Below are 53,923 nucleotides of genomic sequence, written 5' to 3'. Positions count from 1 at the left end.
CTTGTCGCGCGCTTCGATCACGGTCGTCTGGATGCCGCCGGACTGGAGGCGAATGGCGAGGGCAAGGCCCCCGAAGCCGGAGCCGATTACGCAAGCGCGCTTCATCGTGGGGTTCCTGCAAGGGTAAGAGGCTTGGGCCGCGCGCCGAGGCCGGTGAGCACGCCCAGGGCGCGGGTTATCGGCAGCGGCGGCTTGCCCGCGAGGATGCGGGCCTTGTCGAAGACGGTGGTCTTGCCGGCGTAGAAGCGCTCGATCAGCCCGTGGCGCAGGCTGTAGAAGCGTTCGAGTACGCGGTAGCGCTTGTCAGGCTCGGCGCCTGCAAAGAGCAGCGCGGAGAGCTGGCGCAGGTAGGCGGACTGGGCCCAGTGTTCGCGCGCCCAATATTCGCTGAACTGGGCGAGAGCTTCGCCTGACAGGTCCTGCTGGCGGGCGAGGGCCAAGGCGTACTTCACGGCATCGGGAAGCGAATAGCTGGTGACGGCCTGGAACAGCCCGGCGCGGACTCCGGCGCGGGCGACAGGGCCGCCGCTGGCGCGCCAGAAGGCGTCGAAATTGCCACCGGCGACAACGGGCAGCACGCCCTGTTCTTCTTCCAGCACTTCGGCGACATGCCAGCCCTTGGCGGCAACGTAAGCGTCGATGCGGGCGCGGATGGCGTCGGCATCGAGCGCCGGGCGGTCGGAGTAGTAGGTGTCCTCGACGAAGATTTCGTCTGCGGTGAAGGGGAGCGAATAGACGAAGCGGTAGCCGTCGATCTGTTCGACCGTGGCGTCCTTGACGATCGGCGCTTCGAGGCCGTGGGGGGCCGAGAGGCGAAAGCGACGGCCCACGAACTTCTGCCAGCCGCCGGTGAGGTCTGTTACGTTACGCAGGCCGCGAGCGTCGATCACGCCCTTTGCCTCGAGCCGCGTGCCATCGGACAGGGTTGCGTTGGTGGCGCTGCAGGCGAGGGCGCGGACGCCGGTCATGATCGATGCCTCGCCGAGGCGCTGGCGGACGACCTTGTCGAAGCGGTGGGAGCTGATCGAGTAGTAGCTGGTCTTCAACCGGCGTTCGTAGCGCGGGAAGCGGACGGTGTATTCGGGCCAGGCCGCAACGACCATGCCATCGAGCAGTTCGCGCCCGGCCTTGTTCACGTCCGTACCGAAAAACGACCAGACGTGGTTGCCGCCGATCGTTTCGCCCTGTTCGACAAGGACGAGGTCGAGTTCGGGGCGGGCCTGGCGCAAGGCCAGGGCGACGAGGCCGCCAGCCAGCCCTCCGCCGAGGATCGCGATGTCGCAGTGTCGCACGCTCATGACCATAGCGCTTAGGGGGATGCGGTTGCCGGTGCAACCATGGGCTTGTCGCTGTCAGCTTCACCCGTCAGAAAGGGCATGGAACGGGGGGAGTGGCGGCAAATGGCAAGCAGGGTTTCATTGCGGCCCGGCAGGGCGGGGTGGATTGCGGCCGCAGGCGTCGCGCTGGGGATCGTGATAATCCTGCTTGGCATGGCGAGGCCGCCGATCTGCCCCTGCGGAACGATCCGGCTGTGGCAGGGTGTGGTGGAATCGGCCGAGAACAGCCAGCAGATCTCCGACTGGTACAGTTTCAGCCACGTCATCCATGGCTTCCTGTTCTACGGCGCGGCGCATCTGCTGTGGCGGAAGGCCGGTCTCAAGGCGATTTCGCCGCAGTGGGCGTTGGCGCTGGCGGTGCTGGTGGAGGGATCGTGGGAGATCCTCGAGAATTCCCCGCTAATCATCGATCGCTATCGTGCCGTAACGATTTCGTGGGGCTATTCGGGCGACAGCGTGCTCAACTCCTTCTGCGACATGCGTTCATGGCGCTGGGCTTCGTCTTTGCCAGTCGCGCGCCGGCGACCGTGACGATACTGGTGGGCGGGGCATTCGAGCTGTTCACGCTGGCCATGATCCGCGACAACCTGACGCTCAACGTGCTGATGCTCGTTTGGCCGGTCGAAGTGGTGCGGCAGTGGCAGGCAGGCGGCTGACGGAAAGTCCTCGAGCGTTTCATTTTCTTGACCGAACGCTTCATCCTCATGCGCAGCCGGTTGCATGTTGACGACGATCAATGTCACTTTCTGCAGTGAGCCGAAAACGGCCGCAATGGCGTCAGACCATGGAGAGGCATGATGAGCGAGCACGCAGCATCGGGCGGCGACTTCGACGTATTGATCGTCGGCGCGGGCATTTCCGGCATAGGCTCTGCCTGGCATCTGCAGGAGCAGTGCCCGGGCAGGACTTATGCGATTATCGAAGCCAAGGACACGTTCGGCGGCACGTGGGAGACGCACAAGTATCCCGGCGTGCGATCGGATTCCGACCTGTACACCTTCGGCTATCGCTTCAAGCCCTGGGTCGGCGCGCCAATTGCCAGCGCGCAGGCAATTCTCGACTACATGGGCGAGGTGATCGAGGAAGGCGGGATCGACCGGCACATCCGCTATGGCCACACGATTACCAGTGCAAAGTGGGATAGTGCCAGCAACCGGTGGACGCTGGAAGCACGGACCAAGGACGGAAACACGGCCACGTTCACGGCCAATTTCTTGTGGATGTGCCAGGGCTACTATGACCACCAGGTGCCCTACATCCCGAAGGAGTGGCAGGGCGTTTCCGACTTCAAGGGTCTGTTCGTCCACGCCCAGCTGTGGGACCCGGCGACTGACGTTTCGGGCAAGCGGGTTCTCGTGATCGGATCGGGCGCCACGGCGGCCACAGTGGTCCCGGCGCTGTGCGATCTGGGAGCCAAGGTCACGATGCTCCAGCGCTCGCCAACCTGGTTCTATGCTGCGCCTAACGTGAGCGAACTGGCCGAGCGGTTGCGCACGATCGGGATCGATGAACCGACGATCCATCGCGTTGTGCGGCAGGACTACATCTACAACTTCCATGAAATGGACCGTCGCAGTCGCGAAGAGCCCGAAGCCATGGCCGAGGACCTGCGTGCCCTGATCCGCGGGTACGTGGGCGAGGATTTCCAGTTCGAGCCGCACTTCGCCCCGCGCTATCGCGTTTGGCAGCAGCGGCTGGCCCAGTTGCCTGACGGTGATCTGTTCCAGCAGGTCGTGGCGGGCAATGCGACGGTAGTGACCGACACGATCGACCGGTTCACCGAGACGGGGGTCCTGACCAGCAGTGGCGAATTGCTGGAAGCAGACATCATCATGGCCTGCACCGGCTTCCGGCTGAAAGTGCTGGGCGATATTCCTTTCGAGGTGGATGGCCAGGCCGTGGATTGGGGCAAGACGGTGACCTACCGTGGCATGATGTTCACCGGCGTGCCCAACATGGCTTGGGTCTTCGGCTATTTCCGGGCGAGCTGGACCTTGCGCGTCGACATGATGGCCGACTTTGTCTGCCACCTGCTGAACCATATGACAGAGCGCGATGCGAAGAAGGTGGAAGTCGCCTTTCGCGACGAGGATGCGGGCATGGAGATCTTGCCGTGGATCGAGGAAGACAATTTCAATCCCGGCTATCTGATGCGCGACATGGACAAGCTGCCAAGGCGCGGGTCAAACGATGTCTGGCGGCACAACCAGAACTACTGGCTGGAGCGTGAGGCCTTTCCGTCCATCGACCTGGATGGGCAGGAGTTCATTTACGACGGGGTACGGCGGGATGTGCCCCTTGCGGAGGCGGCCGAGTAGCCGCGCACGGTTGGACAAGACGATCGCGCCTTGATCAGACAGGTGGCGAGGATCGGGCCGGGACCGGCCGACGGTTGCCCTCGGCCCGGGCTCGCCTTGCGCCTGCCGCGAGTTCCTTGTTCAAGGCGCGAACATAGGCGTCGAAGTCCAACTGGATCGTATGGCGCCGTGCGGCATAGTACTGGCCGGTATGGTAGGCTTCGTCGGCGGCGATGATGCGATGCATTTCGGCTGGTGATGGCGGGGCATAGTCACCTGCAAGGTAGGCGGCGACGAGCTTCGACTGCTGTTCGGCGAAATTGACCAGGGTCGGCAGGGGCTGGGCGAGGCCGACATAGAACAGATCTGGTACTTCGGGCTTCATGATGCGCTTGAACAAGGGGGGCGGGCGATTGTCTGCATCGGCGGTGAATGCGGGATCGTCGAAGAACGGGAAGCGAATGTCATAGCCGGTGGCCCAGATGATCACGTCCACCTGCTCGCGGGTTCCGTCGCTGAAGGCGACGCCATCGCCGTCGAGCCGCTCGATGCCAGGCTTCATGATGATGTCGCCCGAGCCGGCGCGGAGCAGGAATTCGCCCGAGACTGTGCCGTGGCTCTCGAACGGACCGATATCGGGTTCGGGCAGGCCGTACTGGCTCATCCGGCCGACTAGCTTTTTTATCATGCGCGTGGCCAGCCAGTTGCGCAGCCGCTTGGGCATCCATGATGGGGCGGGATTCTTGTCGAGCGGCTGGCCGCGGTAGTATTTTGGCAGGACCCAGACCCCGCGCCGGGTGGAAACGAACAGCCGCGAGGCGATCGGGCGCTGCGACAGCTCCGAAGCAATATCCATGGCGCTGTTGCCCATTCCGACAACGAGTACGCGCCTGCCGACGCAATCGACCGGATCGAACGGACTGCGATAGGCATGGCTGTGGATCTGGGGACCGGAGAAGTGGCCCGGATAATCGGGGATGCGCGCAGCCCAGTGATGGCCGTTGGCCACGACAAGTGCATCGAAGCGCTCGATCTCACCCGTGGAAAGGGAGATATTCCAACCGCCTTCGCCTCGCCGCGTCGCACTCTCTACCCGCGTGTTGAACTGGATGTGCGGGCGCAGGCCGAAGTGATCAACGTAATCGTGGAAATACTGCAGAAGCTGGGCATGATGGGGGTAGTCCGGCCATTCTGTGGGGACGGGATAATCTTCGAACGCCAGCCGCCATTTCGACGTGTCGATGTGCAGGCTCTGGTAGCAGGCCGACATGCCGCTGGGATTGTTGAAGTACCAGTTCCCGCCAATGTCGTCGGACGCTTCGTAAACGACGAAGGGGATGCCACGATCCTGCAGGCGTTTGGCGGTAGTGAAACCCGAGCAGCCTGCGCCGATGATGCATACGCGCGGGAGCGGACCAGGCGCTTCGGGCGCGGCGACAGGCGCGATTTGCGGTGATGACACCAATTCGGTCATGGCCATGATCCTGCTCCATCGTCCGGGCTTGCGGGCCCGGAGCAGGAGTATCCTTAATCGCGTGATTAAGTCCAGCCGGCCGGGTGATCGGTCAAGTATTGCGGACGCGAAGTGAACGACCCGCACGCGCCGAGCGCTTTTTCAGCCAGATGACCACTCCGGTGACGGACAGCATGGTGACGAGCAGACCCAGCATGCTGACGAAGATCCGGTAGGGCAGGCCAAAGACCTGCGCCATGTGCAGCGCCGTGAGCCAGTTGCTGAACGTATTGGTGCCGTTGACGCCGCTGGGCCAGTAGACAGCCTTCATCTCGCCGGTGTTGCTGTCGAAAGCGATACCTGTGCCGCCGCCGTGATGGCCGATATCTGCCGCGGTGGTAAAGCCGTAGACGTACATGCCGCTGGTCGGCACGTGCCATAGCCAGCTTTCGCCCTCTTCGAGCGGCACAAGTCCTTGCTTCATGGACTCCTGTTCAGCGAGTTGCCTGGCGCGCTCGGTTGCGGCGCGGAAATCGAGGAGGGGGTTGTTGCGAGGAACAGCCAGGGCGCTTTCCTCCAAGATCAGCCGCGGATCCTGTGCGCCGAGCGCCTGCATCACGGGTACATGGACCTGCGGCAGGTTGAAGGACACGCTCGACCAAGCAAAAACCAGCAGAAGCGGCCATAGCCACAGGCCGCCGGCGCGGTGGAGGTCGAAGTTTAGCTTGTAGGGTGTGGACTTCCAGCGGATGCGCCAGCTCGGGCGCCAGCGATCGAGGAAGGATGTGCGCGCAGGCTTCGGAGCCTTGGGCGGCAGCGTGAGGTAGAAGCCGACGAAACAGTCTACCGTCCAGACAAGCGCGGCAATCCCGAAGATCAGGGTCCCGAATGTATCGAGGGCAAGGCTGTAGTGCAGGCGATAGAGGAAGGGCATCAGGTTCTTCTGCCCTTGGGCAATGTTGCCCCATTCGCGGCGGCCTTGCTCCTCGCCGGTGACGGGATTGAGGAACAGGTCGTCCCATTCGGGCACGCCCGGCCCGTGTTCACGCTCGAGCCCGGTCTTCGGATCGAGCCAGTGGAGGTGGAGGCGCAGCGCCTTGCCCGGTTCCACCGAGAGCGGCAGGAAATCGAGCGCGGCACCGGGGTAGCGCGCCAGCACCTCTTCGCGCACGCGCAGGGGATCGGGCGTGCCGGTCCAGCTTGAATTGTGCAGTTCGGGCGCGGTGGCGGCTTCGAGTTCCTCGATCCATGGCAAGAGAGAACCGGTAAGGCCCGCCACGGCAAGGAACAGTGCAAGGGTGAGGCCTGCCCAGCGATGGACCATGACCCAGAATGCGCGCCCCGGCAGCGCGAGGCGCCGGGGCGATGGGACAGACTGTTGGGCGGTGGTGGCCATCAGAAGGTCATCCTGACAGAACCGGTGACGCTGCGCGGCGGCGAAAGGAAGGATTGATCCCAATAGAGGCTGGCGAGATGCTTGTGATTGGTGACATTGGCGACGTTGAGGTTGAAGCTCACGTTGTCATTGAGCTTGTAGCCGGCCTGGAGCTGCAGGGTGGCGTAATCGTCCTGGCGGATCGTGCCTACGCTGTTCGTGATGAACACCGAATCCTGCCAGCGCATCGCCGCGCCAAGTTGGACCTTCTCGACCGGCTCCCAGCGAAGCAGCAGGTTGGCAGTGGTGCGCGGAACATAGGTGCGGACGGGATCGCCGTTGCGCCCTTCGAGAGACAGGTGGGTGACGCCGCCCTGCACGGTCAGGCCGGGAGCAATGCGGCCGCCGACTTCCGCCTCGACGCCCTGGCTGCGCACGAAGATGCCGTTGTAGAGCGTCTGGCCGAGAGTGACGTCATATCCTGCGGCTTCGGCAAGGTTCGACTGTTCGGAGCGGAACAGGGCGAGCGAGCCGAACAGGGCCTTGTCGGCCGTCTCGCCCTTGAGGCCGGCTTCCCAGCTCTTGCCCTTGGCCGAGCCCACGGGCTTGAGGTTTGTGCCGAGTTCCTTCTGCGGATTGAAGATGTCGCTGTAGCTACCGTAGAGGTTGATGCCCGGCAGGATCCTGAAAGTCGCGCCGACGAACGGGCTGACCGCGCTCTCGCTGCGGGCGGCGCTGACGCCGAAAGTGAAGCCGGTGGTCTGCACGTCGATGTAGTTGGCGCCAAGGATCAGGCTGAGGCGGTCGGTCAGCTCGAGATCGGTGGCGGCACGGACCCGCCATTGCTTGTCCGAGATGCGCGCGCTTTCTACGGCATCGCCAAAGGCCGGGAATGGGACTTCCGTACCGTCCCAGCCTGATTGCAGGGCGGGGAGGGCGCCCCAGGCCGGGTCGGTGCCGGGGACGGGGTAGGTGAGGTAGCCGAACTTCGCTGCGGTGCGCTGGACACCGAGGGTCAGCTTGTGGTCGCGACCGAAGAGCCTGAAGGTGCCATCGAGGCGATTGTCCCAGATCCAGCCGCGTGCGGTGGAAAGGTAGCCGCCGGGGTAGCCGAACAGGCCGAGGCCCGTTTCGGCATCGGGCGTGCCATAGACGTAGAACAGCCGCGAGGGTTCGTCGTTGATGCGGCGCGAGAGATGGGTTTTGACGCTCCAGCCAGGAGCGAAAGCCCATGTGGCTTCTCCGAACGCGGTCTGGTCCTTGCTTTTCCAGTAGGTCCAGTCCTGCGTGGTCGACGTGGAGAAGTCCCAGTCGAGCTGGTTGCCCTCGCTGTCAAGCAACGGCAGCGCGCCCCACAGCACGCCGCGCGAGGTGCCCTGCTGGCGGGCGTAGCCGAAGGACAGCGCCAGGTTATCGGCTATGCGGCCATCGACCACCGCCTGCAATGCCGTGCGGTTCGAGCGGTAGTCCCGCAAGTAGGAGTCCGCATTCTGCGCTGCACCGACAAGGCGGACGCCCCAGTTGCCATCCGACGTCAGCGGCATTTCGATATCGACTTCGCCGCGTACCCGGTTCCACGAGGCGGCAGTCAGTTCGCCGGTGACGCGGCGCTGGCCGGTGTAATGGCGACGGCGGTAATTGATCGTGCCAGAAGGATTGCCGACGCCCGACAGCAGGCCATTGGCGCCTCGCACGACCTCGATTGAATCCCACATCACGGTATCGAGCGACCCGATCGCAGGCCCCCAGATGTTCGGCAACTGGATCCCATCCACCATGGCTTCGGTGATGTCGAAGCCGCGGGCGTTGTAGTAGGTGCGGTCCGTCTCGGCCTCCTCGACGTTCACGCCGGTGACGTAGCGCAGGACGTCGTTGACCTCGTCGAAGGCAAAGTCATCGAGCAGGGTGCGATCGACGACGGTTACCGATTGCGGCGTGTCGATGATGGCCAGAGGGAGGCCGGTTGCGCCGCTGGCAACGCCCTCAGCCCGGTCTCCGATCACGGTGATGCGGTTTTCGGTGTCCTCAGCTTCATCGGCATATGCCGGATGTCCGCCAAGGACGAGGGCGGCAAGGGACGTAGCTGAAAGGAAATGCAAGCGATGCGACACGTTAGGCTCCCGTCTGTGATGGGCGGGCCTTAGTGCGATTCATTCGCAAAAGTCAATGCAAGTAAGAATCATTCGCATTAAAGATGTGTGAACCCTCATGGATTGGCTGGTTGCCAGTGTCGGCAGACCGCATTAGAAGTGCGGCCATACCCCGGGGAGCCAGTGTGGCTGAGAGGGGCTGGTCACGCAGCCCGACCCGTCGAACCTGAACCCGTTAGCACGGGCGGAGGGAAGGGCAGTGCCAGAGGTCAGAGCCATGGCACCCGCGCTCCCGATGCCTGACGAGAGGAGCGCTTGCATGGCCGACATCAACTCCAAGCTGGAAATCGGCGTTACCACCGGGCCGATCCGCGGCAGCCGCAAGATCCACGTGGAAAGCGCGCGCTTTCCGGGGCTGACCGTGGCGATGCGCGAGATTTCGCTGGAGCCTTCGAGCGGCGAGCCGCCGGTGCGCGTCTACGACACGTCCGGCCCTTATACTGACACTAACGTCATGATCGACATTGCGGCGGGCCTGCCCAAGCTGCGGCGCGACTGGATCGTCGACCGCGGCGACGTCGAGGAGTACGATGGCCGGGCAGTGAAGCCTGAGGACAACGGCCTGAAGGGGCCGGACCGGTCGGCGGGCGTGCCGCCTTTCCCGAATGTGGTGAAGCGACCGCTGCGTGCCAAGGCGGGGCAGAACGTCAGCCAGATGCACTATGCGCGCCAGGGCATCATCACCCCGGAAATGGAATATGTGGCGATCCGCGAGAACCTTGGTCGCAAGCAGGCCAAGGAAGCGCTGATCCGTGATGGGCAGGACTGGGGCGCTTCGATCCCTGACTACGTGACACCGGAGTTCGTGCGTGATGAAGTGGCGCGCGGGCGGGCCATCATTCCTTCCAACATCAACCACCCCGAGAGCGAGCCGATGGCGATCGGGCGCAACTTCCTCGTCAAGATCAATGCGAACATCGGCAATTCGGCGGTGGCATCGGACGTTGCGAGCGAAGTCGACAAGATGGTCTGGTCGATCCGCTGGGGCGCCGACACCGTGATGGACCTTTCGACGGGGCGCAACATCCACGACACGCGCGAATGGATCCTGCGCAACTCGCCGGTGCCGATCGGCACGGTGCCGATCTACCAGGCGCTGGAGAAGGTCGGCGGCGTGGCCGAGGACCTGACGTGGGAGATCTTCCGCGATACGCTGATCGAGCAGGCCGAGCAGGGCGTCGACTATTTCACGATCCACGCCGGCGTCCGCCTGCCCTACATCCCGCTGGCCGCCAAGCGCATGACCGGGATCGTCAGCCGTGGTGGTTCGATCATGGCCAAGTGGTGCCTGGCGCATCACAAGGAATCGTTCCTCTACGAGCGTTTCGACGAAATCACCGAGATCATGAAGGCCTATGACGTGGCCTATTCGCTTGGCGATGGCCTGCGCCCCGGATCGATCTACGACGCCAACGACGAGGCGCAGTTCGCCGAGCTTTACACCTTGGGCGAGCTGACCAAGCGCGCCTGGGCGCAGGACGTGCAGGTGATGATCGAGGGCCCTGGCCACGTGCCGATGCACAAGATCAAGGAGAACATGACCAAGCAGCTCGAAGCGTGCGGCGAAGCGCCGTTCTACACGCTCGGGCCGCTCGTCACCGACATCGCGCCGGGTTACGACCACATCACCAGCGGCATCGGCGCGGCGCAGATCGGCTGGTACGGCACGGCGATGCTTTGCTACGTGACGCCAAAGGAACACCTCGGCCTGCCGGATCGCGATGACGTCAAGGTCGGCGTGGTCACCTACAAGCTGGCGGCCCACGCGGCCGACCTTGCCAAGGGCCACCCGGCAGCGCAGGTGCGCGACGATGCACTGAGCAAGGCGCGCTTCGAATTCCGCTGGCGCGACCAGTTCAACCTGTCGCTCGATCCCGATACTGCCGAGCAGTATCACGACCAGACGCTGCCAGCCGAAGGCGCCAAGTCGGCGCACTTCTGCTCGATGTGCGGGCCGAAGTTCTGCTCGATGAAGATCAGCCAAGAAGTTCGCGATTTTGCCGCCAAGCAGAACCAGCCGATCGAGACGTTTGTCGCGGCTGACGAAGCCGAGGCGGAAGCCGGCATGAAGGCGATGAGCGCCAAGTACGACGAAATGGGGCGCGAACTTTATATCGGCGCGGGTGGTCGCGAACACGATTGATCGTCAAATGCCGATCCGGCTTGCTGCGTCACCAATGCGGCAAGCCGGATCGGCGCGAGATGCGTGAACGCTCAGGCGGGCTGGCGCAGCAGACCTTGCAGCAGCAGTCTGACCTGTGCTGGCGTCTGTTTGCTCATGACCTCGACATAGCCAATGCCTGCCCGCCGCAGAGCTTCCTTCTTCACGGCGTCTCTTGCTGCGGTTTCTGCCCCGAGGTGATGACCGCTGCCTTGAAATTCCACTGCATGGACAGGACGGCAGCTGTCGTCGACGATGAGCAGATCGACGCGCTTGGAATTGATGGCCCAATAGGCATCCTTGTCATCGCTCAACAGGATTTCGCCAAGCGATACCTGACCCATTGCGCGCCAGGTGGGCTTTTCTTCGCTCAAGGTCTTGTCGAGCACGGCGAGTAAGCGCCTTTCCGACTGGTTCAACAGCGGCCTGCTCTTGAAATCGGCCTCCATGACTCGGCGGAGTTGCTCTGCTGCAACTTCTGTCTGGCTCTTGTGGGAGAGCGTGGGGGCCTGGTGTGGACGGTATTTTCGTTCAGCCGATTTTCGACCCCGCCAGAAGGCCCGGCGTTCGGCGCGCTTCAAACCCTCGGCAAAGCGTTCGACCGCGATGCCGATAGCAGCGCCAATGGCGAGGAGGAGGGCAAGTAGGTGCGGCTTGTCTATCAGACTGACGATTTCGGATGGCATGGCAGAGGGATAGGGCAGGGGCAGTAATCGGAATCTTAATGCTGGCCGGGGAACTGCCGTCTTCACCATCCATTGGCTGAGCAACTGGGCGACGATTACGTTCGCTCTTCGGGAAGCATTGGAGAAGGCCATGACGAAAGCTCGCAAGGCGGCAATTGTGCTGGCAGCGGCTGCTGCGACGACTTTGACTGCAGCATGCACGAACAATGGGTATTATGACCGCCCCGGCTATGCGGATGGCTATGGCGATTGGGGTTATTACGATCGAGGGTATTACCAGCAGTATGGCCGGTATGATTACAATAATCCCGATCCGCGCTATGGCGGCTATTATGCCGACCGTTATTATCGCGATAATGCCCGCTATCGCGAGCGCCAGCTTTCCTACGATGACCGGGTCTATCGCGGGCGTGACGGGCGCTATTACTGCCGCAGGTCCGACGGTTCGACTGGACTGATCGTCGGCGGCCTTGGGGGCGCGGCGGCAGGAGCGATCATCGCCGAAGGTGACAGCAAGCCGCTCGGCGCGATCATCGGCGCGATCGGTGGCGCGGCGATCGGTGCGGCAATCGACAGCCGCAATCGCAGCAACGTGCGCTGCAGGTAAGCGATGGATGAACGGTGGGCTCCATGGGGAGCCCACCAGTTCGTCAGGTATTCTTGATATTATCCAGCCCTGCGATCACACCGGGTTTCATCGACGGGTTCGATGCGTTGGGCTTCTTGGGCTTTTCGGCTTTGGGCTTGCGAACCTCGCGGTTCGACTTTTTCTGGCTCTTCGCCATTATCGTTCTCCATGCGGGCGCGTGCCCGAAGGCCTCGCTAGACGCATCGGCCTGTAATAGCGACCTTTAACGCGTCAGTCTTGCCAAGGTCTCGTCCAGCGCAGACAGAAAGCGCGAGCGATCCGCCTTGGAGAATGGCGCCGGGCCTCCGATCACGTCGCCACCGGCGCGCAGATCGGCCATGATCGCGCGCGTGGCGATCTGACTGCCGATGGAGCTTGTGGTAAAGGGTTTGCCAGCCGGAGAAATCACTGCCGCGCCCGCTTTCAGGCACCGGTCTGCCAGGAGTATATCGGCGGTGACGACCACGGCTTTGGAACCTGCCGCTTCGGCAATCCAGTCGTCGGCGGCGTCGAAGCCATCGCTGACCACCACGCGGCGGACAAGAGGATGTACTGGCACGCGGAAGGGTGAGTTGCTGACGACGGTTACTGGCACGTTCCGGCGGAAGGCGACCTTGTAGATCTCTTCCTTGACCGGGCATGCATCGCCATCGACCAGGATGCGCACGGCGTCGGTGGGCGTTTCAGGCATGATCGTCCAGTAGCTTTGCCGGAGCGGGATGGCCACTGTCCGATTAAGTTCGCCAAAGCGCGGGCGGGGTGCTACAAGAGCATCGCTGACGTCGAATTTTGCGACGGACTTCGGCATTGACTACCACGCTGGCGCTTCGGTTCTCGCGGGGCCTTCGACGACGATTTCCTTTCAATTGACGAACCACGCACGGCCCGGCGGCACTTTCGCTTCCGGGCAACACTCGTTCTTGGAAGGAACATCCCATGCCAGTAGGCACCGTAAAATTCTTCAACACCGAAAAGGGCTACGGCTTCATTCAGCCCGACAACGGCGGCGCTGACAGCTTCGTGCACATCTCGGCCGTCCAGGCTGCCGGCATGGCCAGCCTCGATAAGGACCAGCGCGTAAGCTACGAAGTCGAGACCGGCCGCAACGGCAAGGCTTCGGCCGTGAACCTCGTTTCGGCCTGATCGGAACCAACCTCGGCATCGACAGGCAACGGGGCTTTGCAAATTGGCTGAGCCCTGTCATCGCAACGCGATGAGCAACCCTGCCGATGCCGAACTGCAAGTCCGCCTCCGCCGCGCCGCGTTCAACCGCGCGCTGGCGGAGGGGGATCTTGCCGCGATTGCGCCGCTTCTCTCGCCCGATGTGGTTCTGATCACCGGCAGCGACAGTGCAGTCATTTCTGGGCGTAAGGCGCAACTGGCGGCTTGGAAGCGAGATTTCGCGCAAGCTCCTCGAGCCGTCTACGTGCGCAGCACCGATAGCGTGATCGCTTCAGCCGTAGAACCGATCGCCATGGAGCACGGGCGCTGGAGCGCAACTGTTCAGGAATCCGGCGAAGTGACGGCCGCCGGGACCTATGCCGCCAAGTGGCGCAAGATCGGTAACGGCTGGGTTTTGATCGCGGAAATTTTCTTGACGCTCGGCTGAGCCCGCCAATGCCTTCACGACGCGGTTGGCAAGATATTCATAACGATAGCTTCCTGTCGCATTTCCCGGTCCGCCTGAGCCGGCAGATCCGCCTCTTCGTCTTCGATGACCTGGGGGTCAGGCGCAATCTCGTAATCCTCATATTCCGGAAGCGCCTCTGCCGGAGGCAGGTCCTCTGGCTCTTCCCAAGGCTGCTCCCAATAAGCAATACGCATGGGGCGATGGAAAATAGGTGCCGGAGCCACCGGATAACTCTCGTAGGTGACGGCAGTGATTTCGGGATAGGCGTCCGGTCGGGCAGCAGGGTATGGTCGCTCCGGTGAGGGCATGCGCGTCGGTATCGTGCTGGTTGCGGCAAGGCCCAAGCCGGCGCCGATGGCGATCATGACGGTGGCAAAGCGATCGAACAACACGAACCTGGCTCCTGCAACCCTCCCTTGGGGAAGGAATGCCGGAGCGTTGCGGCGGTTCCGGGGCGACCGGTTCGCCCGTCAATTGACAGTGGATCAGCCCCGGCGGGGCCGAGTCCAGCAACCGATCGTCGCGGTCCTGACGTTGGCAACACAGCGCTGGTGCTGACGGCGCGTGCTTGGGAAGGTAACCAGATTCAAAACAGAAAGGGCGCCTCCTGCGGGAAGCGCCCTTTGCTGGGATCAGCGGTGCAGCACGAAGCTGGCCTTGCTCACGGGTGAGGCGCTGCTTGCGAGCTGGCGACTTTGCGTCGAGCCTCTGGGCAGTCCCGTGTTGCGGGGCAGTCAATCGTTGCTGGCAGCAGCCTTGCTGGAGATCTTCTTGACGTCCTTGACGTCGAAGGTGACCGGACGACCGTTGAAGCGGCCGGTGACGGTGCGCTTGGTGACCTTCAGTTCGAAGGGAACCTTGCCGGCATAGGCCGAGCCCTTGAGAACCTTGACATCGCCCTGCTGTTCGGCGGTGTAATCGTACTTCACGCCCTGGTACGTGAACGAGCCGGTTTCCGGTTCGGCAGCAAACACGGGGGTGGCGACGAGGACGGCAGCAGCGGCAGCGAGGATAGTCTTGATCATGGCAATATCTCCTGGAAGATAAGGAAAGATTGCCTTCAGCACCCTTATCTTGTTGCGTTGCAGCATACTAGTCGCGTGCAGTGCGGCAATTGTATTTGCCGTGCTGTCAGTTGCATGATTTGCAACTCGGTGCTTTTCGCCGCGAAAACAGTCGTTTGCCAGAGGTTGCGCCAATCCGGCCATGCCCCTTCATACGTAAGCATGAATAACGATTCGTCGCAGGGATGCCGTCGAATCGAAAGCTACGCTGGCGGGGGGCAACTTGCCGACCCCACGCCTCGGCCGGTCAGCGTTTGCGAACGAATTCGGCCCGCAGGACCAATCCCTTGATGCCGGGATACTTGCAGTCGATCTCCTGCGGGTCGCCCGTCAGCCGGATCGACTTGATCAGCGTGCCCTGCTTCAAGGTTTGCCCGGCGCCCTTGACGTCGAGATCCTTGATCAGGGTAACCTGGTCACCATCAGCCAGGAGGTTGCCGACGGCGTCGCGAACCTCAACGGCGCTGGCGGCTTGGCGCTTTGCCGCGAGTTCGGATGCTGGCAGCCATTCGCCGCTGTCCTCGTCGTAGACATAGTCTTCATCTTCGCTCATCGTTCCCTCCATTCGCGCATCCCCGTGGCACGCGGGGGCGCTGCTTGCCAGCAAAAGCGGCATTCGAGGGAGGATATGCTTGGATCGGACAATCGTTCGCCTGGGACCTGGCGATGCTGACGCAGCGACCGAGACGTTGACTGCTGCCTTCCGTCAAGATCCGGCGATGAACTGGATGTTTGCCAATGATGAATCCCGCGAGCGTCGAATGCCGCAGTTGATCCGCTGGATGTTCCACGATCACCTGCGGCACGGTATGGTACTGGGAACGGCCGGATGTGAAGTCGTCACGCTGTGGCGGCCACCGGGGAGCGTTCATGAGCATGCAAGTCTGACGCCGCCGGCGCTGGTGCGCTTTATCGCGATGCTCGGCACGGCCGTGCTGCGGGCGGAGCGCGCTGACCGGATGATCGGCAAGCATTTGCCGAAGGGTGAGCGCCAGTTCTATCTGCGCATGGCCGGTGTTCGACCTGACAGGCAGGGGCAGGGCCTTGGCGGCCTTGCCATCCGGGCTGGCCTTGCCGAAGCCGACGCTGCGGGGTTACCGGCCGTTCTGGAAACTGCGACGGAGAGCAATGTCGGGCTTTACCGCTCGATGGGTTTTGAACTGATCGAGACTTGGCCCGTCGCCAGAAAGGGCCCGACATTCTGGACCATGGCCAGGCCGGTGCCGTTCAGGTGAAGGCATCGACCATCAGCTTGCCGCCAAGCATGGCCATCAGCAGGTAGATGATGGTGTAGAACCGATCAGGCTTGAGCGCGCGGACGACACGGACAGAGATCAGTGTGGTAAAGACCGCCAACGGGACGAGCAGAGCGGCGGCCACCACCACTTCGTGGGTGAAGGCCCCAAGCATGATATAACTTGGCACCTTGAGCCAATTGATCGCGGCGAAAAGGATCGCGTTGGTTCCGGCATACATCAGGTGCGGAAGCTTGCGCGGGGTGACCCACATCTGGAAGGGCGGACCGCCCGCATGGGCGACCTGGCTGGTAAAGCCGGTGGCCATTCCGAACAGCGCGCCGACCCAGCCCGGAGATGCAGACGCGGCGGCCACGCGATTGCCACGCTCGATCCACAGGCGGTAAAGGCCGAACATGAGCGTGATGCCGCCGAGAACGCCCATGAGTGCCTTCTCGTCGATACTGGCAGCAATGGCCCAGCCGATGCCGATGCCGACCATGGCTCCCGGCAGCATCCAGCCGACGATCCATTTGTCCCAGGCATGCCGGAAGGACCAGACGCTGACGACGTCCTGAACGATGAGGATGGGCAAGAGGATGGCGGCGGCGGTCGATGGCGGAAGAGCCAAGGCGGCAACGGGTGTGCCAAGTGCTCCGAGACCGGAAAATCCGCCCTTGGCCATGCCAACGAGAATGACAGCCACTGCGCAGGCGGCGAGGGTTGCAGGATCGGAAAGGAGCATCTGTCTATCGGGTCCGTGGCTTCCATGGCCATTCGATGACCCCGCCGGCCCACAGCGCAAGCCAGACGAGCACCGGTTGCGCAAACATGCGAGGGACATGATAGGCGAGGCCCGCGCCGTGATCCGACTTTGCCAGATCAATCGCAAAGTGGTTGATGTTGGCCGGGAAGACACACACCGCATAGAGTGCGAGACCGATGGACGCAGCCCGGCGGATCGGCAGGGAAACGCCTTGCGCCAGGCCAACAGCCCCGAGCAGTTCGGCAATGCCTGTCCATAGCACGACAGCTTCGGGGGCAGGGACCCATTGCGGCATGATGATCAGGAACGGGCGGGGCGATGCGATGTGGATCACGCCCGCCGCGAAGTAGAACAGTGCCAGCGCCAGACGGGCAGCGGCGCGGATCATGCGCCGGGTTTCCAGCCGGGCGGGGCGAGGGTGAACCCGGCAAAGTCAAATCCCGGCGCCACAATGCATGAGACAAGCACGTAGCCATGTTCACCGGCGACAGGTTCGGCGGCCTGCCAGTGCCCGGCAGGAACGATCCCCTGCAGATCTTGCGTGGCGAGATCGTTTCCGAGGATCAGCGTCGAGGGTGCAGTTGTGGATTCCGCTGCAGTGTGCAGTGCAAGAGCATCACCCGCCTGCCAGATCCAGATCTCGTCAGCATCGACGCGGTGCCAGTGTGATCTTTCGCCAGCTGCCAGCAGGAACAGGATCGCCGTGCTCGAGGCGCGTCCGCCGCCGACTAAAGGCGCACGCCAAGTTTCCCGGAACCACCCTCCCTCAGGATGGGGCGCGAGGTTCAGGCTGGAAACGATTTCATGCGCGGGCATCACGAAACGGTTGCCCGACATACGCGCTGAGTCAATCACCACAGTGCTGGGATAAGTTGAAGGGGAACAGGAGAAACTTCGGTCCAGCCAAGCGCCGCGATGGCCGTGTTGCTTTCCTTTGCAGTCCTATGTTCGGCGAGCGACCAGGTTAGGTGCCAAGTACCGCCGTCTGGTCTGCCAGTCGTCCCATCAATTGAAACGATATATGCCTCAACCCCTTCAGCATCGTCGACATATCCGACAATTTCAGCACGATGCACCGCTTCTGGCGGGATTGTTCCTGCGACTGACAGAGTCACGTGGTCGGCAATGGCTCGCTCGTAACGAGGCGGGAGGGCGGCGAGGAGGTTTTCGCGCTGGGTTCTGTCCAGCTTCCAACCAAGTGTCATGCCGCCCCCTCGTTCATTTTACTGGGGCGTGGTGAGCGCCCCGGTTACCCAGATGACTGTCAATGCACCGATTGCCAGGACCAGGCTGATCAGCAGGACCCAGCGTACCACGTTGAGGCCTTCGCCCCCGCGAGCCTCCTCGGTGGTGATGTGCGTTTCTTCGCCGCGTCGTTCCATGGCGCTTCTCCTTCGGTAGAACCGTGCTTGGCGACTCTACGCGCAGGCAAGCGCCCTGTTCCGGCAATGCCCCATGGACATGACCGGAACGGTGATTAATTCAGATCAATCAATCGCGCAGGAGTTCGTTGATCCCGGTCTTGCTACGGGTCTGCGCGTCGACCGTCTTGACGATGACGGCGCAGTAGAGCGACGGGCCGGGGGTGCCGTCGGGCAGGGGCTTGCCCGGCATGGCACCTGGAACGACGACAGCATAGGGTGGCACGCGGCCAATGTGGACTTCGCCCGTGGCGCGGTCGACGATCTTGGTGGAAGCGCCGAGGTAGACGCCCATCGACAGCACTGCGCCTTCGCCGACGATAACGCCTTCGGCCACTTCCGAGCGGGCGCCGATGAATGCGCCGTCCTCGATGATGACGGGGCCTGCCTGCAGCGGTTCGAGCACACCGCCGATGCCGGCGCCGCCCGAGATGTGGACATTCTTGCCGATCTGCGCGCAGGAGCCGACGGTTGCCCAGGTATCAACCATGGTGCCTTCATCGACGAAGGCGCCGATGTTGACGAAGCTTGGCATCAGCACCACGCCCTTGGCGATGTGTGCGCCCTTGCGCGCGACGGCACCGGGGACGACGCGGAAACCGGCTTCGCGGAAGCGGTTCTCGCCCCAGCCTGCAAACTTCGAGGGCACCTTGTCAAATGCAGGAGCGCCGCCCGAGCCGGCCTCGATCACTGCGTTGTCGTTCAGGCGGAACGAGAGCAGCACGGCCTTCTTGAGCCACTGGTTGACGCGCCATTCGCCGTCCACCTTTTCGGCAGCGCGGGCCTTGCCGCTGTCGAGCAGTTCGAGCGCGGCCTCAACCACTTCTCGCACAGCATCGCTGGCCGGGGTGACATTGGCGCGGTCTTCCCAGGCGGCTTCGATGGCAGCTTGCAGCTGGTCTGTCATGGCGTTTCTCCGTGCGGGATCGGTATGGAACAAAATTGCGTGGCGACTAGCCGAGCGTTGTCTGATCGGCAAGCGCCGCAATCGTATGATCCAGCCATGCGACGACATCGTCTGTGACCACGTCGATTGCGGCATCATCCTTGGCGCGATCGCCCCAGTCCGTGGCGAGATCGAGCCAGACCGTCTGCATGCCGAGGGCCTTGGCCGGGGCGAGGTTGCGCGCCATGTCTTCGACGAAGACCGAAGTCTCGGGATTGACGCCCAACGCTTCGATCATGCTGGTGTATGCCGTGGGCTCGGGCTTGGGTTTGTAGGCCATGGCGTGGATGTCCCACAGCCCGTCGAAACTGTCGGAAAGATCGAGTCCGGCAAGCACCCTGGCGGCATAGGCATCATCGCCATTGGTGAAGAGGATCTTGCGGCCCGGGAGTTTCGCCAGCCTGTCTGCCAGACGCGGTGCGGCAGCCAGCGGGGTAATGTCGATGTCGTGCACGAAGCCGAGAAAATGGTGCGGATCGGTGGCGTGGTAATGCATCAGGCCTGAAAGGGTGGTGCCGTGATCGTGGAAGTAGAGCTTCTGCACGCGCCGAGCCTCCAGCTCGTCGCAGCCGAGCAGTTCCTTGATGAACAGGCCCATGCGCTCATCGATCTGATCGAACAGCCGGGTCGATGGGGGATAGAGCGTGTTGTCGAGATCGAAGATCCAGCAGTCAACAATCGTGGGATCGAAGGGCATTTGCGCATTCCAGTCCGGAACTGTGTCATTCGGCATTTACGGCCAACGGGTTATCAGCAAGACTTGGGCAAAGCTACCGGAGCCGGGGTGCGGTGATGTCGGAAATTCGCTGGTTTGGTTACGCCGCAGTGGCCGCGCTGGCTGCTGGATTGGCGGCATGCGGAGGGGGAGGCAGCGTCTCCAGCACGCCCGCGCCTGCGCCGGCCCCGACGCCCACCCCAGTCCCAACGCCAACTCCCACGCCAACCCCCACTCCCACTCCGGTCAATTTCGATACCGCAGAGTATCGCCGGTCGGATGGGCCTTCGCTTCATGGCGCGATCACGGCCTGGCAATCGGGCGCGAGTGGGGCAGGGACCACGATTGCCATCGTCGATTCCGGTATAAATACGTCCAATACCGAGTTTGCCGGAAGGATTGCCTCATCATCGACCGACGTGGTGCAATCGCGCGGATTGGACAACGCCGACGATGATCACGGGACGCAGGTTGCCCTGACGGCAGCAGCGGCCCGCAACAATTCAGGGATCGTCGGCATCGCCTGGGGCGCAACGATCCAGATGCTGCGGGCCGATACGCCGGGTTCGTGCGCGGCGTCGGATGGCTGCACTTTTGCCGACAGTGCGATAGCGGCGGGCATTAATGCTGCGGTCGCCTCGGGCGCAAAGGTCATCAATCTTTCGCTCGGTGGCGATCTTGCGAACTCGACCCTGCGGTCGGCTGTTGCCCGGGCGGCCGCAGCGGGCGCGGTGATCATCGTTTCAGCGGGCAACGACGGCGACAGCACCGATGCTGGGATTGATCCCAACAACCCCGATCCCTTTGCGCAATCGCTGCTCCTGGCGGGCGGCAACAACGTGATCATTGTCGGCTCGGTCAATGCCACCGGCGTGGCTTCGGCCTTCAGCAACAAACCGGGAAGCTCGGCGGCGTCGGTGCTGATGGCGCAGGGCGAGGACGTCTGCTGCGTGTACCAGGGCAGCCAGATAAAGACCGAGACGAATGCGCAGGGAACATTCGTGACAGTGGTCAGCGGGACAAGCTTTGCCGCGCCGCAGGTTTCAGGCGCGGCCGCATTGCTGGCGCAGGCTTTCCCGAACCTGACCGGCACCCAGATCGTCGACCTGCTGCTGCGGACCGCGCGCGATGCGGGGGCGACGGGGACGGATACGATCTATGGCCGCGGCATTCTGGACATTGCGCGGGCGTTTTCGCCGCAGGGGCAGACCGGGTTGGCGGGGACGCAGGTGGCAGTGTCGCTTGACAGCCTTGCAGGCACGAGCAGCGGGGCGATGGGGGATGCCTTGGCCGGGGCTTCGCTCGGCACGGTAATGCTGGATGGCTACCAGCGGGCTTACAGGCTGAACCTTGCGGCGGGCTTGCGCTCAGGCCAAGCGAGGTTGCCTTTGCATGAAGCGCTGGCGGGGGGCGGCAGGCCGGTGGCGATGGATGCTTCCGGTTTTGCGCTGGCGTTTACGGTGGACCGGCGCTTCGGGGCGGTGCCCTTGCGACTGGCGCCGGGTGAGGGGCAGCAGGCGCGGGTGCTGGCGTCCTCGGTGGTGACACGGCTGGACCGGTCGCTCGATCTGGCGCTGGGCTGGAAAGTGAGCGCGGAGAGCCTGACCGCGAGGTTGCAGCAGCGGCACGAGCCGCAGTTCCTCGTCGCGGGGATGGCGAGTGGCGTGTTCACGCGGCCCGAGACGGGCATGGGGGCGCGCTATCGGTTGGGGCGTATGGGGCTGACGGTTTCGGCGGAGCGCAGTGTGCTGGTGCGCAGCGATCCGCTGCGAGAACGGCGCGAGGACCGGATGACGCAGTTTGGCTTGGCGCTGGATGGCGGGCAGGGTGGCGCGTTGGATTGGCGGCTCGGCCTTGGCCTGATGCGTGAGGAGCGCACGGTGCTGGGCGCGCGCTTTGCCGATGCGCTGGGCGGCGGCGGGGCGACGACGGCGACGGTATCGCCGGGGCTTGGCTGGCGCTTCGGGGATGGCTGGGCGCTGGGGGCGACGGGCAGCCTGGGCTTCACGCGGATCGACAGCGGGGCGGTGGCGACAAGCGGCTCGCGGCTGGTGTCGTCCTCATGGAGCGTCGATCTTTCGCGCGAGGGCGTGCTGGCGACCGGCGACCGCCTGGCCTTCCGCCTCTCGCAACCCTTGCGGGTGGAGCGCGGTGGGCTGGACCTCGACCTGCCAGTGGCGTGGGACTATGCAACGCAGAGCGCCACTTTCGCCCGCGTGCCGCTGTCGCTGGCGCCGAAGGGGCGTGAGCTTGACGCGGAACTGGCCTGGGCGACGGCGCTGTGGGGTGGGGACGCCTCGGCCAGCGTGTTCTTCCGCAAGGAGCCGAGGCATTTTGCCAAAGCGGGGGGGGATGGCGGAGTTGCGGTGCGGTGGTCGCGGGGGTTTTGAGTAGGTTGAGCGACACACGCACGGTAATTGGTGTTTTGCACTATTGGTGGTTAGCTGGCTGTCGTGTCTGATAGCATGAGGGACTGATGGAAGAGCGCTACTTACCCCCGTCTGACTTCCTCCAAGCTGTCATCAACGAGGATGTGCCATTTGGCGAACACGATTTTGGCGAGAAGAACCTTGCCCGCCTGATCGAAATGACGCGGGATGCAGATCCGGCGAACCGCGACTGGGCAACTCTTTTGCTTTCGCAGCTGGGGATGGATCGGCCCGATGTTCGCGCGGCCTTGGTAAAGGCAGCAGAAGATGAAAATTCGGCAGTACGTGCCGAGGCCATCCTTGGCTTGGCGCAAATGCATCGCGGGTTGGCACTGCCGCTTTTAAGAAAGGAACTTAAGGGCTGGCACGTGAACATGCCACTACTTGAAGCGGCGACGATCGTTGCAGATGTGTCGTTGGTGGAGGATCTCGAAGCCTTCGCTGAGCCCTCCGGTAACAAGCTGTTAGACCAGATGGTTGTCGATGCGATCAACGCGTGCCGCCCGGTTTGATTACTAACAAAAACTGGCGAACCAGACGTTTAGACAACTCCGGTATGCTCCGGAAATTTCTAAACTGGCGCCACGATCCTCACCCCTGCGGCACCAAATGCCGCAACTTAGCACCTTCACCATCCTCAAGCACATATAGCGTCCCATCCGGTGCCTGCTCGATCTCGCGGATGCGGTTGCCGAGGTCTATGCGTTCGAGTTCGGTGGCTTTTTCGCCTTCGATCTTCACGCGGACGATTCCGCCTGAGCCCAGACCCGCGATCAGGGCCTGGCCTTGCCATTGGGGGAAAGCCGAGCCTGTGTAGAAGATCATGTTGCCCGGCGCGATGACGGGGTTCCAGCTGATCGCGGGCTGGGCGAGGTCGGGGCGGGTCTTGTTGCGAGGGATCGGCTTGCCGTCGTAATGGTCGCCGTCCGATACCAGCGGCCAGCCGTAGTTCCTGGCCGGTTCGACGTGGTTGATCTCGTCACCGCCGGCAGGGCCGTGCTCGATGTCCCATAGCCGGCCATCGGGCGAGAAGGCGAGGCCGAGCAGGTTGCGGTGACCGTAGGACCAGATCTGTGCCGAAACGCCGCCCTTGCCCGCAAACGGGTTGCCTGGCGCAGGAGTGCCATCGGGCAGGAGGCGGATGACCTTGCCGAGGTTCGCGTTCAGGTCCTGCGCGGGCGTGAACTTCTGCCGGTCGCCGGAGGTGATGAACAAGTATTTGCCATCGGGCGAAAAGGCGATGCGATGCGAATAGTGGCCGCGCCCGGTGACCTTGGGAAATTGCCGCCAGATGATGCTGAGGTCCTCAAGGCGTGGGGCGAGGCGGGGGGCATCGCCCATCACCAGTCTGGCGCGAGCGACGACTGCGCCGCGCGTATCGTTCTGACCCGCTTCCGCCCAACTCAGATAGACCATTCCGCTCTGCGCGAAATCGGGCGCGGCGACGACATCGCCAAAGCCGCCTTGTCCGCCGTAATCGACCGTGGGGGTGCCCGAGATCTCGACGGTCTTATCGGTGCCTTCGGTCCAGAGCTTGAGCTTGCCCTTCTTCTCGGTGATCAGCGCCTGGTTGGTGCCGGGAAGGAAGGTCATCGCCCAAGGCTCGTCGAACGTGGCGACATCGGTGATCGCGATGCCCGCTGTGGAAGGGTCAGCGCCCTGGGCAGAAATCGATGAGCCGCAGCTTGCGAGGAGCAGAGCGAGAGGCGATAGCGAGCGCAGGATCGGATTCGTCATGCAGCCCACAATGCCTCTGAACGCCAGTTGTGCCACCTCCTTTTCGTCCATGGTCACCATCGGCGTGGACGAGGCGGGGCGGGGGCCGCTGGCCGGACCGGTCGTGGCGGCGGCGGTGGTGCTGTGCAAGCCGCGCCCTTCGGGGCTGGACGATTCCAAGAAGCTGAGCGCGGCGCGCCGCGCGGAGCTTGAGGAGAAGATCAAGCGGCGCTGCCGGTGGGCGGTGGGTGTGGTCGAGCCCGAGGAGATCGACCGGCTCAACATCTTCGGCGCGACGATGCTGGCCATGACGCTGGCGGTGCAGGCGCTATGCGAGCAGATCGCGCATGACGAAGGCGTGGGCGAAGTGCTGGTCGACGGCAACCTCACGCCGCACGGCCGTCGCCCGGAATGGTGCTGGCCGGCGCGGCCCATCGTTGGCGGTGATGCCCTCGAGCCGTGCATTTCGGCGGCCTCGATCATCGCCAAGGAACATCGCGACCGGATCATGCGCGAGGCGGCGCTGATGCATCCACATTACGGTTGGGAGCGCAATGCGGGCTATGGCACGCCCGAGCATCTGGCGGCACTGCGCGAGCATGGGCCGACGCCATTGCACCGACGCAGCTTTGCCCCGGTGGCGCAGTTGCAGCTGCTCTGACGAAAAAATTTGCCGGTGAGTCCGTCCGGGCACACCACTAGATGTTGAGTCCTCCACCGCCAGCCAGACTCAACATGTCGAAATAGACTCGTTTCGTTCTCATCCCTGATGGCGCGCGACTCGCCGGAATCTGGCGAGTCGCGGCTTGACGGCGAGTCTCCGATGACTCAAACGGTGCCCTTATCCACAAGGGGTCAGGGACAAGATATGGCAGTTGCAGTCAAGGAACGCGCGAAGGCTTTGCGTGCGGCGCCTGCAAAGGTGCTCAAGGCAGATGTTGCGCTTCCGGTGAACCAGATCTTGCGCGGTGACTGCATTTCGGAAATGCGCAAGCTGCCCGATGCCTCGATCGACATGATCTTTGCTGACCCGCCCTATAATCTCCAATTGGGCGGTGATCTGGCGCGGCCCGATGGCAGCCATGTCGATGCGGTGACCAACGACTGGGACAAGTTCTCGAGCTTTGCCGTCTATGACCAGTTCACGCGCGAGTGGCTGACCGAGGCGCGCCGCCTGCTCAAGCCCGATGGCTCGATCTGGGTGATCGGCAGCTATCACAACATCTTCCGCGTCGGCACGATCCTGCAGGACCTCGGCTTCTGGATCCTCAACGATATCATCTGGCGCAAGGCCAACCCGATGCCCAACTTCAAGGGCACGCGCTTTACCAATGCGCACGAGACGCTGATCTGGGCGTCAAAGAGCGAGAAGTCGAAGTACACCTTCAACTACCGCGCCATGAAGACGCTCAATGATGAACTGCAGATGCGCTCGGACTGGGTCCTGCCGATCTGCTCCGGCCCCGAACGCCTGCGTCGCAACGGCACCAAGGCTCACCCGACGCAGAAGCCCGAGGCGCTGCTCTATCGTGTGATGCTGGCAACGACCAACAAGGGCGATGTGGTGCTTGACCCATTCTTCGGCACGGGCACGACAGGCGCGGTGGCCAAGCGCCTGGGTCGCGACTGGATCGGCTGCGAGCGCGAGGACGACTACATCGAAGTGGCACAGGAGCGCATCGAACTGGCGCTGCCGCTTGACGAATCTGCGCTTGTTACGATGCAGTCGAAGCGCACGGCGCCCAAGGTTGCCTTCGGTGCGCTCGTTGAGAGTGGCTATCTGGCCCCCGGCACCCGCCTGACCGCCAAGAAGGGCAAGTTCGAGGCAGTGGTGCGGGCTGATGGTTCGCTTCAGGCAGGCGCGGAGATCGGTTCGATCCATGGGCTTGGTGCAAAGCTGCAGGGCGCGCCATCGTGCAATGGCTGGACCTTCTGGCATGTCGAGCACGAGGGCGAGGTGAAGCCGATCGACGCGCTGCGCCAGTTGTACCTGCTCGCCGTCGAGGATTGATGCCTCGCGTCTATATCCGTCCGATCGCGTTCGCCGACAGTCCGCAAGAGGAAGATGGCGAGGCGATCAGGCTGGGCGGGGGCCTGATCTACGCCAGCCGCTTTGTCCTGATCGTGCGCGAGGGCGGAAAGGTGGTCTCGCGGCAGAGGTTTGGCGCGGGCGATGTTCAGAAGGCAATTGCCACCTTGCCCGATGCCTTGGCCGCCGATGCAGCGGAGCAATGGGACAACTTGCGCTGCACGCACGCGCCCATCGCCTGCGGGCAGCGGATGGTGCGGTTCGATCAGCCGGTGGTGATGGGTATCCTCAATGTGACGCCCGACAGCTTTTCCGATGGTGGCCAATTCCTCGACAAGCCTGACGCCGCGCTTGAGCACGCCCACGCGATGCTATCAGCCGGGGCGGGGGTGATCGACGTCGGTGGTGAATCCACCCGCCCCGGCGCCGCGGCGGTGTGGGAAGGCGACGAGGCAAAGCGCGTGGTGCCGGTGATCGAGCAGCTTGCGGCAGCAGGCGCAGCGATTTCCATCGACAGTCGGCGCTCCTCGGTAATCGAGGCGGCGCTGGCGGCAGGGGCACACATCGTCAACGATGTTTCGGCTATGCGTCATGACGCCCGGACGACCGAGATCGTGGCTCGTTCCGGGGCTCCGGTGGTGCTGATGCATGCGCCTGGCAACGACGGCGATCTGCATGCCGATGGCGACTACGCCGACGTTGTGCTCGATGTGTTCGATGCCTTGCGCGAACGCCGTGACGCAGCCGTCGCGGCGGGGATTGCGCGGGAGAAGGTCCTGCTGGATCCCGGCATAGGCTTTGGCAAGTCGCTCGCGGAGAACCTTGCGCTGATCAACGCCCTGCCATTGTTCCATGCGCTTGGTCAGCCGATCCTGTTCGGGGCCAGTCGCAAGCGGATGATCGGGGCGCTTTCCAACGAGGTGCCAGCCCATCAGCGCATGGCCGGTTCGGTCATGCTGGCGCTCAAGGCGATGGATGCCGGCTGCCAGATGGTGCGCGTGCACGATGTGGCCGAAACCGTGCAGGCCATGCACGTCTGGCGCGGCCTGCGCGATGCGGCGCTGACGGATTTCAGCCAGCTTGCCTAGAGCGAGACGCCGCCATCGCTGACCAGGCAGGTGCCGGTGATGGTCGCTGCTGCGTCGGACAGCAGGAAGCCGATCTGCGCCGCAACCTCATCCGCGCTGGCGAAGCGCCCAAGTGGCGTGGCGTCCTTTGCCATTGCGGCAAGCGCTTCGGCGCGTCCACCATGCTGTTCGATCAGAGGTGCGAACCATTCGGCGCGGTCCCAAATGCCAGTGTCGACGCCGCCCGGTGCGATGGCGTTCACCCGCACGCCGTACGTTGCGGCTTCGGCAGCCGCGACCTTTGCCAGCTGGATCGTCGCGGCCTTCGATGCGGAATAGGCCGCGGTTCCGGCGGCTGCCTTGATGCCGGAGACCGAGGCCGTCAGCACGACCGCTCCGCGGTTTGCCCTCTTCATGGCGCGCAAGGCGGTACGCAGCGAAAGGAACATGCCGTCGAGGTTGACCGACAGTGTCTTGCGCCAGGCCGTAATGTCGAGATCAGTGATCTCGCCGTTGCTGGCGATACCGGCATTGAGCACGGCGTAATCGATCCGAGGCACTTCGCGCTCCAGCAGTTTCCAGAGCGAGGGATCCGAGACGTCGCCGCCAAAAGGATGGACCTTGCAGGACAGGCCCAGCCGGTCGAGCGCTGGCCTGTCAATATCGACCAGAACGAGCTCGCCGATCCCCTGCGCATCGAGCCAGCGCGCGGCGCTGGCTCCTATCCCCGCGGCGGCACCGGTGACAAGCGCGACGCAACCTGCAAATTCCTTATTTCCCGTCATGCCGGGAAGCTAGCGCGGGTCAGGCCGCGTTGTCGATGCCAAGTTCCGAAAGCTTGCGGTAAAGAGTGGAGCGGCCGATACCAAGGCGGCGGGCAACTTCGGTCATGCGACCGCGATAGTGGCCGATTGCCAGCCGGATGACGTCGGCCTCGATGTCTTCGAGAGGTCGCAGGTTGCCATCGGGTGCGAACAGGGTGATGCCGGCGCCATCGGTAACATTCGGTGCGCGGCGGCTGGATTCCCCGATCAGGTTCGAAAGGCTGGGGAAGTCTTGTGCCGTTAGCGCCTCGCCATCGCAGAATACGGCGGCGCGGAACAGGGTGGCCTGCAACTGGCGGACATTTCCAGGCCAATCATATGCCGACAGAAGTGCCAACGCTCCATCAGTAATGCCGAGCGGCCTGAGCCCTGGCTGTTCGCCGATGCGGTTCAGGAAATGCCTTGCAAGGGCCGGAATATCGGCGGAGCGCTCGCGCAAGGCGGGCAGCAGGACCTGTGTCTGGCTCAGCAAGGCATGGAGTTCGGCGCGGAAGTCGCGGGTCTCGACAAGGTCCCGCAGGCCAGCATTGGCGCAGGCGATCACTCGAACATCGACGCGGAATGAATGCCGCGCGCCGATGGGCTGGACGTCACCCCGTTCGAGAAAGCGGATCATTCGCTCCTGCACGTAATCCGGCAGGCGATCGACCTCGTCGATGACAAGGGTGCCGCCATCGGCGTGCTGGAGCAATCCGACGTGACGTTCGAATGCTCCGGCGAAAGCGCCTTTCTCGTGTCCGAACAATGCGGATTCAACCTGATTGGCAGGCATGCCGCCGACGTTGATGGTCTTGAGTGCGGTCCGGCTGCGCGGGCTGGCGGCGTGCATGGCGCGGACCAGCATTTCCTTGCCTGTACCGCTTTCGCCTTCGATCAACACGCTGCCATGGGTGCGCGCGGCCTTTGCCGCCACGGCCAGCGCCGCGCGGAAGGCCGGGGTTGCGCCGATCATCGAATCGAAGTCGAGCGGGGCGCCGAATTTCTCGGTCAGGGGTTGCAGTTCACTGGCGTCGGTCTCGCGCGAAGTCGCGCTGCGCAGGGCCTGGAGCAGGCGTTCCGGCGCGACCGGCTTGATAAGGTAATCGGTGGCGCCCGCGCGCATTGCCTCCACAGCGAGCAGGGGCGAGTTGCTGGTAGTCAGCATCAGGATCGGAAGTGCGGGACGGCGTGCCTTCAATTCGGCGATGAGTGCGCAGGCATCGTCGCCCGGAACCCATTGATCCAGAATGATCGCGCCGAGTTGCATACCCTGGCGGGTGCCCAGCGTGGCGATCGCGCTTTCCGAATCGCGGGCGATGACCGTGCGCCAGCCCTCCCGCGAAGCCAGCGCCGAAATCAGGCGGCACTGGGCGGGTTCATCGTCGATGAGCATGAGAAGGCGCTGTTCGGGCTCCTGCATGACCTAGTCTTTTGACTCCCCCGCAAATACGTCAGGAGCATTGCTCTAGGCCGATAGGGTAAAGAGCCGATTAAGCGCGATGAGACTGCTCCGCACTTGAGCGCAGGGGCGGCCATCGCTAGAGCATGCACGTCGCGCCCCAGTGGCGCATGGTTTTTGGGGAAGAAAATGGCTCCGGCAAACGACATCAAGGCTGCAAAGTCGACGTACGAAGGTTTCGTGAACATGGTGAAGTGGGCCACGCCGGCGATCTGCGCGCTGGTTTTCGTGGTCATCCTGGTGATCCAGTAAGAGCGCCGTGGCGGGGGCAATGAAGATCGCCGTCCTTCGGGAACGTGCGACAGGGGAGAGCAGGGTTTCGGCATCGCCCGAGACCGTGAAGAAGTTCATTGCCCTCGGGGCCACAGTGGCCGTCGAGAGCGGGGCGGGGATTACCGCTTCGATCTCCGACGATGATTACCGCGCCGCCGGGGCCGAGGTTGCGGACAATGCGGTGCAGGGCGCGGACATCGTGCTTGGCGTGCAGGGACCGGCGCCTGAGCAGCTGGCAGGCGCAAAGCCCGGCGCATGGATCGTCGCCGGGCTTGATCCCTTCGGCAAGCGGGCACGGGTGGATGCCTATGCCGCTGCCGGATACGAAGCGCTGGCGATGGAGTTCATGCCGCGCATCACGCGTGCGCAGTCCATGGACATTCTGTCTTCGCAGTCGAACCTTGCCGGGTACAAGGCAGTGCTGGTCGCAGCGAACCTCTATGGCCGCGCGTTCCCGATGATGATGACGGCGGCAGGCACGGTCTCGGCTGCCAAGTGCTTCGTCATGGGCGTCGGCGTTGCCGGTCTTCAGGCGATTGCCACGGCGCGCCGCCTCGGTGCGCAGGTCTCGGCGACCGACGTGCGCTCTGCCACCAAGGAGCAGATCCAGTCGCTCGGCGCCAAGCCGATCTTCGTGGAAAGCGTCGCCGGTATCGAAGGCGAGGGCGCCGGCGGCTATGCCACGGAAATGAGCGAGGAATACCAGAAGGCGCAGGCCGAGCTGGTCAGCGCGCACATCGCCAAGCAGGACATCGTCATCACGACTGCGCTGATCCCGGGCCGTGCCGCGCCGCGCCTGATCTCGGATGCGCAGATTGCGACGATGAAGCCGGGCTCGGTGATCTTCGACCTTGCCGTGGCGCAGGGCGGTAACGTCGAAGGTTCGGTGCCGGATCAAGTCGTCGAAAAGCACGGCGTCAAGATCGTCGGCTATTCGAACACGCCGGCGCACCTGCCGGCGGATGCCTCGGCGCTGTTCGCGCGCAATCTCTACAACTTCCTCTCGGCCTTCTGGGACAAGGAGCAGGGCAAGCCTGTTCTGGACGAGGAAATCGGCAACGCCATCCGCCTGACGCAGGGCGGGAAGGTTGTGAACGAACGACTGCTCGGCTGAGGGGGAAAGCCATGGACTTCATATCGATCCTGAGCATTTTCGTGCTCGCCTGCTTTGTCGGGTACTACGTCGTCTGGTCGGTCACGCCGGCCCTGCACACGCCGCTGATGGCGGTGACCAACGCGATCTCCTCGGTGATCGTGGTCGGCGCGCTCGTGGCATCGGCTGCTGCCGGTAGCCCTTCGGCCAAGTGGCTGGGGCTGGGCGCTGTGGTGCTGGCTTCGGTCAACATCTTCGGCGGGTTTGCCGTGACGGCGCGCATGCTGGCGATGTACAAGAAGAAGGAGAAGAAGTGATGGAACACGTCGCTGTCTCTCCTTGGGTGGCGCTGGCCTATCTGGTTTCGGGCGTCCTCTTCATCCTCGCGCTGCGCGGGCTTTCCAGCCCGGCGACGAGCCGTGCGGGCAACCGCTATGGCATGATCGGCATGACCATCGCGGTCGCCACCACGCTGCTGACACACGAGATCGCCAGCTTGCCGGAAATCATCGTGGCGCTGGCCATCGGTGGCGGCATCGGCTTCGTCATCGCCCGCAAGATCGCGATGACCGACATGCCGCAGCTGGTCGCCGCGTTCCACTCGCTGGTCGGCCTTGCCGCCGTGCTGGTGGGCCTTGCTGCCTACCTCAATCCTGATGCCTTCGGAATCATGCTCCCGGACGGCCAGATCAATCCGGTCAGCCGCATCGAGCTCGGCCTCGGCATCGCCATCGGTGCGATCACGTTCTCCGGCTCGGTCATCGCCTTCCTCAAGCTGGCCGGCAAGATGAGCGGATCGCCGATCCTGCTGCCGGGCCGCCATGTGCTGAACCTCGGCACGTTGATCGCGATCATCGGCCTTGTCGCCTACTTCACGCAGGACCAGTCGGCCTGGGTGATCGCGACGATCACGGTGCTGTCGTTCATCATCGGCTTCCTGCTGATCATCCCGATCGGCGGCGCGGACATGCCGGTGGTCGTCTCGATGCTCAACTCGTACTCGGGCTGGGCGGCGGCGGCGATGGGCTTTACCCTGCACAACACCGCGATGATCGTGACAGGCGCACTGGTTGGCTCGTCGGGCGCGATCCTTTCGTACATCATGTGCAAGGCGATGAACCGCGGGTTCCTTGCGGTTATCGCGGGCGGGTTTGGCGCCGAGGCCACTGCCGCTGGTGGCGCTGCCCGCGAGCAGCGCCCGTGGAAGCGCGGGTCTGCCGAGGATGCGGCCTACATGATGAGGGAAGCCGAGAACGTCATCATCATCCCGGGCTACGGCATGGCCGTATCCCAGGCGCAGCACGCGCTGCGCGAGATGGGCGACGTGCTCAAGAAGGAAGGCGTCAACGTCAAGTACGCCATCCACCCTGTGGCGGGCCGCATGCCCGGGCACATGAACGTGCTGCTGGCCGAAGCCAACGTGCCCTATGATGAAGTGTTCGAGCTGGAAGACATCAACAGCGAGTTCGCGCAGGCGGACGTGGCCTTCATCATCGGCGCCAACGACGTGGTCAACCCGGCGGCCAAGACCGACAAGTCCTCGCCGATCTACGGCATGCCGGTGTTCGACGTCGACAAGGCCAAGACGATCTTCTTCGTCAAGCGCTCGATGGGCGGCGTGGGCTATGCCGGCGTCGACAACGACGTGTTCTACATGGACCAGACCATGATGCTCTTGGCTGACGCCAAGAAGATGGTCGAGGATATCGTCAAGGCGCTGCAGCACTGATGCGCAAGGCTGCCGCTGTCATCGCCACGGCCTTGACGCTGGCAGCCTGCTCGCCATCAAAGCTGGCTTATGGAAAGGTCCGCTCGGCGCTCGTCGATGCGGGCCTTTCCGATTCCAACGCTTCGTGCATGGCGGAGCGCATGACCGACCGCCTGAGCATCGGCCAGTTGCAGCGGTTGCAGTCGCTTCAGGCACCTAAACGCGGGTTGGCCGATTATGTCGCCACGGTGAAGCGCCTTGGCGATGCCGAACTGCTTGGTGTCACGACAAGCGCCGCAGCGCTCTGTGCAAGCGGTCTGGCGCCAGAGAGGAAGCGTTAGCGGTCTGGACCTCCCGCGCCGCCTTTCGTAAGGCCGGTGCAAACAGGGGCCTGTCATTCAAGCCCGGGGAGTTATCGTTTTGCGCAAGATCGGCCTTATCGGCGGCATGAGCTGGGTTTCGACCCGCACTTATTACGAAGACATCAACCAGCTGGTGCAGGCGCGCACCTCGAAGACGGCCAGCGCGCCGCTGCTGATCGAAAGCCTCGATTTCACCAACCTTATTCGCCTTTCGACGCCGGAGCAGTGGGACCATGCCGCTGAAGTGCTGACCGACAGCGCCCGCAGGCTGGAGCAGGCGGGGGCCACCGCGCTGCTGATCGGGGCCAATTCGATGCACAAGGTCTATGACAAGGTGGTCGACGCAGTGTCGATCCCGGTGATCCATATTGCGGATGCTGTCGGCGCGAAGATGAAGGAAAAGGGCGTAACGAATGCCACGCTGATTGGCACGCGCAACGTCGTGATGGAGAGCTTCTATCGCAAGCGCCTCGTCGCTCATGGCGTGAGCCTGCTGCCACCCGTCGTCGAGGAAGTCGAAGCGATGGACAAGATCATCTATGACGAGTTGATGCTGGGCAAGGCCTCGCGCTCGGCCGAGCGGACGTTCAAGACCATGCTGACCAACATGGGCCAGCGTGGTGCAAAGGGCGCAGTGCTGGCCTGCACCGAACTGGACATGGTTATCGACGTAGACGCGAACGTGCTGCCGATCTTCGATGGTACGCGCATCCACGCGCAGGCCGCAGTTGACTGGATTCTCGGTTGAGCGCAGCGTGATCGAGGGCCGCGCTTCTTATGCCAGCGACCCTGCGCGCACGCGCGGGCGGGAGTTCGGGCTGGACGACAAGGCCTCGCGCGGGCCGCGCAGCGCGTTCCAGCGCGATCGCGACCGCATCATCCATTCGATCGCGTTCCGCCGGCTGCGCCACAAGACGCAGGTCTTCATCGCGCCGGATGGCGATCATTACCGTGTGCGGCTGACGCATAGCCTTGAGGTGGCACAGATCGGCCGGGTGATCGCCCGCGCGCTGGGGCTGGACGAAGACCTGACCGAAGCGCTCTGCCTTGCGCACGACATTGGTCATCCGCCGTTCGGCCATGCCGGAGAGGATGCTCTGGAAGAGGCAATGGCCGGGGCAGGCGGCTTCGACCACAACGCCAACACTCTGCGCGTATTGATGCGGCTGGAGAGCCCTTATTGCGGGCACGAAGGCTTGAACCTTTCCTGGGAAACGCTGGAGGGCCTGGCAAAGCACAACGGGCCGATCCTGAAGCCGACCTGGGCTCTGGAGGAACTGGACAGGGCATTCTCTCTGGAACTGTCTTCCTTCGCCTCGCTCGAGGCGCAGGTCGCGGCGATTTCGGACGATATCGCCTATGACAATCACGACATTGATGATGGCCTCAGGGCGGGGTTCCTGTGTCTCGATCAATTGCTCGAACTGCCATCGCTGGCAGAGCAGTGGCGCGCGATCGAGCGTCGGTTTCCCGGTGCACCGCAGGACCGCCTGTTGCGTGAACTTGTGCGTGGACAGATCGGCCGGATGGTCAATGATGTCATCACCACGGCTCGGGCCAACATCGCGGAAACGGGGGTCGTTAGCGTCGAGGACGTGCGCGCGGCTGGGCTTGCGCTGGCCACGTTCTCGCCTGCGATGGGCGAGGAAGAGCGGGCACTCAAGCAGTTCATGTATGACCGGCTCTACCTGCACGAGGAGCAGTGCCAGACGGCAGATCGCGCACGCGGCGTGATCGCGGCGCTGTTCCGGGCCTATGCCGAGGACCCTGTGCAGATGCCCGAAAGCTGGCGCGCCTCGCTTCCCGATGCGGAACCGGCACGGACGCGGCACATCGCCGACTTCATTTCGGGCATGACCGACCGCTACGCGATCGACAGCTATGCGCGACTGTTCGGTCAGGCGCCGGAGGGCTTGCGCAATGTCTGAGCAGACCCGCGTGGTTCTCGTCGGCGCGACTGGGCTGATCGGTCGTGCGGTCATGGTCGAGGCGGTCGGTCGTCCCGACATCCATCTGGTCGCCGTTGCGCGTCGCGAGGTTCCGCTGCCGCCCGGCGCGCGCATGGAAATGCTGCTGTCTGATACCAGCCATTGGCCTGATGCCATAGCGGCGGGACGCCCGCATACCGTGGTCATTGCGCTGGGCACCACGATCAATGCCGTGGGCGGAAGCCGCCAGGCCTTTCGCGCCGTGGACCATGACCTTGTCCTGGAATGCGCGGCGGCGGCCAAGGCCGCAGGGGCGCGCCAACTTATCGTCGTGTCCTCGGTGGGGGCGCAGTTCTCGTCGAAGAACTTCTACCTTTCGGTCAAGGGCGAGGTCGAAGACAAGCTGGCGAAGCTGCACTTCGATCGGCTCGACGTAATCCGGCCCGGACTGTTGCGGGGCAGGCGCGATGGTTCACCCAGGCCCGCCGAAAGGATCGGCATGATCCTCAGCCCGCTGACAGACCTTCTGATGCTCGGCAGCTTGCGCAAGTATCGTTCCGCCAAGGCCAGCGACGTGGCGAAAGTGATCCTGAAGCTGGCTGGCACGAAGCAGCATGGGCGTGTGGTGCACCAGCACGACGAGATGCAGCGCATCCTGCGCAGGGGATAAGCTGGTCTCACTCCGGTTGACTTCCTGCTGCACTGCAACGATGAGGAAGCGTCGCTGATCGCGCGGGAGAGCTCTCTCGATTCGTTCAGGGTCGAGAGACGCCGAAGGAGCAACCGCCCCGGAATCTCTCAGGCAAATGGACCGCGTTGGTCGATAGCGACACTCTGGAAAGTGCCGCTTCCCGCAAAGGGAAGGGCCGCCGAAGGGGTAACCCCATCCAAACCCGTCTGGAGAGGCGGGCGGGGGAAAGCTCTCAGGTTTCCGTGACAGAGGGGGCGCCGCATGGCGTCTGAACTGCACGGGACTGATATTTGTGAGCGACACATACAATACCTCTGGCAATAACTCTGGCGATATTTCCGATATCGACCCTGACGTACCTGTCGGCCCGCTGACCTTGCCGCTTGATGCCTGGCACCGTGCGCGCGGTGGACGGATGGTCGATTTCGCGGGCTACTGGATGCCGGTCCAGTTCGAAGGGATCATCGCCGAACACCTCTGGACGCGGACGAGCGCCGGGTTCTTCGATGTTTCGCACATGGGGCAGCTTTATGTTTCGGGTGAGGGTGCTGAGGCGGCGCTGGAAGCAGTCCTGCCGATCGACCTTTCAACGCTGCCTGTGGGCGGCGTGCGCTACTCGCTCCTGCTCAACGAGGATGGCGGGATTCTCGACGACCTGATGGTCACGCGCTGGGGCACCGGCTTCTACCTCGTCGTCAACGGCGCGACCAAGTGGGACGACATTGGCCACCTGCGCGAGCACTTGCCCGATGCCGTAACCCTGAACCACCTTGAGGACAGCGCGCTGTTTGCCTTGCAGGGGCCGAAGGCGTTCGAAGCGCTGGAACGGCTGGTTACTGGCGAATACTCGCTCTCGGCGCTCACTTTCATGCGTGGCGGGCAGTTCAAGCTTGGCGGCGTCGACGCATGGATCAGCCGCTCGGGCTATACCGGCGAGGATGGATTCGAGATCGCGGTCCCGGCCGAAAGCGCCGCTGAACTTGCCGATCTGATTTGCGGTCAACCGCAAGTAAAACCGATCGGCCTTGGCGCACGCGACAGTCTGCGGCTTGAGGCCGGGCTGCCGCTCTACGGCCACGACATGACCGAGACGGTGGATCCGGTCAGCGCCGACCTGCTGTTCGGGATCAACAAGCGCCGCCGCATCGAAGGTGGTTTCATCGGTGCGGACAGGGTGCTGCCGCGCATCGCCACTGGTGCTGCCAACCGCCGTGTGGGCCTCGCCATCGACGGCCGCATGGCCGCGCGTGAGGGCGCCAAGGTGCTTTCGGGCGAAACCGAAGTTGGCACCGTCACCTCCGGCGGTTTCTCGCCCAGCCTCGAGCGTCCCATCGCCATGGCTTATGTGCCGGTCGATCTTGCCGCTGCCGGCACTCCGCTTTCCATCGACGTTCGTGGCCGCAAGCTTGCTGCCAGCATCGTGCCCATGCCTTTCGTTCCCCATCGCTACCATCGCAAAGGAGCCGCCTGATGACCCGCTATTTCACCAAGGACCACGAATGGATCGCGGTTGAAGGCGATGAAGCAACGGTCGGGATCACCGACTATGCCCAGAGCCAGCTGGGCGACATCACCTTCGTGGAACTGCCCGGTGCAGGCAGTGAGGTGGGCAAGGGCGACAGCGCCTCTGTTGTCGACAGCGTCAAGGCAGCGTCGGACGTCTATGCCCCGGTTTCGGGCACCGTCACGGTTGCCAATGCCGCCCTCGAAGAACAGCCGGAGCTGGTCAACTCCGACCCCGAAGGTGAAGGCTGGCTATGGAAGATGACCCTTTCCGAAGCCGCCGAACTCGATGGCCTGATGGACGAGGCCTCCTACCAGGCCTACGTCGCGGAGCTTTGATCCTATGCGCTATCTTCCCCTGACCGACGCCGACCGGAGCGCGATGCTTTCGGTCATCGGTGCCGGCTCGATCGACGAACTATTCGCCGACGTGCCTGCCGAAGCGCGTCTCTCTGCGCCCATTGCGGGCCTGCCGAACCACGCCAGCGAAATGACGGTCGAGCGTCACATGGCGCGACTTTCGGCAGACAATACGACCGCCGGATCTGTGCCATTCTTCCTCGGTGCCGGTGCCTATCGCCACCATGTGCCGGCCACCGTCGATCACATGATCCAGCGCGGCGAGTTCCTGACCGCGTACACGCCCTATCAGCCGGAAATCGCGCAGGGCACGCTGCAAGTCCTGTTCGAATTCCAAACCCAGGTCGCACGGCTCTTCGGCACGGACGTAGCCAACGCCTCGCTGTACGACGGCTCTACCGCGTGCTGGGAAGCGATCGCGATGGCTGGGCGCATCACAAAGCGCGGCAAAGCGATCCTCTCGGGCGGGCTTCATCCCCACTACGTCGAAACCGCGCGCACGATGGCGAAGTTCACGGGTGACGTTCTCGACACCACCGTTCCCGATCTTGCGACGGATCCGGACGATGATGCACTGATTGCAAAGATCGATGTCGAAACGTCATGCGTCGTTGTGCAGTACCCGGATATTCTGGGCCGCATACCTGATCTGGCAAAGATTGCAGCCGCCGCGCAAGGCGCAGGCGCGCTGCTGATCGCCGTTGTGACCGAACCGGTTGCGCTTGGCGTGCTGCAGAGCCCGGGTAGCCTGGGCGCGGACATTGTCGTGGGCGAGGGTCAGTCGCTCGGGGTCGGCCTGCAATTTGGCGGCCCCTACCTTGGCCTGTTCGGATGCCGCGAAAAGTATCTGCGCCAGATCCCAGGCCGTCTCTGTGGCGAGACGGTCGATGCCGATGGCAAGCGCGGGTTCGTGCTTACGCTGTCTACGCGCGAACAGCACATTCGCCGCGAGAAGGCGACCAGCAACATCTGCACAAACTCCGGTCTGTGCGCGTTGGCTTTCTCGATCCACATGACCCTGCTGGGCGGTTCGGGCCTGTCAGACATGGCGAAGTTGAGCCACCTTGCCGCACGCAAGACCGCCGCTGCGCTGGCCGAAGTCCCGGGCGTGGAGGTGGTGAACAGACACTACTTCAATGAATTCACCGTGACCCTGCCGCGCGATGCGCGCCAGATCGTGCGCGAACTTGCTGACCGCCAGGTACTTGGCGGCATCTCGCTCGGCCGGCTCTACCCGCAGGAAGAGAGCCTCGCTAACGGCATGGTCGTGGCCGCCACCGAATGCACGACGGATGAAGACATCGCTGCGCTGGTCGCGGCGCTGAAGGAGGTGCTGGCATGAACGCGATCAACCCCACCGGATGGCGTCCCTCGATGGGCGAGAATGCGCCCGACAACGGTATCCAGACCTTCACCGGCAACCGCGCGCTGCAGCTGGAGGAAGCGCTCCTGTTCGAACTCGGCAATGCCGATCGCTCGGGCGTGGACTTTCCAGCAACAGACGGGATCGATCTCTCGGCATTGGGGCCAATGGCCCGTGCCGAACGTCCCGATCTGCCGGGGCTGTCGGAGCCGGAAACGGTGCGTCATTATACGCGCCTCTCGCGCCAGAACTATGCGATCGATCTTGGTCTTTTCCCGCTCGGCTCGTGCACGATGAAGCACAATCCGCGACTGGACGAGAAGGTGGCGCGCATGCCCGGCTTTGCCGACGTGCACCCGCTGCAGCCAGTCCAAACAGTGCAGGGCGCGCTCGGCGTTATCAACGAACTGGCGCATTGGCTGATCGAGCTGACAGGCATGCATGGCGTCGCAATGACGCCCAAGGCCGGGGCTCACGGCGAACTCTGCGGGCTGCTCTGCATCCGTGCCGCGCTGGAAGCCAAGGGCGATCCGCGTGATGTCATCCTTGTGCCGGAAAGCGCGCACGGCACCAATCCCGCAACGGCGGCCTTCGCCGGGTTCAAGGTCGAAAACATCCCGGCCACTCCGGATGGCCGTGTCGATACCGCCGCGCTGACCGCGCGGCTTGGTCCCGATGTGGCGGGCGTGATGATCACCAACCCCAACACCTGCGGGTTGTTCGAGCGTGACCTGAAGATCATTGCCGACGCGGTTCACGCCGCTGGCGGCTACGTCTATTGTGATGGGGCGAACTTCAACGCCATCGTCGGGCGCGTGCGTCCCGGTGATCTTGGCGTCGACGCCATGCACATCAACCTGCACAAGACCTTCTCCACCCCGCACGGTGGTGGCGGTCCGGGTTCGGGGCCGGTGGTTCTGTCCGAAGCGCTTTCGCCATTTGGTCCGCTGCCATTTACCGCGAGGCAGGCCGATGGTTCGATCAAGCTCATCGAGGAAGAGCAGGCGCATCAGGAGCACCCGCAAGCATTCGGCCGGATGTGCGCATTCCATGGCCAGATGGGCATGTACACCCGCGCCCTTGCCTACATTCTCAGCCACGGCGCGGATGGCTTGCGGCAGGTCTCGGGTGATGCGGTGCTAAACGCCAATTACGTTCTGCGCAGCCTTGATGACGTGCTTGATGCGCCCTTCGGTGGCGCCGGACCATGCATGCATGAAGCGCTGTTTTCGGACGATGGCTTTGCTGAAGGCTTCTCGACCAACGATCTCGCCAAGGGTCTGATCGACGAGGGCTATCACCCGATGACGGTCTACTTCCCGCTGGTCGTCCACGGAGCCATGCTCGTGGAGCCGACCGAGACCGAAAGCAAGGCTGGGCTTGACCAGTTCATTGGCGCGATGCGATCCTTGGCACAGCGGGCCAAGGCAGGGGATGAGCTGCTGAAGTCCGCGCCGCATTTGGCTCCGCGGCGTCGTCTCGACGAGACACTTGCAGCGCGAAAGCCCAAGCTGGTCTACAAGGACTGAGGATACGAAAAGGGCCGCCCCGGAAATCCGGAGCGGCCCTTTTTCTCAACCACAAGACCGATCAGTTGATCGCTTCTTCGGTTTCATTGGCTGCCGACTTCAGGTCGTCGCCCGCACCGCGCACGGTGTTGCAGGCAGTGGCGCCGAGCAGAAGACCACCCATCATGGTGGCAAATACGAACTTGCGGATCATGGCTTACACCTTTCGAACTTTGGGGTGAGGCGGGGGAACCTCACGATCTGGACAAGAGGCGAAACGCCGCAATTGCGGCGCGGTTCCATCATGCAGCCAGAGGGGCACGTTCCCGAGCGCGGGCCAAGAGATGTTCGCGCCAGGCAATCAGGAGGCTTGCCCCGATGATGATCGGCGCGCCCAGCCAGGTGGTTGCTGGCGGAAGGCGATTGAAGATCAGCCAACCCCAGAACGTCGCCCATGCCAGTTGGATGTAGTCAACCACGATGACGCTCGACACCGAGCCGAAGCGGAGCGAAGCAGTCATCGCAATCTGTGCGAACAGCCCGGAGATACCGATCCCTGCCAGCATCGCCCAGCCAACGGCGTCATGGCCAAGATCCTGTCCGATCAATCCAAGCGCCAGAACGGGGGCACTGAAAGCCGAGAAGTAGAACACGACCGTAATCGGTTCCTCGGTGCGGCCAAGATCGCGGACCTGGATGGTCACCAGCGCGACCATGAAGGCGGCGCCAATGCCAACCGCAACGCCGAACGGCGGCAGGCTGGTAGTGTCGGGCCCAGCAATGACCACGACCCCGAGCAGGCCCATTATGACCGCAGTCCAGCGCCACGGGCCGACCTTTTCCTTGAGGAACAACGCAGAAAGGATCACGGCGAAGATCGGCGTCGTGAAGCCCAGTATGGTCGCTTCGGCCAGGGGCAGCAGCCTGACCACGCCCAGAGTCAGGAACATGCCTGTCCCGCCGATCAACGCGCGCCGGGCATGAATCCAGGGGCGCTGTGTCCTCAACCGCCCGATTTGCCCGCGCGCCGCCAGCCACCCGAAGATCGATAGCGCCGGCAGGGCTTGCCGGAAGAAAAGCGTTTCGGGCAGCGCTATGTTTCGCTCGCCAGTGAGCTTGACCAGCAGCAGCATGACCGAGAACAGAACCGTCGCAACCAGTCGCAGGCCGAGGGCCAGCATGGGGCGATCGTGGGCGCTGGACATCGCTTTTGCCATGAGCGGGCCATAGGCCATTGCCCCTTGCGATCAACCCCCTCGTTGCCCATCTGGCGAGCAATGGAAGACTGGTTCCCGCATATCTGGCAATATCACTTCGCCGCCGGCGCACTTGCGCTCGCTGTCGCGACAACATCGGTCTGGGCTGAACGTCGGCGTTTCCGTCGTGTAAATCTTGACGCGGTGGGCTTCATGCCGTGGACCGTGATCTATATGATCGCGTTTCTGGCAGCGTGCGTATTCCTCGGCCTGGCCGCGAGGGAGTGGTTCGCGGCCTGATCCGATATCAGAGGCAGGCTTCCAGGTAGGCTTGGTCAAAGCCGAACTGACGTGCCTTTTCGAGCGTGTAGGGGCGCAGGCCTGACGGTCGGAATTCGCCAATGATCTTGCCTTCTTCGGTCTCGTCCAGATACTCGAACTTGAACAGTTCCTGGGTCACGATCACGTCGCCTTCCATCCCGATCACTTCGGTGATGTTGGTAGTGCGACGCGAACCGTCCCGCAGGCGCTTGACCTGAACGATGATGTCGACCGATTCCGCGATCTGGCGGCTGATGGCTTCCTTGGGGATCTTTATGTCGCCCATCAGGATCATGTTTTCCATACGTCCCAGACATTCGCGCGGGGAGTTGGCGTGAAGCGTGCACATCGAGCCATCATGGCCCGTGTTCATCGCCGCGAGCAGATCGAAGCACTCTGCGCCACGAATTTCGCCGAGGATGATGCGGTCAGGGCGCATACGCAGGGCGTTCTTCACCAGGTCGCCGATTGTGATTGCGCCCTGGCCTTCAAGGTTCGGCGGGCGCGTTTCGAGCGGCAGCCAGTGCGGCTGCTGCAGGCGAAGTTCCGCGGCGTCTTCGATGGTCAGCACGCGCTCGCCGGGGTCGATCATCTTTGACAGGGCGTTGAGCATGGTCGTCTTGCCCGAACCGGTACCGCCCGAGATGACGATGTTCATGCGGCAGGCACCCGCGATCTTCAGCGCAGTGCACATCTTGTCCGACATCGAACCGAAATCGCGCAGCATGTCGAGCGTGATCGGCTTTTCGGAAAACTTACGGATCGAGATGGCCGTGCCACGAAGCGACAGCGGCGGGACGATCACGTTGACGCGGCTACCGTCCTTGAGGCGGGCGTCGGCCAGGGGCGTCGTCTGGTCAACGCGTCGGCCGACCTGGTTGACGATGCGCTGCGCGATCTGGAACAGGTGGCTTTCATCGCGGAAACGGATCGGGGCGAGCTGGAGCTTGCCCTTCTTTTCGATGTAGGTCTGCTCCGGGCCGTTGACCATGATGTCCGACACGTCGGGGTCGTTGAGCAGCTCTTCCAGCGGCCCGAAGCCGAGCAGCTCGTCGATCAGCACCTTCTCCAGCGCGAACTGTTCACGCCGGTTCAGGGTGACCTTGAGTTCGGCCAGCACTTCCAGGATGATCGGGCGAAATTCTTCGGAAAGCTCGTCCTTGGTCAGCGTGGCCGCCGCTTCGGGATCGACGCGCTCGAGCAGGCGCGGCAGCACCTGTTCCTTGATCTTGTGAACCGAAGCCTCGAAGCCCTCGGCCTGATAGTTGCCTTCGTTTACGCCGTTCGCACGGTCGGCAAGGCGGGTGAGGGCATCAGCCTTGAGCGATGCGGCGTTGATCGGGGTATCAACTGGATCGAGCGGTGGCAGGGGCGGGAACTGATCACCGCCCATGGGCATCGGCACTGCCGTCGGTGCTGCGGGCACCGGCGCCGCAGATTCGCCGCTGCGCATCGGCCGGGCAACACCAAACGAGGGGCGAGCCCCGGCGGCGTTGCCTGCAATCCCGTTCTTTCGCCCGAAAGCGCTCATTCGCAGTTCCCGTCAGTGTCCCGACGATCATCCGGCCAAACTGGTCAGCGATCCGTCTTCAGGAATGGTGAATAGACTTGAAACTTTGAAGATTCCCTAATTTGTGTCACTTCAGGACTTTCGGGCGATGACAATGTATCCGTCGCCGAAGTCAGTCCTGCGGAATAGCCGCTGGGTCTGGCAGGCAAGCGCCATTGCGAAGCGACCGAGCCAGCTCTGTTGCATGCCAAAATAGGCGAGGTCGACAGACCGATCCGTTCCGCTGGCTGCCGTAGCGGTGTGCGGATCATCTGCTCCGCCAGCCATGTCCTTGTTGCGGAAGCGCTTGTTTGCGAGCCAGTTGGTAAAGGTTGCCAGCGGATAGCCGTAACACTCCAGGCCTTCGAGGCGCAGGTTGGATCGCGCAGTAAGTCGCATGATGTCGGCACGGTCGTACCTGCGTACATGGCCCGCCCATTCGTCGCGCCTGCTCCAGCTGCGCATGTGAGCGGGCATCGAAAGCATGACGAGACCGCCGGGCTTCAACCAGGTCAGCCATTCCCGAAGAGCTTGCTCGTCCTGTTCGATATGTTCGAGGACCTCGAAGGCCAGGAGCGTGTCAAAGCTCTCCTTCCAGTCCGGAGCAGGTTCGCTCACGATCTGGGTGGCGCCGGTGCCATTTGTCATCGTTCTTGCCACCGACGCTGCGGCAGGTGCGGCTTCAAGGCCGATACATTTGTGTCCGAGATCAGCCAGTTCGCGCAGCAACGCGCCCGCACCGCAGCCGACTTCCAGGACACGTCCCGGCGCATGTCCGGCCAGAGCTGCCATGATGCGATCCCGTCGTAGCACATAGCGTGGGGCGGGTACCCAAAGTCCCTCCAGCATCGGGCCGTATTGCCTGTCCTTGCAAAACAGGCCTTCGTGGGTGTCAGACCGGGCGTGGAGCATCGTAGTCGTATTCACTGTGTCTCCAGCGCACTTGCAAGTTGATCCCTGACCACAGTCATCCCGACCGTGGTCATTTCCTTCTGCGCCGCCTTGTGGATTTCGACGGACTTTGCCGGATCACACAGTTCTTGTGCCAGTGTGATCAATGCGTTGGCAAGGTCGAAGGGATCTCCAGGACGAACAAGGCGGATTGACCTGCCTGGAGCGATGATTTCCCGGATCGCAGGACAATCCATGGTTACAAGTGGCCGCCTTGCTGCAAGGATCTGAAAGACCTTGTTTGGGATCACGCGAGCAGCTTTCCCTTTGGCGGCAAATACGCCCAGGCAGATCGAGGCCTCGGCGATTTTCTGCGCGAGGAGCCGGTAGTCAACCCATGGAATGCGCTTCACATTCTTGAGCTGATGCAGCTTTATCATGGCATCGACGGATGGCTGTTCCTGACCGGTGCCGATTATGGTGAATTCCATGGCAGGCGCTTCGGAGCGAGAGGCTATTTCGCAGATGGCCTCCACGATGACCGGCAGGCCGTGGAGGGGGATGAACTGGCCGTAGAAGAGCACTTTGACAGGCATTCCGGCGGCCGGATTGCTGACCGGCGTGAAAACGTCGCTTTCAACTCCGACCCACACAGTTCCTGTCCTGGACAAGGGCAGGCGATAGAGCGCTGCAATGTAGCGGGCGTGTTCGCAGGTATCGAGCAGTATGGTTGCGGCAGCGCGAGTGGCCAACCATTCGGTCGAATAGAGAAGCTTGGCGAACAGGCTGCCTTTCCGAATCATCTGACGGTCGATCACGATCGTGTCATAGGCGGAAAGGAACATGTCCCAGCAGATCCGCGCACCGCGCAATCTCGCGAAGGGGTAGAGCACCAGAACATCAAGTATACCGGGATAAGGCACGACAACGCGGTTATGCTGCGGTGTGCGCAGATAGGCCAACAGCAACGCAGGATAGGCTGCGAGCAAGCGCAGGAAGACGATCAGGCGTGCACCTGGGCCCAACATCGACTTGTCTTCGATCTCGTTCCATGGGGAGCGGTGGCAGATGACAAGGTCTGGCTCAAGCGAGCGCAAGGCTTCCAGCATAATTCGCACGCGTGGCTTGCCGCAATCGAACGTACCCCAGACAATCGTCCTGCCATTCATATGTCATCGCCCAGGGATGATCGGTTCGGTGCTTTCGACATCAGATTTGCCACTACGGCAACGGCGCTCGCCGTCAGGCAGGCAAGGCGATCAAGCCCCACGGCAAGGAACGCCGCCGCTGGCGCAACTTTGACGGAATTTGCAACAAGCGCCGCAAGGCTCTCGCTGATGCCAAGGCCTGCTGGAGCAATGGCAGCAGCAGAGCCAGCAATGTTGGCCAGGGCAAACGGGAGCGTATGCATCGGAGGTACGTGCAATCCCAGACAAAGCAGTGCAATATGAAGGCGCAGCGCAATCAGGGCCAATCCGGCAAGGCGGTGGCCGACCGTCAACAAAGTCAGCACTACCCCGACATGCCGCAGCATCCACAAGATCGTTGGTAACATTCCCATCAGGCCTGCCACGGCCATCACCCAGCTGGCATTGGCCTCATGAAGCCATAGGGCAAAGCTGCATCCAAGGCTTGCAAGTGCAATCCAGAGCACCGCCGTCATCAGCACCAATAGCGAACTTTGCGCAGCGCTGGCTCCAGCCGCCATCAGCGCGCCGACCCGGACCATTGCTCCGCCCGGTATGGGAAGGGCTTCGGCCAAGGTGCCGTATGAAGCGATCATCGTGGCCTGTTTAAGGGTGTTGCGTGCCCCCGCGCAGCGTGAAAGCAGGGCAAACCCCAGTCCAGAGTAGAGCAGCGAGAGCGGCATGAGCAGCACAGTGGCCAGAAGCGCCTGGGGATCAAGATCGCGTGGGGCCAGACCAAGCGTCCGAAAGGCGTACCAGCTGCCGCTGGCGAAAAGTCCGGTAGCCGCAAGAAGCAGCGGCATTCTTCGGCGCGCAACAAGGGACTGTATCCTTCCGCGCAGGTCGGTGAGCCAGTCGATCTGGAGGGCAAAGATTGAGGCCGGCTTCATTGTTTCAGAACGACGTGAAGTAAGGTTCGGACGGCGCTGGTTGCGTGGGAATGCGAAGGCCTCGTCCCCAGAGAAGGCGCGCGGCTCCGGCGTTCGTGAACGCCTTGTGCGGCCCCCGTTCCAGTTTGACTACGGTACCGGATTCATGACGCACACCGTCGATGACGATGCTTCTGCCGGAGGCAACGGTGTACAGACCGGGTACCACCACAGTGAAGATTGACGGCGCTGTAGTTTGTGGAAGGTCGAAACCCGCGATCCAGAATGGACCCCAGAAGTGCAAATAGCTTTTGCGCAGCATCGCAAGATCGGAAGGCAGAAGTTGCGGAACGTCTGCCTTCGAGTTTAACGCATTGGCAAACATCTGGTCGTCGTTCACCACCAGCGGGACTACGCGTTCGCGCTGGATCTGCTCAAGGCTCGGCAATTCGCCGCGCAAGTAGCGCTCGGTGCCCCATGGCGTCATGAAGCCGTTGGCTTTGGGAAACTGCCCAAGCATGGCGCAACTGTCGAAGTAGCCTACCGGCGAGCCGAAGATTTCGTTTGCTGCAGCAACCAGCAGGCGCTGCTTTTCCAGCGTGCCGGTCTCCTCGCGGCTCATGGTTATCGCTGCCCCGACCATCAGGAACAGGGCGACCAGCAACGTGCCGTAGCGCCGGGTGGCAAGCCGGATCCCGACGCATGCTGATGTCGTCACCGGTGCCAGCATGAAGACGTGATAGTACGGCGCGGTGTTATGGTAGAAACCCAGCGTCGTAAGCGGCAGCCAAAGTCCCGCCAGAGCGACACGCTCTGCGCCGGGACGGTCGCTGCGCAACAGGACAACGGGCACCGCAAGCACCAGAAGCGTCGTGGCAGGCGAAAATATTGCGCCCTTGACGTTGTGCCGCCAGTAAGGATGGGTCGTAAGGCTGAACATCTTTTCTGCCGATGCGCCGACGATGTCTTTCGCTCCGCGCCCGCTTGCTTCGCTGATGTTGCTGGCATGAAACGCATAGGCAACCACAAAGGTCAGCGCCGCTGCAGCGACCATCGCGGCCACGGCCTTGAGGTAGGCGCGATCCTTGCCGGCTACGGTCCAGCGAAGCCAGAACACGCCTGCGAAAGCAGGTGCGTAAAGAACGGACTTGATCGTGGTGAGGCCCGCCAATCCGCCGAGAACGCCGGCGAACAGCATCCATGGCAGGCTTGCCGGACGGCTCAGCAGAACCCACAGACTTGCCATCAGGAGCGCAGTTGCCTGCGGATCGAAGCGGAAAGACGTGCCGTGCTGCAGGACGTAGCCCGCCGACAGATAGGCAAGCGCGGATAGCAGGCCGGTTGTCTTGTCGCTGAACCGCATCGCGATGCTGGCAACGCAGGCCAGAGTCACCAGTTCGCAGCCGAACATGAACAGGCGGATCAAAACCACATGGTCCACTGCATTGCCGGGCAGCGCTGGCACCCACATGAATGCCCGCGTGAAAAACGTCTGCAGTGGCTGGTCCAGCTCGCCCTTCATCGCCAGGACAGTCAGGCTGTAATGCCAGAACTCGTCCCAATTGATTGCGCGATTGAACGTAAGCTGGAGTTGCAGGGCCGATACAATGAGAAGTGAGCATAGTGCGATCAGATACGATCTGTCACCGTGGTTCACGGTCGGTTTGATAGAGGTCGCCGCCTGGAATGCGGCAGTCATGCCGCTTCCTTGTCCGAGCCATTGTTCGAAGACCAACCAGTATGCGGCGAGCTGCCGTCCTTGAGCGTCGCGATGTCCTGTTCAAGTCTGCGAATATGCCCAAGCGCTGCCTCTAGGAGTTTGCGGTTGGCGCCGATGAGTTCGGCCAGGACGCCGAGGAGTCCCGTAAGAGTTCCCATGACGATAAGTGCTCCGCCGAGCACCAGCGACTGGATGTGGCCCGCACCGTCGCCCATGACCCACAGGGCCAGGAAGCGCAGGACCGGGAGCAAGCCGACTAATGCAATGGTACCACCAATCACGGCGAACGTTCGCAGGGGATTGTAGGTGGCGTATGCCCGCCCCATGGTCATCAACTGGCGCATGATGAATTGAGGGATTGACTTGAACAGCCGGCTTGGGCGCTCGGTCGCATTGGTGCGGATCGGGACACTGACTATCTTGAAGCGCTTGCGGCCTGCCTGGATCAGCATGTCGGTCGTGTAGCTGAATTCGGTGGTGATGGTGATGCGCTGCGCTGCTGCGCGGCTGATCGCACGGAAGCCGCTGACCGCATCAGTGACCTCGGTGCCCGAGAGGTTTCGCACGACGGCACTGCCAAGGCGCTGCAGGCAGCGTTTGATCGGTCCGAAATGTTCATTCCGACCCACGCCTCGATCACCGATGACCAGATCGGCCTCGTTTGCCACGATCGGTGCGACGAGCTTGGCGATGTCCTCACCAGCGTATTGCCCATCGGCATCGGTATTGACGATGATATCGGCGCCAGCGGCAAGGGCGGCGTCCAGACCGCTCTGGAATGCGGCGGCCAGACCGCGGTTGCGGCGGTGACTGACAACATGATGCGCTCCGAAGCGCCGGGCAACTTCGGCCGTGCCGTCGGTACTGCCATCATCGATGATCAGTATCTCGATCTTGTCTATGCCGGGGATTCGCCGGGGCAGGGCGACCAGCGTGTCAGGCAGACTGTCAGCCTCGTTAAGGCAGGGTATCTGGATGATCAGCTTGGTCATGGCCCCGTTTCCGTCCTTGTGGCGGCGCCCCCGGTGCCCCGCAACTCCGTATTCCTAAGCTGCCATGGTTAACTGCCGGTAAAGTGCCGCACTTCGCACTGGAGCTGTCGTGTCCATCCCGCTAGGACTTCGGTTATGATCAATAACCGGTTCAACAAGGGCAACGGGATTTCGCATCTTGCAGGATAGTCACAGATCCGGATTGCTCTTTGCCCTTGGCGGTTTTGCTCTACTTTCGCTGGGCGATGTGCTGGTAAAGAGCATGGCAGGCGCGTGGCCCGGTACCGCAATCGCAGCCTTGCGCTATGTGTTCGGAGCACTGGGGCTCGGCATTATCCTGCTCGTTCGCGAGGGGCCCCGGGGTTTTGCCTTCCCGAAACTGCGCTGGCAGGTTCTGCGTGGCTTGAGCGTGGCTATGTCGGCCGTAAGCTTCTTCAGCGCTGTCCACCTGATGCCCATCGGTGAGGCAACGGCCATTTCCTTTACCAGCCCGATGATTACGGCCCTTCTTTCCGCGATCCTGTTGGGCGAGCCGATGCGCAAGGAAACCTGGATCGCCACCGTGGTGGCGTTTTCAGGGGTGCTGGTGATCCTGCGGCCCAATCTTTCATTGCTGGGTCCGGTTGCACTGCTACCGGTAGTCGCGGCAAGCGGCATGGCCCTGCTCATGGTTGCCAACCGCAAGGTTGCCGGTACGGGCAGCCTGCTGTCGATGCAGTTCAATGTGGCGCTGATCGGCGCTGGTTTCCTGTGCCTGGGCACGTGGGCGGGCCACGAAAGCGGCATCCACTTCTTCCAGGTTCCTGCGCTGCCAATGCCTGTCCTCATCAAGTGTGCGGTCATCGCGATCTCGGCGAGCTGCGCTCACGCCCTAATCTACGTTGCGACTACGCGGGCCGGACCGGCGTCGATTGCACCGATGACTTATGTCCAGCTTCTGCTTGCCGGCACGTTCGGGTGGGTCCTCTTCGGTGAGCGGCCGGATCTCGTGGCAGCTTTCGGAGCGTTGGTCATCGTTGGCGCGGGACTTTACCTGTGGCGCGCTGGCAAGCCGCCTTCAGAACCGGCCATGACCGATTGATGGACGCGCTTGCCAAGCCCTGCTGGCTTTGCGGGCGGCGCTTGGGGAAGCGCGTGGAGTTCCATCATCCCGTACCCAAGAGCAGGGGCGGGCGGCAGACCGAAGCGGTCCACCCGATCTGTCACCGGACGCTTCACGCAACGTTTTCGAACGGGGAACTAGGGCGCTTCGGCGCAGACCGGGAGGCTCTCATAGCCAATCCCGACATTGCCCGGTTTCTGGTGTGGATTGCGGACAAAGACCCCGATTTTCACGCACGCACTGCGGCGAGAAAGCGCTAGAGCACGTCGAGCAGGGGCTTGAGGTCGCTCAACAGCGCTGACGGGCGGTCCTTCTCGAGAAGCTGGGCATCGGTTCCCATTATGCCCGTCGCAAGCCCGATCGAATGTGCGCCGACGGCATTTGCCATCCGCATTTCCAGTGCCGGATCGTCGCCAATTACGACAACACTTTTCGCTGCGCTTTGCGGCAGGCCCATGATCGTCAGTGCCGTCTCGAACGCTATCTTCGAAGGCTTGCCGAGGATACGGGGGCGTTTGCGCGTCATTGCCGTGAGCATGGCATTGATCGGAAAGCTGGCGCCGATTGCCCGGCCATTTTCCGTGGCGAAGAAGGGCACATTGCTGGCCGTGAACAGCCGTGCACCGCTCCACAATGAATGGCAGGCAGCCTCAAGAGCGGCAAAGTCAAACTCTCGGAACCAGCCGGTGTAAACTGCCTCGACACCTTCGGCCTCTTCGGACGGACCGACCACATGGAGGCCTGCATCCGAAAGCGGTGCGGCACAACCGGCATTGCCGAGAACCCGCACTTTGCTCACCCCGTTCTTCGAAAGCCATACGGCCGCCGACGATGATGGTGTCAACATCTGGTCATCGTCCACCGGAAAGCCTGCGTTTCGCAGCGAGTTTGCGTAGGCGGCCGGCGGCTTGGCTGTGCCGTTGGTAAAGACGACGAACGGCTTCCCGCTATCCTTCAGCGCGCCCAGCACCTCGATTGCGTGCGGCAGCGCGCGGTGCCCTCCGCTCTTGGAGTCCCCCAGCGCAATCGTGCCGTCCATGTCGAAAATGAAGCCGGCTGCATCGCGCAGGCGAGCCTTGAAATCCGAGGTCAATGTCAAAGCGCAGCTCCCGCATGAAGGGCTAAACGGAAAGAGCCGCGCTCGATCACGATGTCGCGTGCATCGGGCTTGGCGGCAAGCTTGCGTAGCAGCGAGAGGATCGGGGCGACCGTTGGCGAATAAGTGGCACGCGATGGTCCCGCGGCAAGCATCGCATCGACCTGCTCGGCTGGCATTACCGCGCGCAAAAGGAATTCCTCGTCTGGCATGTCGTAGCCAAACTGGCGGCGAAGATCCCCCAGAGCAGGGAAGTTTGGCTCCTTCTCCAGCTCGCGCGAGCGTGGCCGGTCCATGATCGTGGCGAGCACCTCGCGGTCGACCGGTGAAGTGGGCTTGCCGAACTTGCCCATGCAGTAGCGAATAACCTGATCCGAAACTTGAGCGTAACGCCGCTCACCAATCACGTTGAACAGGGCTTGCGTCATGACCATCTGCGGAAAAGGCGTGACCATGATCGGAAAGCCAAGGTCGGCTCGGACCTGACCGGTTTCCTCGATCACGGCATTCATCCGGTCCGAGAGGCCAAGCTCCTCGAGCTGACGTGCGATGGTGGTCATCACTCCGCCTGCGATCTGGTGACGGAGGAAGCTGGCGTCGAAGTTCTGCGGTGTGCCCGGTGGCAGGCCCTCGGCCAGCGCGACGCTTTGCCAGTAGGCCGTCAGGCGCTTGAGCGCGGCCTTGTCGACACCGACAGAGAAGCCTGCTTCTTCGAGGTTGGCGACCGTACGGTTTGCTTCGGGTAGCGACGAGCCATCACCGCCTGGACCGACGCCAACGTGAATGGCCGAAATGCCGAGCTTGGCGGCTTCGAGACTCGCCAACATGCCTTGGCCCACCGTGGTGTGCGCGTGGATCTCGAGCGGGCGATTGCCGATCACGGCCTTCACTGCCGGGACAAGCGTGCGCGCACGGTCCATAGATAGCAGGCCTGCCGGGTCCTTGATGTAGAACAGGTCGATGTTCGGGCTCTGCCCCACCGCGCGGGCAAAATCGGCGTAGAACTGGTCTGTGTGTATTTCGGAAAGCGTGAAGGTGAGGGCTGCCATGACCTCGGCGTTGCCCTCTTCCTTCACCAGCTTTGCCGCCTCGATCACCGCGGGCACTTCGTGCATCGGGTCAAGCAGGACAAAGCGCCCGACCCCGTTGGCCTGCAAGGCGCGGTATACAAGGCGCATGAACTCGGGATCCGCCTGCTGCCAGGCAATGAACCGCAGGCCGGTGGTGATGAACTGAAGCGGCGTTGTCGGCATGGCAGCCGACATGCGGCGGAGACGCTCCCAGGGATTGTTCTGGAAGTAGCGCACCGCCACGGCCATGTGGCTCGATGAGGTGAAGTCAATCGCCCTGAATCCGCACGCTTCAGTCAGCGCAGCAGCTTGCAGCATGTGTGCGGTGTTGAGGCCGGTCGCGCCCCACAGGCTCTGGTTGCCGTCGCGCATGGTGACGTCGACGAGACGGATCTCGGTCATTGGGCAAGTCCCGCGAGGAAGCCGGTATCGACGCCGCCAGCGATAAAGCGCGGATCGGCGACGATACGGCGGTGGAGTGAAGCGGTGGTTGGCAGTCCTTCGATGTGAAGCGAGCGCAGCGCGTCGGAGAGCCGTGTCACGGCCTGTTCGCGCGTATCGCCGTGCACAATCAGCTTGCCCATCAGCGAATCGTAGAACGGTGGCACCTCGCCCCCGATGCCGATGTGAGTGTCGACACGAATACCCTCGCCGGCCGGCCACGCGGCGCGGACTGCACGTCCGGGCGACGGGCGGAAATCGGCGTCCGGGTCCTCGGCATTGATGCGTACTTCGATAGCATGGCCGTGCGGACGCACCATCGCCTGCGTGAGGGACAGCGGCTTGCCCATGGCGACCAGCAATTGCTGCTCGACAAGATCGACGCCGGTAATTGCCTCGGTCACCGGGTGTTCGACCTGGATGCGTGCGTTCAGTTCAAGGAAGTAGAACGAGAAGTCCTCGGCATCGACAAGGAACTCGGCCGTTCCCGCGCCGCGATAGCCGATGTGTCGGGCGAGCCGTACGGCCGCCTGTTCGATACCTTCACGGGCCTCTGGGGGCATGGCCGGGGCAGGTGCTTCCTCTACCAGCTTCTGGAAGCGGCGCTGGATCGAGCAATCGCGCGTACCAAGGTGGATGGCCTGCGTGCCATCGCCAAGAAGCTGCACTTCGACGTGGCGCCCCCGCGCGACGAACCGCTCGACATAGACTGCTGCATTGCCGAAAGCGGCCTGCGCCTCGGCTTGAGCCATGTCGAGAGCGCTGTCGAGATCTTCGGCGCGATCCACGCGGCGCATGCCCTTGCCGCCGCCGCCTGCCACGGCCTTGAGCAGCAGCGGATAGCCCGTCTGCGCTGCGCGAGCGTGCACGTCGGCGCGCGTTGCCGCCTCGCCGCCCGGAAGTACGGGGAGCCCAGCTTCAACGGCAAGCGCACGGGCTGCAAGTTTGTCGCCCATGCCTTCGAGTGTCTTGATGTCCGGTCCGACAAAGCGGACGCCTGCGGCCTGCACTGCGCGCGCAAACGCGGCGTTTTCGGACAGAAAACCGTAGCCCGGATGCACCGCGTCGCAGCCTGACTTCACCATCGCGTCAACCACGCCATCGATGGCCAGGTAGCTTTGCGATGATGGCCCGGGGCCAACGATCTGGACATGGTCTGCAAGCTGCGCCGGAAGCGATGCAGCGTCGGCTTCGGAAGCTCCGAGGACGGTTTCGATCCCCATTGCGCGCGCGGTGCGGATCACGCGGAGTGCAATCTCCCCGCGGTTGGCGATGAACAGCTTGTGGATCATCTCAGGTCAGCCGGACCAGAGCTTCGCCCTTGGCGACCAAG

59 protein-coding genes, 1 pseudogene and 3 riboswitches (2 of these 63 only partly in view) are annotated in these 53,923 nt (G+C 63.0%); of the genes and pseudogenes, 27 read left to right on the top strand and 33 right to left on the bottom strand.

What is annotated here, in order from left to right:
* Together AC1Q5P_RS01810 and crtY are read right to left on the bottom strand one after the other, a co-directional pair.
* A protein-coding gene (locus AC1Q5P_RS01810) for a phytoene desaturase (protein ID WP_039332053.1) crosses the window boundary here: on the bottom strand, positions 1–105 show its start. Its footprint begins 1,374 nt before the window's first position; the window shows 105 of its 1,479 coding nt (coding positions 1–105); it begins with the start codon at positions 103–105; the stop codon falls past the left edge of the window.
* On the bottom strand, positions 102–1,298 hold the full coding sequence (crtY, locus tag AC1Q5P_RS01805) for a lycopene beta-cyclase CrtY (RefSeq protein WP_492517966.1): 1,197 nt from the start codon (positions 1,296–1,298) through the stop codon (positions 102–104). The genes AC1Q5P_RS01810 and crtY overlap by 4 nt, the downstream gene beginning before the upstream one ends.
* Positions 1,299–1,400: 102 nt before the next feature.
* On the opposite strand from crtY, the pseudogene AC1Q5P_RS01800 reads away from it, so the two are divergent.
* Both AC1Q5P_RS01800 and AC1Q5P_RS01795 read left to right on the top strand, forming a co-directional pair.
* Positions 1,401–1,993: pseudogene (locus AC1Q5P_RS01800) on the top strand (DUF2585 domain-containing protein).
* A gap of 141 nt (positions 1,994–2,134) precedes the next feature.
* Complete coding sequence (locus AC1Q5P_RS01795; protein ID WP_492517965.1) at positions 2,135–3,655, top strand: flavin-containing monooxygenase; 1,521 nt, start codon at positions 2,135–2,137, stop codon at positions 3,653–3,655.
* Between the two features lie 34 nt (positions 3,656–3,689).
* Here AC1Q5P_RS01795 and AC1Q5P_RS01790 read toward each other — a convergent pair whose 3' ends face one another.
* From AC1Q5P_RS01790 to AC1Q5P_RS01780, 3 genes are all read right to left on the bottom strand, one after another.
* Positions 3,690–5,114: a flavin-containing monooxygenase gene (locus AC1Q5P_RS01790; RefSeq protein ID WP_492517964.1), complete on the bottom strand. Its 1,425-nt coding sequence runs from the start codon at positions 5,112–5,114 to the stop codon at positions 3,690–3,692.
* An 85-nt stretch (positions 5,115–5,199) separates the two neighbouring features.
* Complete coding sequence (locus AC1Q5P_RS01785; protein WP_492517963.1) at positions 5,200–6,483, bottom strand: PepSY-associated TM helix domain-containing protein; 1,284 nt, start codon at positions 6,481–6,483, stop codon at positions 5,200–5,202.
* A complete protein-coding gene (locus tag AC1Q5P_RS01780; RefSeq protein ID WP_492517962.1) occupies positions 6,483–8,573 on the bottom strand; it encodes a TonB-dependent siderophore receptor in 2,091 nt (696 codons plus the stop codon). Before AC1Q5P_RS01780 ends, AC1Q5P_RS01785 begins: the two co-directional genes overlap by 1 nt.
* A 142-nt stretch (positions 8,574–8,715) precedes the next feature.
* A riboswitch (TPP riboswitch) is annotated at positions 8,716–8,823 on the top strand.
* A gap of 48 nt (positions 8,824–8,871) precedes the next feature.
* Between AC1Q5P_RS01780 and thiC the strand changes: the two genes are divergently transcribed.
* Entirely contained in the window at positions 8,872–10,755 is a 1,884-nt protein-coding gene (gene thiC, locus AC1Q5P_RS01775) for a phosphomethylpyrimidine synthase ThiC (protein WP_062341993.1), read from the top strand.
* 71 nt (positions 10,756–10,826) lie between these two features.
* Here the strand turns inward: thiC and AC1Q5P_RS01770 are convergent, their stop codons facing one another.
* Positions 10,827–11,591, bottom strand: a complete 765-nt coding sequence (locus AC1Q5P_RS01770) for a DUF2726 domain-containing protein (RefSeq protein WP_492517961.1) — start codon at positions 11,589–11,591, stop codon at positions 10,827–10,829.
* On the opposite strand from AC1Q5P_RS01770, the gene AC1Q5P_RS01765 reads away from it, so the two are divergent.
* On the top strand, positions 11,590–12,066 hold the full coding sequence (locus AC1Q5P_RS01765) for a surface antigen (RefSeq protein ID WP_039332062.1): 477 nt from the start codon (positions 11,590–11,592) through the stop codon (positions 12,064–12,066). The two genes, AC1Q5P_RS01770 and AC1Q5P_RS01765, sit on opposite strands and share 2 nt — an antisense overlap.
* Positions 12,067–12,109: 43 nt before the next feature.
* Here AC1Q5P_RS01765 and AC1Q5P_RS01760 read toward each other — a convergent pair whose 3' ends face one another.
* Entirely contained in the window at positions 12,110–12,244 is a 135-nt protein-coding gene (locus AC1Q5P_RS01760) for a hypothetical protein (protein WP_255355085.1), read from the bottom strand.
* Between the two features lie 66 nt (positions 12,245–12,310).
* Positions 12,311–12,778, bottom strand: coding sequence for a YaiI/YqxD family protein (locus AC1Q5P_RS01755; RefSeq protein ID WP_039332376.1), 468 nt, complete (start codon positions 12,776–12,778; stop codon positions 12,311–12,313).
* Positions 12,779–13,023: 245 nt separating this feature from the next.
* On the opposite strand from AC1Q5P_RS01755, the gene AC1Q5P_RS01750 reads away from it, so the two are divergent.
* Both AC1Q5P_RS01750 and AC1Q5P_RS01745 read left to right on the top strand, forming a co-directional pair.
* Positions 13,024–13,230, top strand: a complete 207-nt coding sequence (locus tag AC1Q5P_RS01750; RefSeq protein ID WP_039332064.1) for a cold-shock protein — start codon at positions 13,024–13,026, stop codon at positions 13,228–13,230.
* 70 nt (positions 13,231–13,300) lie between these two features.
* Positions 13,301–13,696 carry a YybH family protein gene (locus AC1Q5P_RS01745; RefSeq protein WP_039332066.1) on the top strand — a complete coding sequence of 132 codons (396 nt, stop codon included), beginning with the start codon at positions 13,301–13,303 and terminating at the stop codon, positions 13,694–13,696.
* A 14-nt stretch (positions 13,697–13,710) separates the two neighbouring features.
* On the opposite strand, the gene AC1Q5P_RS01740 is transcribed toward AC1Q5P_RS01745, so the two are convergent.
* The 3 genes from AC1Q5P_RS01740 to AC1Q5P_RS01730 form a co-directional block, all read right to left on the bottom strand.
* Positions 13,711–14,109, bottom strand: coding sequence for a hypothetical protein (locus tag AC1Q5P_RS01740; protein WP_039332067.1), 399 nt, complete (start codon positions 14,107–14,109; stop codon positions 13,711–13,713).
* 342 nt (positions 14,110–14,451) lie between these two features.
* Entirely contained in the window at positions 14,452–14,742 is a 291-nt protein-coding gene (locus AC1Q5P_RS01735; protein ID WP_039332377.1) for a hypothetical protein, read from the bottom strand.
* Positions 14,743–15,028: 286 nt separating this feature from the next.
* On the bottom strand, positions 15,029–15,334 hold the full coding sequence (locus AC1Q5P_RS01730) for an alkylphosphonate utilization protein (RefSeq protein WP_062346733.1): 306 nt from the start codon (positions 15,332–15,334) through the stop codon (positions 15,029–15,031).
* A gap of 79 nt (positions 15,335–15,413) precedes the next feature.
* Between AC1Q5P_RS01730 and AC1Q5P_RS01725 the strand changes: the two genes are divergently transcribed.
* Complete coding sequence (locus AC1Q5P_RS01725) at positions 15,414–16,016, top strand: GNAT family N-acetyltransferase (RefSeq protein WP_492517960.1); 603 nt, start codon at positions 15,414–15,416, stop codon at positions 16,014–16,016.
* Here AC1Q5P_RS01725 and AC1Q5P_RS01720 read toward each other — a convergent pair.
* From AC1Q5P_RS01720 to AC1Q5P_RS01690, 7 genes are all read right to left on the bottom strand, one after another.
* The gene (locus AC1Q5P_RS01720; RefSeq protein ID WP_492517959.1) at positions 16,009–16,761 is read right to left on the bottom strand and encodes a sulfite exporter TauE/SafE family protein; all 753 of its coding nucleotides are present in this window, start codon (positions 16,759–16,761) and stop codon (positions 16,009–16,011) included. The genes AC1Q5P_RS01725 and AC1Q5P_RS01720 overlap by 8 nt on opposite strands.
* 4 nt (positions 16,762–16,765) lie before the next feature.
* The gene (locus AC1Q5P_RS01715) at positions 16,766–17,170 is read right to left on the bottom strand and encodes a DoxX family protein (protein WP_039332073.1); all 405 of its coding nucleotides are present in this window, start codon (positions 17,168–17,170) and stop codon (positions 16,766–16,768) included.
* Positions 17,167–17,598, bottom strand: coding sequence for a cupin domain-containing protein (locus tag AC1Q5P_RS01710; protein ID WP_039332381.1), 432 nt, complete (start codon positions 17,596–17,598; stop codon positions 17,167–17,169). Before AC1Q5P_RS01710 ends, AC1Q5P_RS01715 begins: the two co-directional genes overlap by 4 nt.
* A 35-nt stretch (positions 17,599–17,633) precedes the next feature.
* Positions 17,634–17,987, bottom strand: coding sequence for a hypothetical protein (locus AC1Q5P_RS01705; RefSeq protein WP_492517958.1), 354 nt, complete (start codon positions 17,985–17,987; stop codon positions 17,634–17,636).
* Positions 17,988–18,005: 18 nt separating this feature from the next.
* Positions 18,006–18,164 carry a hypothetical protein gene (locus tag AC1Q5P_RS01700; RefSeq protein ID WP_169745699.1) on the bottom strand — a complete coding sequence of 53 codons (159 nt, stop codon included), beginning with the start codon at positions 18,162–18,164 and terminating at the stop codon, positions 18,006–18,008.
* Positions 18,165–18,273: 109 nt separating this feature from the next.
* On the bottom strand, positions 18,274–19,110 hold the full coding sequence (gene dapD / locus AC1Q5P_RS01695) for a 2,3,4,5-tetrahydropyridine-2,6-dicarboxylate N-succinyltransferase (RefSeq protein WP_039332075.1): 837 nt from the start codon (positions 19,108–19,110) through the stop codon (positions 18,274–18,276).
* 46 nt (positions 19,111–19,156) lie between these two features.
* Positions 19,157–19,846: a pyrimidine 5'-nucleotidase gene (locus tag AC1Q5P_RS01690; protein WP_492518001.1), complete on the bottom strand. Its 690-nt coding sequence runs from the start codon at positions 19,844–19,846 to the stop codon at positions 19,157–19,159.
* Between the two features lie 95 nt (positions 19,847–19,941).
* On the opposite strand from AC1Q5P_RS01690, the gene AC1Q5P_RS01685 reads away from it, so the two are divergent.
* Both AC1Q5P_RS01685 and AC1Q5P_RS01680 read left to right on the top strand, forming a co-directional pair.
* Positions 19,942–22,254, top strand: a complete 2,313-nt coding sequence (locus AC1Q5P_RS01685; protein WP_492517957.1) for a S8 family peptidase — start codon at positions 19,942–19,944, stop codon at positions 22,252–22,254.
* A gap of 86 nt (positions 22,255–22,340) precedes the next feature.
* Entirely contained in the window at positions 22,341–22,805 is a 465-nt protein-coding gene (locus AC1Q5P_RS01680) for a HEAT repeat domain-containing protein (RefSeq protein ID WP_193826681.1), read from the top strand.
* Positions 22,806–22,884: 79 nt separating this feature from the next.
* On the opposite strand, the gene AC1Q5P_RS01675 is transcribed toward AC1Q5P_RS01680, so the two are convergent.
* On the bottom strand, positions 22,885–24,030 hold the full coding sequence (locus tag AC1Q5P_RS01675; RefSeq protein WP_492517956.1) for a PQQ-dependent sugar dehydrogenase: 1,146 nt from the start codon (positions 24,028–24,030) through the stop codon (positions 22,885–22,887).
* 49 nt (positions 24,031–24,079) lie between these two features.
* Between AC1Q5P_RS01675 and rnhB the strand changes: the two genes are divergently transcribed.
* The 3 genes from rnhB to folP all read left to right on the top strand — a co-directional run bounded on the left by rnhB (position 24,080) and on the right by folP (position 27,126).
* Positions 24,080–24,670 carry a ribonuclease HII gene (rnhB, locus tag AC1Q5P_RS01670; protein WP_492518000.1) on the top strand — a complete coding sequence of 197 codons (591 nt, stop codon included), beginning with the start codon at positions 24,080–24,082 and terminating at the stop codon, positions 24,668–24,670.
* A gap of 207 nt (positions 24,671–24,877) precedes the next feature.
* The gene (locus tag AC1Q5P_RS01665) at positions 24,878–26,020 is read left to right on the top strand and encodes a site-specific DNA-methyltransferase (RefSeq protein ID WP_305082404.1); all 1,143 of its coding nucleotides are present in this window, start codon (positions 24,878–24,880) and stop codon (positions 26,018–26,020) included.
* On the top strand, positions 26,020–27,126 hold the full coding sequence (folP, locus tag AC1Q5P_RS01660) for a dihydropteroate synthase (RefSeq protein ID WP_492517955.1): 1,107 nt from the start codon (positions 26,020–26,022) through the stop codon (positions 27,124–27,126). The genes AC1Q5P_RS01665 and folP overlap by 1 nt, the downstream gene beginning before the upstream one ends.
* On the opposite strand, the gene AC1Q5P_RS01655 is transcribed toward folP, so the two are convergent.
* Complete coding sequence (locus AC1Q5P_RS01655) at positions 27,123–27,890, bottom strand: SDR family NAD(P)-dependent oxidoreductase (RefSeq protein ID WP_492517954.1); 768 nt, start codon at positions 27,888–27,890, stop codon at positions 27,123–27,125. The two genes, folP and AC1Q5P_RS01655, sit on opposite strands and share 4 nt — an antisense overlap.
* A 19-nt stretch (positions 27,891–27,909) precedes the next feature.
* Complete coding sequence (locus tag AC1Q5P_RS01650; protein WP_492517953.1) at positions 27,910–29,328, bottom strand: sigma-54-dependent transcriptional regulator; 1,419 nt, start codon at positions 29,326–29,328, stop codon at positions 27,910–27,912.
* Positions 29,329–29,496: 168 nt separating this feature from the next.
* Between AC1Q5P_RS01650 and AC1Q5P_RS01645 the strand changes: the two genes are divergently transcribed.
* The 12 genes from AC1Q5P_RS01645 (at position 29,497) to gcvPB (ending at position 40,177) form a co-directional block, all read left to right on the top strand.
* Complete coding sequence (locus AC1Q5P_RS01645) at positions 29,497–29,619, top strand: aa3-type cytochrome c oxidase subunit IV (RefSeq protein ID WP_082013273.1); 123 nt, start codon at positions 29,497–29,499, stop codon at positions 29,617–29,619.
* A 19-nt stretch (positions 29,620–29,638) separates the two neighbouring features.
* Positions 29,639–30,754, top strand: coding sequence for an NAD(P) transhydrogenase subunit alpha (locus AC1Q5P_RS01640; protein WP_492517952.1), 1,116 nt, complete (start codon positions 29,639–29,641; stop codon positions 30,752–30,754).
* An 11-nt stretch (positions 30,755–30,765) separates the two neighbouring features.
* On the top strand, positions 30,766–31,050 hold the full coding sequence (locus tag AC1Q5P_RS01635; RefSeq protein ID WP_011445494.1) for an NAD(P) transhydrogenase subunit alpha part 2: 285 nt from the start codon (positions 30,766–30,768) through the stop codon (positions 31,048–31,050).
* Positions 31,050–32,462 carry an NAD(P)(+) transhydrogenase (Re/Si-specific) subunit beta gene (locus AC1Q5P_RS01630; protein ID WP_039332090.1) on the top strand — a complete coding sequence of 471 codons (1,413 nt, stop codon included), beginning with the start codon at positions 31,050–31,052 and terminating at the stop codon, positions 32,460–32,462. Before AC1Q5P_RS01635 ends, AC1Q5P_RS01630 begins: the two co-directional genes overlap by 1 nt.
* Entirely contained in the window at positions 32,462–32,782 is a 321-nt protein-coding gene (locus tag AC1Q5P_RS01625) for a hypothetical protein (protein WP_062346751.1), read from the top strand. The genes AC1Q5P_RS01630 and AC1Q5P_RS01625 overlap by 1 nt, the downstream gene beginning before the upstream one ends.
* Before the next feature lie 79 nt (positions 32,783–32,861).
* A complete protein-coding gene (locus tag AC1Q5P_RS01620) occupies positions 32,862–33,551 on the top strand; it encodes an aspartate/glutamate racemase family protein (protein WP_039332092.1) in 690 nt (229 codons plus the stop codon).
* A gap of 10 nt (positions 33,552–33,561) precedes the next feature.
* A complete protein-coding gene (locus tag AC1Q5P_RS01615) occupies positions 33,562–34,731 on the top strand; it encodes a deoxyguanosinetriphosphate triphosphohydrolase (RefSeq protein ID WP_492517999.1) in 1,170 nt (389 codons plus the stop codon).
* Complete coding sequence (locus AC1Q5P_RS01610) at positions 34,724–35,401, top strand: NAD(P)H-binding protein (RefSeq protein ID WP_492517951.1); 678 nt, start codon at positions 34,724–34,726, stop codon at positions 35,399–35,401. Before AC1Q5P_RS01615 ends, AC1Q5P_RS01610 begins: the two co-directional genes overlap by 8 nt.
* A 53-nt stretch (positions 35,402–35,454) precedes the next feature.
* Positions 35,455–35,555: riboswitch (glycine riboswitch) on the top strand.
* Positions 35,556–35,681: riboswitch (glycine riboswitch) on the top strand.
* A gap of 75 nt (positions 35,682–35,756) precedes the next feature.
* Positions 35,757–36,893, top strand: coding sequence for a glycine cleavage system aminomethyltransferase GcvT (gene gcvT / locus AC1Q5P_RS01605; RefSeq protein WP_492517998.1), 1,137 nt, complete (start codon positions 35,757–35,759; stop codon positions 36,891–36,893).
* A complete protein-coding gene (gcvH, locus tag AC1Q5P_RS01600; RefSeq protein ID WP_039332096.1) occupies positions 36,893–37,264 on the top strand; it encodes a glycine cleavage system protein GcvH in 372 nt (123 codons plus the stop codon). The genes gcvT and gcvH overlap by 1 nt, the downstream gene beginning before the upstream one ends.
* Positions 37,265–37,268: 4 nt before the next feature.
* On the top strand, positions 37,269–38,627 hold the full coding sequence (gene gcvPA / locus AC1Q5P_RS01595) for an aminomethyl-transferring glycine dehydrogenase subunit GcvPA (protein ID WP_039332098.1): 1,359 nt from the start codon (positions 37,269–37,271) through the stop codon (positions 38,625–38,627).
* On the top strand, positions 38,624–40,177 hold the full coding sequence (gene gcvPB, locus AC1Q5P_RS01590; RefSeq protein WP_039332100.1) for an aminomethyl-transferring glycine dehydrogenase subunit GcvPB: 1,554 nt from the start codon (positions 38,624–38,626) through the stop codon (positions 40,175–40,177). Before gcvPA ends, gcvPB begins: the two co-directional genes overlap by 4 nt.
* A gap of 61 nt (positions 40,178–40,238) precedes the next feature.
* On the opposite strand, the gene AC1Q5P_RS01585 is transcribed toward gcvPB, so the two are convergent.
* Positions 40,239–40,370: a hypothetical protein gene (locus AC1Q5P_RS01585; RefSeq protein ID WP_255355086.1), complete on the bottom strand. Its 132-nt coding sequence runs from the start codon at positions 40,368–40,370 to the stop codon at positions 40,239–40,241.
* An 88-nt stretch (positions 40,371–40,458) separates the two neighbouring features.
* Positions 40,459–41,373 carry a DMT family transporter gene (locus AC1Q5P_RS01580; RefSeq protein ID WP_236727061.1) on the bottom strand — a complete coding sequence of 305 codons (915 nt, stop codon included), beginning with the start codon at positions 41,371–41,373 and terminating at the stop codon, positions 40,459–40,461.
* 60 nt (positions 41,374–41,433) lie between these two features.
* On the opposite strand from AC1Q5P_RS01580, the gene AC1Q5P_RS01575 reads away from it, so the two are divergent.
* The gene (locus AC1Q5P_RS01575; protein WP_052242026.1) at positions 41,434–41,652 is read left to right on the top strand and encodes a hypothetical protein; all 219 of its coding nucleotides are present in this window, start codon (positions 41,434–41,436) and stop codon (positions 41,650–41,652) included.
* 7 nt (positions 41,653–41,659) lie between these two features.
* Here AC1Q5P_RS01575 and AC1Q5P_RS01570 read toward each other — a convergent pair whose 3' ends face one another.
* The 6 genes from AC1Q5P_RS01570 to AC1Q5P_RS01545 form a co-directional block, all read right to left on the bottom strand.
* Positions 41,660–43,204 carry a TadA family conjugal transfer-associated ATPase gene (locus AC1Q5P_RS01570; RefSeq protein ID WP_052242028.1) on the bottom strand — a complete coding sequence of 515 codons (1,545 nt, stop codon included), beginning with the start codon at positions 43,202–43,204 and terminating at the stop codon, positions 41,660–41,662.
* 111 nt (positions 43,205–43,315) lie between these two features.
* On the bottom strand, positions 43,316–44,149 hold the full coding sequence (locus tag AC1Q5P_RS01565) for a class I SAM-dependent methyltransferase (protein ID WP_492517950.1): 834 nt from the start codon (positions 44,147–44,149) through the stop codon (positions 43,316–43,318).
* Positions 44,146–45,222 (bottom strand): glycosyltransferase, encoded by a 1,077-nt coding sequence (locus AC1Q5P_RS01560; RefSeq protein ID WP_492517949.1) that lies wholly within the window; start codon positions 45,220–45,222, stop codon positions 44,146–44,148. The genes AC1Q5P_RS01565 and AC1Q5P_RS01560 overlap by 4 nt, the downstream gene beginning before the upstream one ends.
* Positions 45,223–45,278: 56 nt before the next feature.
* Positions 45,279–46,103 carry a hypothetical protein gene (locus tag AC1Q5P_RS01555; protein WP_492517948.1) on the bottom strand — a complete coding sequence of 275 codons (825 nt, stop codon included), beginning with the start codon at positions 46,101–46,103 and terminating at the stop codon, positions 45,279–45,281.
* A 91-nt stretch (positions 46,104–46,194) separates the two neighbouring features.
* Positions 46,195–47,868 carry an ArnT family glycosyltransferase gene (locus AC1Q5P_RS01550; RefSeq protein ID WP_492517947.1) on the bottom strand — a complete coding sequence of 558 codons (1,674 nt, stop codon included), beginning with the start codon at positions 47,866–47,868 and terminating at the stop codon, positions 46,195–46,197.
* Positions 47,865–48,881 (bottom strand): glycosyltransferase family 2 protein, encoded by a 1,017-nt coding sequence (locus AC1Q5P_RS01545; RefSeq protein WP_492477970.1) that lies wholly within the window; start codon positions 48,879–48,881, stop codon positions 47,865–47,867. Before AC1Q5P_RS01545 ends, AC1Q5P_RS01550 begins: the two co-directional genes overlap by 4 nt.
* A gap of 202 nt (positions 48,882–49,083) precedes the next feature.
* Here AC1Q5P_RS01545 and AC1Q5P_RS01540 point away from each other — a divergent pair, with 202 nt between their 5' ends.
* Both AC1Q5P_RS01540 and AC1Q5P_RS01535 read left to right on the top strand, forming a co-directional pair.
* Positions 49,084–49,962, top strand: coding sequence for a DMT family transporter (locus AC1Q5P_RS01540; RefSeq protein WP_492477971.1), 879 nt, complete (start codon positions 49,084–49,086; stop codon positions 49,960–49,962).
* On the top strand, positions 49,962–50,243 hold the full coding sequence (locus AC1Q5P_RS01535; protein WP_492517946.1) for an HNH endonuclease family protein: 282 nt from the start codon (positions 49,962–49,964) through the stop codon (positions 50,241–50,243). The genes AC1Q5P_RS01540 and AC1Q5P_RS01535 overlap by 1 nt, the downstream gene beginning before the upstream one ends.
* Here AC1Q5P_RS01535 and AC1Q5P_RS01530 read toward each other — a convergent pair.
* The 4 genes in view from AC1Q5P_RS01530 to AC1Q5P_RS01515 are tightly spaced (at most 1 nt apart) and all read right to left on the bottom strand, a layout consistent with a single transcriptional unit that may run on beyond the window.
* On the bottom strand, positions 50,240–51,082 hold the full coding sequence (locus AC1Q5P_RS01530; RefSeq protein ID WP_492517945.1) for an HAD-IIA family hydrolase: 843 nt from the start codon (positions 51,080–51,082) through the stop codon (positions 50,240–50,242). The two genes, AC1Q5P_RS01535 and AC1Q5P_RS01530, sit on opposite strands and share 4 nt — an antisense overlap.
* Positions 51,079–52,551: a hydroxymethylglutaryl-CoA lyase-like TIM-barrel protein gene (locus AC1Q5P_RS01525; protein WP_492517944.1), complete on the bottom strand. Its 1,473-nt coding sequence runs from the start codon at positions 52,549–52,551 to the stop codon at positions 51,079–51,081. The genes AC1Q5P_RS01530 and AC1Q5P_RS01525 overlap by 4 nt, the downstream gene beginning before the upstream one ends.
* Complete coding sequence (locus AC1Q5P_RS01520; RefSeq protein WP_492517943.1) at positions 52,548–53,882, bottom strand: acetyl-CoA carboxylase biotin carboxylase subunit; 1,335 nt, start codon at positions 53,880–53,882, stop codon at positions 52,548–52,550. The genes AC1Q5P_RS01525 and AC1Q5P_RS01520 overlap by 4 nt, the downstream gene beginning before the upstream one ends.
* A 1-nt stretch (position 53,883) precedes the next feature.
* Positions 53,884–53,923: the final stretch of an acetyl-CoA carboxylase biotin carboxyl carrier protein subunit gene (locus AC1Q5P_RS01515; RefSeq protein ID WP_039332404.1), read on the bottom strand. Its footprint extends 407 nt past the window's final position; only the last 40 of its 447 coding nucleotides appear in the window; its start codon lies off the right edge, out of view; its stop codon occupies positions 53,884–53,886.

The organism is Novosphingobium sp. GW835-FHT14H07 (assembly GCF_058793515.1).
Note: the sequence above shows the minus strand (reverse complement) of the source record. Positions and strands in the feature narration are given on the sequence as shown.

What these genes read in the sequence shown, in the direction of transcription:
- crtY (WP_492517966.1), bottom strand. Translation starts at nt 1,298, where the DNA reads ATGAGCGTGCGACACTGCGACATCGCGATCCTCGGCGGAGGGCTGGCT.
- AC1Q5P_RS01795 (WP_492517965.1), top strand. Translation starts at nt 2,135, where the DNA reads ATGAGCGAGCACGCAGCATCGGGCGGCGACTTCGACGTATTGATCGTC.
- AC1Q5P_RS01790 (WP_492517964.1), bottom strand. Translation starts at nt 5,114, where the DNA reads ATGGCCATGACCGAATTGGTGTCATCACCGCAAATCGCGCCTGTCGCC.
- AC1Q5P_RS01785 (WP_492517963.1), bottom strand. Translation starts at nt 6,483, where the DNA reads ATGGCCACCACCGCCCAACAGTCTGTCCCATCGCCCCGGCGCCTCGCG.
- thiC (WP_062341993.1), top strand. Translation starts at nt 8,872, where the DNA reads ATGGCCGACATCAACTCCAAGCTGGAAATCGGCGTTACCACCGGGCCG.
- AC1Q5P_RS01765 (WP_039332062.1), top strand. Translation starts at nt 11,590, where the DNA reads ATGACGAAAGCTCGCAAGGCGGCAATTGTGCTGGCAGCGGCTGCTGCG.
- AC1Q5P_RS01770 (WP_492517961.1), bottom strand. Translation starts at nt 11,591, where the DNA reads ATGGCCTTCTCCAATGCTTCCCGAAGAGCGAACGTAATCGTCGCCCAG.
- AC1Q5P_RS01760 (WP_255355085.1), bottom strand. Translation starts at nt 12,244, where the DNA reads ATGGCGAAGAGCCAGAAAAAGTCGAACCGCGAGGTTCGCAAGCCCAAA.
- AC1Q5P_RS01755 (WP_039332376.1), bottom strand. Translation starts at nt 12,778, where the DNA reads ATGCCTGAAACGCCCACCGACGCCGTGCGCATCCTGGTCGATGGCGAT.
- AC1Q5P_RS01750 (WP_039332064.1), top strand. Translation starts at nt 13,024, where the DNA reads ATGCCAGTAGGCACCGTAAAATTCTTCAACACCGAAAAGGGCTACGGC.
- AC1Q5P_RS01745 (WP_039332066.1), top strand. Translation starts at nt 13,301, where the DNA reads ATGAGCAACCCTGCCGATGCCGAACTGCAAGTCCGCCTCCGCCGCGCC.
- AC1Q5P_RS01735 (WP_039332377.1), bottom strand. Translation starts at nt 14,742, where the DNA reads ATGATCAAGACTATCCTCGCTGCCGCTGCTGCCGTCCTCGTCGCCACC.
- AC1Q5P_RS01730 (WP_062346733.1), bottom strand. Translation starts at nt 15,334, where the DNA reads ATGAGCGAAGATGAAGACTATGTCTACGACGAGGACAGCGGCGAATGG.
- AC1Q5P_RS01720 (WP_492517959.1), bottom strand. Translation starts at nt 16,761, where the DNA reads ATGCTCCTTTCCGATCCTGCAACCCTCGCCGCCTGCGCAGTGGCTGTC.
- AC1Q5P_RS01715 (WP_039332073.1), bottom strand. Translation starts at nt 17,170, where the DNA reads ATGATCCGCGCCGCTGCCCGTCTGGCGCTGGCACTGTTCTACTTCGCG.
- AC1Q5P_RS01710 (WP_039332381.1), bottom strand. Translation starts at nt 17,598, where the DNA reads ATGCCCGCGCATGAAATCGTTTCCAGCCTGAACCTCGCGCCCCATCCT.
- AC1Q5P_RS01705 (WP_492517958.1), bottom strand. Translation starts at nt 17,987, where the DNA reads ATGACACTTGGTTGGAAGCTGGACAGAACCCAGCGCGAAAACCTCCTC.
- AC1Q5P_RS01700 (WP_169745699.1), bottom strand. Translation starts at nt 18,164, where the DNA reads ATGGAACGACGCGGCGAAGAAACGCACATCACCACCGAGGAGGCTCGC.
- dapD (WP_039332075.1), bottom strand. Translation starts at nt 19,110, where the DNA reads ATGACAGACCAGCTGCAAGCTGCCATCGAAGCCGCCTGGGAAGACCGC.
- AC1Q5P_RS01690 (WP_492518001.1), bottom strand. Translation starts at nt 19,846, where the DNA reads ATGCCCTTCGATCCCACGATTGTTGACTGCTGGATCTTCGATCTCGAC.
- AC1Q5P_RS01685 (WP_492517957.1), top strand. Translation starts at nt 19,942, where the DNA reads ATGTCGGAAATTCGCTGGTTTGGTTACGCCGCAGTGGCCGCGCTGGCT.
- AC1Q5P_RS01680 (WP_193826681.1), top strand. Translation starts at nt 22,341, where the DNA reads ATGGAAGAGCGCTACTTACCCCCGTCTGACTTCCTCCAAGCTGTCATC.
- AC1Q5P_RS01675 (WP_492517956.1), bottom strand. Translation starts at nt 24,030, where the DNA reads ATGACGAATCCGATCCTGCGCTCGCTATCGCCTCTCGCTCTGCTCCTC.
- rnhB (WP_492518000.1), top strand. Translation starts at nt 24,080, where the DNA reads ATGGTCACCATCGGCGTGGACGAGGCGGGGCGGGGGCCGCTGGCCGGA.
- AC1Q5P_RS01665 (WP_305082404.1), top strand. Translation starts at nt 24,878, where the DNA reads ATGGCAGTTGCAGTCAAGGAACGCGCGAAGGCTTTGCGTGCGGCGCCT.
- folP (WP_492517955.1), top strand. Translation starts at nt 26,020, where the DNA reads ATGCCTCGCGTCTATATCCGTCCGATCGCGTTCGCCGACAGTCCGCAA.
- AC1Q5P_RS01655 (WP_492517954.1), bottom strand. Translation starts at nt 27,890, where the DNA reads ATGACGGGAAATAAGGAATTTGCAGGTTGCGTCGCGCTTGTCACCGGT.
- AC1Q5P_RS01650 (WP_492517953.1), bottom strand. Translation starts at nt 29,328, where the DNA reads ATGCAGGAGCCCGAACAGCGCCTTCTCATGCTCATCGACGATGAACCC.
- AC1Q5P_RS01645 (WP_082013273.1), top strand. Translation starts at nt 29,497, where the DNA reads ATGGCTCCGGCAAACGACATCAAGGCTGCAAAGTCGACGTACGAAGGT.
- AC1Q5P_RS01640 (WP_492517952.1), top strand. Translation starts at nt 29,639, where the DNA reads ATGAAGATCGCCGTCCTTCGGGAACGTGCGACAGGGGAGAGCAGGGTT.
- AC1Q5P_RS01635 (WP_011445494.1), top strand. Translation starts at nt 30,766, where the DNA reads ATGGACTTCATATCGATCCTGAGCATTTTCGTGCTCGCCTGCTTTGTC.
- AC1Q5P_RS01630 (WP_039332090.1), top strand. Translation starts at nt 31,050, where the DNA reads ATGGAACACGTCGCTGTCTCTCCTTGGGTGGCGCTGGCCTATCTGGTT.
- AC1Q5P_RS01625 (WP_062346751.1), top strand. Translation starts at nt 32,462, where the DNA reads ATGCGCAAGGCTGCCGCTGTCATCGCCACGGCCTTGACGCTGGCAGCC.
- AC1Q5P_RS01610 (WP_492517951.1), top strand. Translation starts at nt 34,724, where the DNA reads ATGTCTGAGCAGACCCGCGTGGTTCTCGTCGGCGCGACTGGGCTGATC.
- gcvH (WP_039332096.1), top strand. Translation starts at nt 36,893, where the DNA reads ATGACCCGCTATTTCACCAAGGACCACGAATGGATCGCGGTTGAAGGC.
- gcvPA (WP_039332098.1), top strand. Translation starts at nt 37,269, where the DNA reads ATGCGCTATCTTCCCCTGACCGACGCCGACCGGAGCGCGATGCTTTCG.
- gcvPB (WP_039332100.1), top strand. Translation starts at nt 38,624, where the DNA reads ATGAACGCGATCAACCCCACCGGATGGCGTCCCTCGATGGGCGAGAAT.
- AC1Q5P_RS01585 (WP_255355086.1), bottom strand. Translation starts at nt 40,370, where the DNA reads ATGATCCGCAAGTTCGTATTTGCCACCATGATGGGTGGTCTTCTGCTC.
- AC1Q5P_RS01580 (WP_236727061.1), bottom strand. Translation starts at nt 41,373, where the DNA reads ATGGCAAAAGCGATGTCCAGCGCCCACGATCGCCCCATGCTGGCCCTC.
- AC1Q5P_RS01575 (WP_052242026.1), top strand. Translation starts at nt 41,434, where the DNA reads ATGGAAGACTGGTTCCCGCATATCTGGCAATATCACTTCGCCGCCGGC.
- AC1Q5P_RS01570 (WP_052242028.1), bottom strand. Translation starts at nt 43,204, where the DNA reads ATGAGCGCTTTCGGGCGAAAGAACGGGATTGCAGGCAACGCCGCCGGG.
- AC1Q5P_RS01560 (WP_492517949.1), bottom strand. Translation starts at nt 45,222, where the DNA reads ATGCTGGAAGCCTTGCGCTCGCTTGAGCCAGACCTTGTCATCTGCCAC.
- AC1Q5P_RS01555 (WP_492517948.1), bottom strand. Translation starts at nt 46,103, where the DNA reads ATGCCGCTGCTTCTTGCGGCTACCGGACTTTTCGCCAGCGGCAGCTGG.
- AC1Q5P_RS01550 (WP_492517947.1), bottom strand. Translation starts at nt 47,868, where the DNA reads ATGACTGCCGCATTCCAGGCGGCGACCTCTATCAAACCGACCGTGAAC.
- AC1Q5P_RS01545 (WP_492477970.1), bottom strand. Translation starts at nt 48,881, where the DNA reads ATGACCAAGCTGATCATCCAGATACCCTGCCTTAACGAGGCTGACAGT.
- AC1Q5P_RS01535 (WP_492517946.1), top strand. Translation starts at nt 49,962, where the DNA reads ATGGACGCGCTTGCCAAGCCCTGCTGGCTTTGCGGGCGGCGCTTGGGG.
- AC1Q5P_RS01525 (WP_492517944.1), bottom strand. Translation starts at nt 52,551, where the DNA reads ATGACCGAGATCCGTCTCGTCGACGTCACCATGCGCGACGGCAACCAG.
- AC1Q5P_RS01520 (WP_492517943.1), bottom strand. Translation starts at nt 53,882, where the DNA reads ATGATCCACAAGCTGTTCATCGCCAACCGCGGGGAGATTGCACTCCGC.